The 57,671-nt window shown below is 51.6% G+C and carries 45 protein-coding genes (1 of these 45 running past the window's edge); 29 read left to right on the top strand and 16 right to left on the bottom strand.

Annotated features, from left to right (window positions below):
* Positions 1–991 carry the 3' portion of a TlpA family protein disulfide reductase gene (locus tag B036_RS0107590; RefSeq protein ID WP_020568098.1) on the top strand. Its footprint begins 125 nt before the window's first position, so the window shows 991 of its 1,116 coding nt (coding positions 126–1,116); its start codon lies beyond the left edge, outside the window; the stop codon is at positions 989–991.
* A 303-nt stretch (positions 992–1,294) separates the two neighbouring features.
* Positions 1,295–2,212 carry a 23S rRNA (adenine(1618)-N(6))-methyltransferase RlmF gene (gene rlmF, locus B036_RS0107585; RefSeq protein WP_020568097.1) on the top strand — a complete coding sequence of 306 codons (918 nt, stop codon included), beginning with the start codon at positions 1,295–1,297 and terminating at the stop codon, positions 2,210–2,212.
* Between the two features lie 106 nt (positions 2,213–2,318).
* On the opposite strand, the gene B036_RS0107580 is transcribed toward rlmF, so the two are convergent.
* Positions 2,319–3,731: a NupC/NupG family nucleoside CNT transporter gene (locus tag B036_RS0107580; protein WP_020568096.1), complete on the bottom strand. Its 1,413-nt coding sequence runs from the start codon at positions 3,729–3,731 to the stop codon at positions 2,319–2,321.
* 280 nt (positions 3,732–4,011) lie between these two features.
* Between B036_RS0107580 and B036_RS0107575 the strand changes: the two genes are divergently transcribed.
* The 4 genes from B036_RS0107575 to B036_RS31795 all read left to right on the top strand — a co-directional run bounded on the left by B036_RS0107575 (position 4,012) and on the right by B036_RS31795 (position 11,128).
* Entirely contained in the window at positions 4,012–4,632 is a 621-nt protein-coding gene (locus B036_RS0107575; protein WP_020568095.1) for a uridine kinase family protein, read from the top strand.
* Positions 4,633–5,088: 456 nt separating this feature from the next.
* Positions 5,089–8,283 (top strand): SusC/RagA family TonB-linked outer membrane protein, encoded by a 3,195-nt coding sequence (locus tag B036_RS0107570; RefSeq protein ID WP_020568094.1) that lies wholly within the window; start codon positions 5,089–5,091, stop codon positions 8,281–8,283.
* 136 nt (positions 8,284–8,419) lie between these two features.
* Positions 8,420–9,892, top strand: coding sequence for a SusD/RagB family nutrient-binding outer membrane lipoprotein (locus B036_RS0107565; protein ID WP_044102092.1), 1,473 nt, complete (start codon positions 8,420–8,422; stop codon positions 9,890–9,892).
* A gap of 114 nt (positions 9,893–10,006) precedes the next feature.
* Positions 10,007–11,128 carry a DUF3179 domain-containing (seleno)protein gene (locus tag B036_RS31795; RefSeq protein WP_020568092.1) on the top strand — a complete coding sequence of 374 codons (1,122 nt, stop codon included), beginning with the start codon at positions 10,007–10,009 and terminating at the stop codon, positions 11,126–11,128.
* Between the two features lie 259 nt (positions 11,129–11,387).
* On the opposite strand, the gene atpG is transcribed toward B036_RS31795, so the two are convergent.
* The 6 genes from atpG to atpB form a co-directional block, all read right to left on the bottom strand.
* Positions 11,388–12,281 carry an ATP synthase F1 subunit gamma gene (gene atpG, locus B036_RS0107555; RefSeq protein ID WP_020568091.1) on the bottom strand — a complete coding sequence of 298 codons (894 nt, stop codon included), beginning with the start codon at positions 12,279–12,281 and terminating at the stop codon, positions 11,388–11,390.
* Between the two features lie 116 nt (positions 12,282–12,397).
* Positions 12,398–13,981, bottom strand: coding sequence for a F0F1 ATP synthase subunit alpha (gene atpA / locus B036_RS0107550; RefSeq protein ID WP_020568090.1), 1,584 nt, complete (start codon positions 13,979–13,981; stop codon positions 12,398–12,400).
* Positions 13,982–14,040: 59 nt separating this feature from the next.
* Positions 14,041–14,583 carry an ATP synthase F1 subunit delta gene (gene atpH, locus B036_RS0107545; RefSeq protein ID WP_026231779.1) on the bottom strand — a complete coding sequence of 181 codons (543 nt, stop codon included), beginning with the start codon at positions 14,581–14,583 and terminating at the stop codon, positions 14,041–14,043.
* Positions 14,584–14,590: 7 nt separating this feature from the next.
* Positions 14,591–15,103 (bottom strand): F0F1 ATP synthase subunit B, encoded by a 513-nt coding sequence (atpF, locus tag B036_RS0107540; protein ID WP_157472074.1) that lies wholly within the window; start codon positions 15,101–15,103, stop codon positions 14,591–14,593.
* 122 nt (positions 15,104–15,225) lie between these two features.
* On the bottom strand, positions 15,226–15,420 hold the full coding sequence (gene atpE, locus B036_RS0107530) for an ATP synthase F0 subunit C (protein ID WP_020568087.1): 195 nt from the start codon (positions 15,418–15,420) through the stop codon (positions 15,226–15,228).
* A gap of 76 nt (positions 15,421–15,496) precedes the next feature.
* Positions 15,497–16,777 (bottom strand): F0F1 ATP synthase subunit A, encoded by a 1,281-nt coding sequence (gene atpB / locus B036_RS0107525; RefSeq protein ID WP_020568086.1) that lies wholly within the window; start codon positions 16,775–16,777, stop codon positions 15,497–15,499.
* 330 nt (positions 16,778–17,107) lie between these two features.
* Between atpB and B036_RS0107520 the strand changes: the two genes are divergently transcribed.
* The 3 genes from B036_RS0107520 to ruvB all read left to right on the top strand — a co-directional run bounded on the left by B036_RS0107520 (position 17,108) and on the right by ruvB (position 19,531).
* Positions 17,108–17,593, top strand: coding sequence for a hypothetical protein (locus B036_RS0107520; protein ID WP_020568085.1), 486 nt, complete (start codon positions 17,108–17,110; stop codon positions 17,591–17,593).
* Positions 17,594–17,757: 164 nt separating this feature from the next.
* Positions 17,758–18,378: a TMEM175 family protein gene (locus B036_RS0107515; protein ID WP_020568084.1), complete on the top strand. Its 621-nt coding sequence runs from the start codon at positions 17,758–17,760 to the stop codon at positions 18,376–18,378.
* Between the two features lie 124 nt (positions 18,379–18,502).
* The gene (gene ruvB / locus B036_RS0107510) at positions 18,503–19,531 is read left to right on the top strand and encodes a Holliday junction branch migration DNA helicase RuvB (protein WP_020568083.1); all 1,029 of its coding nucleotides are present in this window, start codon (positions 18,503–18,505) and stop codon (positions 19,529–19,531) included.
* Between the two features lie 284 nt (positions 19,532–19,815).
* Here ruvB and B036_RS0107505 read toward each other — a convergent pair whose 3' ends face one another.
* Both B036_RS0107505 and B036_RS31790 read right to left on the bottom strand, forming a co-directional pair.
* Positions 19,816–22,731: a TonB-dependent receptor gene (locus B036_RS0107505; RefSeq protein ID WP_020568082.1), complete on the bottom strand. Its 2,916-nt coding sequence runs from the start codon at positions 22,729–22,731 to the stop codon at positions 19,816–19,818.
* Between the two features lie 581 nt (positions 22,732–23,312).
* The gene (locus tag B036_RS31790) at positions 23,313–26,384 is read right to left on the bottom strand and encodes a T9SS type A sorting domain-containing protein (protein ID WP_020568081.1); all 3,072 of its coding nucleotides are present in this window, start codon (positions 26,382–26,384) and stop codon (positions 23,313–23,315) included.
* A gap of 355 nt (positions 26,385–26,739) precedes the next feature.
* Between B036_RS31790 and B036_RS0107490 the strand changes: the two genes are divergently transcribed.
* The 12 genes from B036_RS0107490 (at position 26,740) to B036_RS0107430 (ending at position 38,729) form a co-directional block, all read left to right on the top strand.
* Positions 26,740–27,177: a DUF2147 domain-containing protein gene (locus B036_RS0107490; RefSeq protein ID WP_020568079.1), complete on the top strand. Its 438-nt coding sequence runs from the start codon at positions 26,740–26,742 to the stop codon at positions 27,175–27,177.
* 84 nt (positions 27,178–27,261) lie between these two features.
* On the top strand, positions 27,262–27,498 hold the full coding sequence (locus B036_RS0107485; RefSeq protein ID WP_020568078.1) for a hypothetical protein: 237 nt from the start codon (positions 27,262–27,264) through the stop codon (positions 27,496–27,498).
* Between the two features lie 293 nt (positions 27,499–27,791).
* The gene (locus tag B036_RS0107480) at positions 27,792–28,286 is read left to right on the top strand and encodes a metallophosphoesterase family protein (protein WP_020568077.1); all 495 of its coding nucleotides are present in this window, start codon (positions 27,792–27,794) and stop codon (positions 28,284–28,286) included.
* A 167-nt stretch (positions 28,287–28,453) separates the two neighbouring features.
* Complete coding sequence (gatC, locus tag B036_RS0107475) at positions 28,454–28,744, top strand: Asp-tRNA(Asn)/Glu-tRNA(Gln) amidotransferase subunit GatC (RefSeq protein WP_020568076.1); 291 nt, start codon at positions 28,454–28,456, stop codon at positions 28,742–28,744.
* Positions 28,745–28,837: 93 nt separating this feature from the next.
* Complete coding sequence (locus tag B036_RS0107470) at positions 28,838–29,578, top strand: ABC transporter ATP-binding protein (RefSeq protein WP_020568075.1); 741 nt, start codon at positions 28,838–28,840, stop codon at positions 29,576–29,578.
* Between the two features lie 311 nt (positions 29,579–29,889).
* Entirely contained in the window at positions 29,890–30,423 is a 534-nt protein-coding gene (locus B036_RS0107465) for a cob(I)yrinic acid a,c-diamide adenosyltransferase (protein ID WP_020568074.1), read from the top strand.
* Positions 30,424–30,480: 57 nt separating this feature from the next.
* Positions 30,481–31,365, top strand: a complete 885-nt coding sequence (locus B036_RS0107460; protein ID WP_020568073.1) for a 3-hydroxybutyryl-CoA dehydrogenase — start codon at positions 30,481–30,483, stop codon at positions 31,363–31,365.
* A 56-nt stretch (positions 31,366–31,421) separates the two neighbouring features.
* A complete protein-coding gene (locus B036_RS31785) occupies positions 31,422–32,279 on the top strand; it encodes a DUF3667 domain-containing protein (RefSeq protein ID WP_020568072.1) in 858 nt (285 codons plus the stop codon).
* A gap of 115 nt (positions 32,280–32,394) precedes the next feature.
* On the top strand, positions 32,395–35,559 hold the full coding sequence (locus B036_RS31780) for an ExeM/NucH family extracellular endonuclease (RefSeq protein ID WP_052333927.1): 3,165 nt from the start codon (positions 32,395–32,397) through the stop codon (positions 35,557–35,559).
* A 452-nt stretch (positions 35,560–36,011) separates the two neighbouring features.
* Complete coding sequence (locus B036_RS0107440) at positions 36,012–36,275, top strand: co-chaperone GroES (RefSeq protein WP_020568070.1); 264 nt, start codon at positions 36,012–36,014, stop codon at positions 36,273–36,275.
* A gap of 178 nt (positions 36,276–36,453) precedes the next feature.
* Positions 36,454–38,100 carry a chaperonin GroEL gene (gene groL, locus B036_RS0107435; RefSeq protein WP_020568069.1) on the top strand — a complete coding sequence of 549 codons (1,647 nt, stop codon included), beginning with the start codon at positions 36,454–36,456 and terminating at the stop codon, positions 38,098–38,100.
* 128 nt (positions 38,101–38,228) lie between these two features.
* Entirely contained in the window at positions 38,229–38,729 is a 501-nt protein-coding gene (locus B036_RS0107430) for a GbsR/MarR family transcriptional regulator (RefSeq protein ID WP_020568068.1), read from the top strand.
* Positions 38,730–38,746: 17 nt separating this feature from the next.
* Here the strand turns inward: B036_RS0107430 and B036_RS0107425 are convergent, their stop codons facing one another.
* Complete coding sequence (locus B036_RS0107425) at positions 38,747–39,448, bottom strand: LytR/AlgR family response regulator transcription factor (protein WP_020568067.1); 702 nt, start codon at positions 39,446–39,448, stop codon at positions 38,747–38,749.
* A gap of 40 nt (positions 39,449–39,488) precedes the next feature.
* Positions 39,489–42,512 carry a sensor histidine kinase gene (locus B036_RS0107420; RefSeq protein ID WP_020568066.1) on the bottom strand — a complete coding sequence of 1,008 codons (3,024 nt, stop codon included), beginning with the start codon at positions 42,510–42,512 and terminating at the stop codon, positions 39,489–39,491.
* Positions 42,513–43,095: 583 nt separating this feature from the next.
* Here B036_RS0107420 and B036_RS0107415 point away from each other — a divergent pair.
* The 3 genes from B036_RS0107415 to B036_RS0107405 all read left to right on the top strand — a co-directional run bounded on the left by B036_RS0107415 (position 43,096) and on the right by B036_RS0107405 (position 46,687).
* Positions 43,096–43,794, top strand: coding sequence for a succinate dehydrogenase cytochrome b subunit (locus tag B036_RS0107415; protein WP_020568065.1), 699 nt, complete (start codon positions 43,096–43,098; stop codon positions 43,792–43,794).
* Positions 43,795–43,818: 24 nt separating this feature from the next.
* On the top strand, positions 43,819–45,813 hold the full coding sequence (locus B036_RS0107410; RefSeq protein WP_020568064.1) for a fumarate reductase/succinate dehydrogenase flavoprotein subunit: 1,995 nt from the start codon (positions 43,819–43,821) through the stop codon (positions 45,811–45,813).
* Between the two features lie 127 nt (positions 45,814–45,940).
* Positions 45,941–46,687, top strand: coding sequence for a succinate dehydrogenase/fumarate reductase iron-sulfur subunit (locus B036_RS0107405; protein WP_026231776.1), 747 nt, complete (start codon positions 45,941–45,943; stop codon positions 46,685–46,687).
* A gap of 229 nt (positions 46,688–46,916) precedes the next feature.
* Here the strand turns inward: B036_RS0107405 and tnpA are convergent, their stop codons facing one another.
* From tnpA to B036_RS32870, 3 genes are all read right to left on the bottom strand, one after another.
* Positions 46,917–47,381: an IS200/IS605 family transposase gene (tnpA, locus tag B036_RS0107400; RefSeq protein ID WP_026231775.1), complete on the bottom strand. Its 465-nt coding sequence runs from the start codon at positions 47,379–47,381 to the stop codon at positions 46,917–46,919.
* A 380-nt stretch (positions 47,382–47,761) separates the two neighbouring features.
* Positions 47,762–48,112, bottom strand: a complete 351-nt coding sequence (locus tag B036_RS0107395; protein ID WP_020568061.1) for a single-stranded DNA-binding protein — start codon at positions 48,110–48,112, stop codon at positions 47,762–47,764.
* Positions 48,109–48,495, bottom strand: coding sequence for a single-stranded DNA-binding protein (locus B036_RS32870; protein ID WP_071596762.1), 387 nt, complete (start codon positions 48,493–48,495; stop codon positions 48,109–48,111). The genes B036_RS0107395 and B036_RS32870 overlap by 4 nt, the downstream gene beginning before the upstream one ends.
* 492 nt (positions 48,496–48,987) lie before the next feature.
* On the opposite strand from B036_RS32870, the gene B036_RS0107385 reads away from it, so the two are divergent.
* The 4 genes from B036_RS0107385 to B036_RS31775 all read left to right on the top strand — a co-directional run bounded on the left by B036_RS0107385 (position 48,988) and on the right by B036_RS31775 (position 52,533).
* Positions 48,988–49,347 (top strand): hypothetical protein, encoded by a 360-nt coding sequence (locus tag B036_RS0107385; protein WP_020568059.1) that lies wholly within the window; start codon positions 48,988–48,990, stop codon positions 49,345–49,347.
* Positions 49,347–49,850 carry an NADPH-dependent FMN reductase gene (locus tag B036_RS0107380; RefSeq protein ID WP_020568058.1) on the top strand — a complete coding sequence of 168 codons (504 nt, stop codon included), beginning with the start codon at positions 49,347–49,349 and terminating at the stop codon, positions 49,848–49,850. The genes B036_RS0107385 and B036_RS0107380 overlap by 1 nt, the downstream gene beginning before the upstream one ends.
* Positions 49,851–50,162: 312 nt before the next feature.
* The gene (locus B036_RS0107375) at positions 50,163–51,635 is read left to right on the top strand and encodes an ArnT family glycosyltransferase (RefSeq protein WP_020568057.1); all 1,473 of its coding nucleotides are present in this window, start codon (positions 50,163–50,165) and stop codon (positions 51,633–51,635) included.
* Between the two features lie 331 nt (positions 51,636–51,966).
* Positions 51,967–52,533, top strand: a complete 567-nt coding sequence (locus tag B036_RS31775) for an HU family DNA-binding protein (RefSeq protein ID WP_020568056.1) — start codon at positions 51,967–51,969, stop codon at positions 52,531–52,533.
* A 274-nt stretch (positions 52,534–52,807) separates the two neighbouring features.
* On the opposite strand, the gene B036_RS0107365 is transcribed toward B036_RS31775, so the two are convergent.
* The gene (locus B036_RS0107365; RefSeq protein WP_020568055.1) at positions 52,808–54,571 is read right to left on the bottom strand and encodes a potassium channel family protein; all 1,764 of its coding nucleotides are present in this window, start codon (positions 54,569–54,571) and stop codon (positions 52,808–52,810) included.
* 115 nt (positions 54,572–54,686) lie between these two features.
* Between B036_RS0107365 and B036_RS0107360 the strand changes: the two genes are divergently transcribed.
* Positions 54,687–55,946 carry an alpha/beta hydrolase family protein gene (locus tag B036_RS0107360; RefSeq protein ID WP_020568054.1) on the top strand — a complete coding sequence of 420 codons (1,260 nt, stop codon included), beginning with the start codon at positions 54,687–54,689 and terminating at the stop codon, positions 55,944–55,946.
* Positions 55,947–56,264: 318 nt separating this feature from the next.
* Here the strand turns inward: B036_RS0107360 and B036_RS0107355 are convergent, their stop codons facing one another.
* Positions 56,265–57,362, bottom strand: coding sequence for a DUF2911 domain-containing protein (locus tag B036_RS0107355; RefSeq protein WP_020568053.1), 1,098 nt, complete (start codon positions 57,360–57,362; stop codon positions 56,265–56,267).
* Positions 57,363–57,671 lie beyond the last annotated feature (309 nt).

The raw sequence follows: 57,671 nt of genomic DNA, 5'->3' as shown, positions 1-57,671 counted from the left end.
AGTCTATCTTGACCGGGTGTCGGTTAATTCTGCCAATGAAGTCCTGGCCAATGCGCCCATCGACGGTAATGGCAACTTTGCCCTTGGTTTCGTCGATGGCCTGAAGCCCGGCATCTACCAATTACGCGTAGGTGCCCAGAAGGCGATCATTGCCATTGGTGAAGGCGATAACCTGGTGGATATCAAGGGAGATGTCTCCACTTTCGGAGAGTACCAATTCACCGTTACTGGCTCAGATGAGGCACAGGAAATGGTTGGAGCCATGAAAGGGCTCCGTCAAGGCACCGTTTCAGTCGGAGATATCCAGAAGATTGTCGAGGAGGTCAAAAACCCGGAAATAGGGGCCTTCATTGCCTTCAACACTTTGTCCCGTGCCGGCGAGCAGGGTTTACCCGTTCACAAGGCAGCCGTTGCTCGTTTGTCTGACGGTTCAACCATGAAGCCGACCTACTTAGCCTTCGTTCAGGCTATGGAAGGTCAGTTGGCGCAGCAGCGTAGTGCTGAACTGATTCAAGTAGGAATGCCTGCTCCAAACATCTCTCTTCCCAGCCCCAGCGGTAAGCAATACTCCCTCGACGAACTGAAAGGTCAGGTGGTTCTGCTTGATTTCTGGGCCAGCTGGTGTGGTCCTTGCCGACGGGAGAATCCGAACGTAGTTCAGGTGTACAAAAAGTACAAAGATGAAGGCTTTACCATCTTCAGCGTTTCACTTGACGGCCTTGATTCACGGCGTACAGCTAATTTGTCTGCCGAGCAGATTGCCCAGGCCAATGAGGGGCAGAAGCAGCGCTGGACGGATGCAATCGCTAAGGACAACCTCATCTGGCCATACCACGTAAGCGAGCTCAAGAAGTGGGAAAGCCAGGCTGGCCAGCTCTACGGTGTACGCGGGATTCCGAAAACCTTCCTCATTGACCGGGACGGCAAAATCGCTGCCGTCGGCCTCCGTGGTGCAAGCTCAATCGAAGCCGCACTGCAGAAAATAATTTAGACTAAGTCACCGCATTTTAGCTAAAGAGCGCCACGCGAAGCCTATTTGCGTGGCGTTCTTTTTTGGGTATGCTTGTTTTTATGATATCGTTTTAGTTTGTAAGGGATTGCCGGTGTTGTACTTCTACATATTTACGGCAGTTTATACGCACCTTGTATAAAGCCCTTGTCGTACTTCTACATATTTACAACAACCCTTAAAACAAAGCCCCTTCGCCAAACTTGAAGTTATAGAAAGCATCAGCCGGAAAACTCGCCCGCCCGATTAGCCCCGTCCCTAATTTGCTAATTCCATAATTCGCTCATGCATCCCAGAAATCGCTACGCAAAGCCGCACAATTTTCCTGCCCTTACGAAAGTGGTACCCGGTCTTGCGGATTACCTGGTCACAACGCCGGATGGCCGTACCAGCCTCAACTTCGCCGCTCCAATGGCGGTTCGGCTCCTCAACCAGGCTTTGTTACTGCAAGATTATGACCTGAAGTTCTGGGACATCCCCGAGGGCAACCTTTGCCCGGGGGTTCCGGGCCGGTTGGATTACATCCATGCCCTGGCCGAACTATTGGAAGGCGATCAGGCGCGGACGCAGGTGCATGGAAAAGAGACGAAGGAGCAAAGCGGGAAGGGACAAACGAAAATTACCGGTCTTGACATCGGCACCGGTGCCTCGCTCATATACCCCATCCTTGGAATAAAAGAATATGCGTGGAACTTCGTTGCTACCGACGTTTCAACACGATCAATGAAAGTAGCGGGGGCCATTGCGAGGTTCAACCCCGCGCTGGTAAAGAAAGTAGCTTTGCGCCGCCAACCGGATACTGCAAGAATTTTTCACAACGTAATAAGGCAGGGAGAATGGTTTGACTTTACGATGTGCAATCCGCCATTTTTTGAATCTGCTGAAGCCGCCGGGGCGGCCGCCCGGTTGAAGTGGGAGAAGTTGGGTAAAACAACCGGCCCCTCCCCTACCCTTAATTTCGGAGGCCAGTCCAATGAGTTGTGGACAGCCGGCGGGGAACCTGCCTTCCTCCGACAAATGATTCGGGAATCCGTTGATTATGCGAACCAGGTAGGTTGGTTTACCACCCTGGTGTCTAAGAAGGGGTACCTCAGGATTGCGGAGATCGAGTTCGGACGACTGGGGATTACGACCACTAAAACCATCCGCATCGGTCAGGGAGGGAAACTTCGGCGGATACTTTGCTGGCGGAAGTCAGACTGATAATTGCGTTCTGCTCTAACTGGAATGTACTTCCGTAGAAGTACGGGTTACCCCGTTAGGACGTCAAATGCTCAACGTCCTCCCCCTTTGCACCTGCGTCCCCGCCCTAATAAAACAGTCCGGCAATCGCCCCCGTCATCAAACAGGCAATGGTGCCACCCAATAAAGCAATCATGCCCAGGTCCGTCAGGTTCTTGCGCTGCCCCGGCGCGATGGCGCTGATGCCGCCAACCTGAATGCCGATACTCGCGAAGTTAGCAAAGCCACACAGTGCGTAGGCCGCAATGAGCGTTGCTTTGGGGCTCAGTCTGCCACCACTTTCCTGAACAACCCGAAAGGTATCATAGGCCACAAATTCATTGATCACCGTTTTGAGGCCCAGCAATTGCCCTACAACGGTAATGTCCTGGCCGGGCACACCGATGATCCAGGCAACGGGCGCGAAACACAAAGCAAGTAAATAGGTAAAACTAAAGCCTTCGAAACGGCCGCCAGTAGCAGCCGCGATCGTTTGATTCCAGGTATTACCCATAGCCTCGGCACTATCCCATACCTCGCTGTTGGCCCCCATGGCCAACCAGTTGACAATGTCGGTTACCCCCAAAAAGATTTCATTAAGCATGAAGATCAGCGCCGTAAACACGAGCAGCATTGCACCTACGTTGACGGCCAGCTTCAGCCCATCGGTCGTTCCACGGCTAATGGCATCAAGGAGGTTGTTGCTGTCATCAGCTGCCATTTCCAGGCGCTTGTCTTTTTGGGGTGTATGTGCCGTATGCGGATCCTCGGAGTCTGCCCCGGTAACGGCAGCAAGTTCCTCGCTGGTTTCCGGAAGCAGCATTTTAGCACAAACGATGGCTGCAGGAGCCGATATCATACTTGCCGTAAGCAGGTGCTTGGCAAAAAACTGTTGCATTTCAGGATCACTCCCTCCCAGGAAACCGACATAGGCCACAAATACGCTGCCGGCAATGGTGGCCATCCCGCCAACCATCACGCTAAGCAATTCGGAGCGCGTCATTTTTTCGAGGTAAGGCTTCACCACTAGCGGAGCTTCCGTTTGGCCAATGAAGACATTAGCAGCAACCGCTAAACTTTCCGGACCACTGAGCCCCATGGCTTTACTCAGTAACCAAGCAAGTCCGTAGACCACCTTTTGGAGTATGCCGAGATAGTAGAGGACCGCAGTTAAGGCGGAGAAGAAAACGACTGTCGGTAACACCTGGAAGGCAAATATATAGCCGAAACTATCCATATCGTTGACGATGCTGCCGAATAGGAACTCTGAACCCGCGGCAGTAAACTCAAGCGTTTTACGAAAACCGGTAGCGATATAATCGAAAATAATCGAAACGCCTTTCACTTTAAGAATAAGTATGGCTAGAATGAACTGCATCGTCAGGCCAATACCAACCAGGCGCCAATCGATGGCTTTACGGTTACGGCTAAAAGCATAGCATACACCAATCATTACGGCAAGGCCGAGTACACAGCGGAAGAGATCGTAGGCGAAGGTCATGTTGATGTTTGGGTACGGCGCAAGATAGGGTGAAGAGTTCGGGTTTCAGTATTCAGCTTTCAGGATTTAGTGTTCAGGGCTCAGGTTTCAGGTCTCAGGGGACAGCTTGCAGGTTTTAGCAGCTACTCCCCTCGTTTAGGGCGCGTTCTTTATTGTAGCGCACTGAATCCTGATGGCTGAATCCTGAATCCTGTCCGCTGAATCCTGATTACTGAATACTGACCACTGATTACTCTCCGCTGAATACTAATTACTGAACCCTGAAAACTATCTTCGCCCCATGAAACACCCTTTCCTTATCGGCATAACCGGCGGCTCCGGCTCTGGCAAAACCACTTTTATCCGTCAGCTCCGGGAAGGACTCGATGAAAGTCAGGTCAGTTACCTGAGTATGGACGATTATTACGTACCGCGCGAGGACCAGAAAGTCGATAAATTAGGCGTCCATAATTTTGACCGCCCGAAGTCGATTTACCGTGAGGAGTTTGTTCGCGACTTGAAGAAGCTCTATAAGGGCAAAACAGTAAGACGTAAGGAATACGTGTTCAACAATGAATTAGCGGAGCCCAAAATGCTGATCTTTCAGCCCGCGCCAGTCATCATTGTCGAAGGGCTCTTTGTGTTCCACTATAAGGAGTTGAGGCAAATGCTTGATTTACGGATTTTCCTGCACGCCAAGGATAACCTGAAGGTTGTTCGCAGGATAAAGCGTGATCGGGTAGAGCGCAATTACCCCCTGGAAGACGTACTGTACCGCTACGAACACCACGTTTTACCCGCGTATGAGAAGTACGTGGAACCTTATAAGGAGAAGGCCGACATCATCGTCAACAACAATACTGACTTTAGTATGGGGCTGCGGGTGGTGCGGGCCTTTGTTGAGAAGTTACTCCAGAAGTAATGCTGACTTGAACACAGAAAAGTCGAAGCCCTTCTGCGTTACGTAGGCTGCTGGTAATCGCGGTTGTACGTTTTCCAAACCTATTTCTGAACCAGGGTCCCCATTTAGGATAGCTGGGCGGGGCCGCAGGTGCAAGTTTGTTTACGAGAAGCAAAGCTTGTCAAGTACCATGTTTCACAGGCAATGATTTATTGCCTAAATTGCGACCGAAAAGCAGCGAACTGTTGGCAAAAGACGTTTCGTCTATATAACTGGCTATTTGCCTTTTCAGCCTATCTAAACGCCCACCTAAAAATTCTGTCTTCAATTCTCAAGATTATTCCAGCAAGAAATCTACCAGTTTCTTGCTACGCCATCATTCGGCAGTTGGATCAACATTTGTCGTTTGAGGTTTTTTTAATAGATACTCTACAAGTATCTAACGCACACTCATTTTTCTAACCAATATTCACTATAATGAAACAGTTTATTTTTCTATTTCTGCTCGTAGTAGGAGGAGTCGGCACTATGCTGGCTCAACGCTCCATTACGGGTACAATAACGGACGCCAGTGCCGAAGGGTTAATTGGCGCTTCCGTATTTGTAAAGGGTACCACCACGGGTACTGTGACCGATTTTGACGGTAACTTCTCGTTGTCCGTTCCTGCCAATGCTGAAATGCTCGTAGTTAGCTACACCGGATTCGCTACACAAGACGTACCGCTAACCGCAGCTTCTACTTACGCCATCACTCTTTCTGAGGGTGTTCAACTTTCCGATGTTGTTGTTACCGCGCTCGGTATCAGCCGGGAGGAAAAGTCCCTTGGTTACGCTGTAGCCCAGGTAGACGGTTCCGACCTGACCAAGACCGCTGAAAACAGCTTGGTCAGCTCGCTCTCTGGTCGTATCGCTGGTGCGCAGATCAACAACTCTAACTCCGGTTTGGGTGGTTCTGCCAACATCATCCTGCGTGGTGCTACTTCCGTGACTGGTACTAACCAGCCACTTTTTGTTGTTGATGGTATTCCAATCGCCAACAACACCCACAATGGTTCTGGAGCCAGTGTCGCCGCTTCCGGTCGTGACTACGGTACAACTGCACAGGATATTAACCCCGCCGACATCGCTACAGTATCCGTACTGAAAGGTGGTGCTGCTGCCGCACTTTACGGTTCGCGCGCCTCTAACGGTGTTATCCTGATCACCACCAAGTCTGGTTCTAACCGGAAAGGTCTTGGTGTTTCTATCAGTTCCGGCATGACGTTTAACAACGTGGCCGTACTGCCCGACTACCAGAATAAGTATGGTGGTGGCTACAGCCTTGATTTCGCTACTTTCGAATTTGACCCAGCAGTTCACCCTGCAGAATGGTCTTCTTTCGATGGTCAGCAGATGCCCGAGTACTACGCCGACGAAAGTTGGGGACCCGAGCTCCTCGGACAGAATGTTCGTCACTGGGACAGTTGGTTGCCCGGCGAAGAGTTTGGTAACCTCCGCCCCTGGAGCGCTAACCCCGACAACATCAAGGACTTCTACGACACAGGTGTAGCAATTGACAACAACATTGCCATCTCCGGCGGTAACGACGTTTCGTCGTTCCGGATGTCTTATACCAACAGCTCTACCAACGGTGTATTCCCCGAGTCTACGCTGAACCGTAATACCGTAAACATCAATGCCAGCCAGAAACTGGGTGACAAATTCACGGCTACCATTAATGGTAACTACGTGAACACCAAGGGTGATGGCCGCCCCGCCATCGGTTACGGTGGTTTCGGCGATGCCGTAAACGTACAGACCAATTTCAACGAATGGTACCAGCGCCAGTTGGATACTGACCGTCTCCGGAACTACGAAAACCCCGATGGCTCACCCCGTACATGGAACATTCGTGGCCCTGAAGATACCCGCGCACTTTTCTGGGAAAGCCCATTTTGGGTAGTTAACAACGATCGTGGTAACGACAACCGTGACCGTATTTTCGGTAACGTTAGCCTTAAGTATGACATCCTTCCTGGTCTCTCCATCGTTGGTAGTGCCCGTACGGACGTCTATAACTTCCAGGTAAACGACCGCCTGGCCTCCCGCTCTGCGGCGAACATCGCCTACGCTGAACGCCTGACTGTTTCCAACCGTGAGAACAACTTTGAGCTCCTCGCCAACTACAATACTACTCTTGGTAGCGACTTCACCCTCGACGCAACCGTTGGTGGTAACCTCCGCCAGGACGAGTACAGTAGCAGCAACTCCAAGACCAGTGGTGGTCTCAGCGTTCCCGGTTTGTACACGATCGAAGCTTCCGTTGACCGTCCTTCCCGCTCTGACTTCATGAGCGAAAAAGAAGTACAGTCTGTATTTGGCCGCGCAAGCTTCGGCTGGCGCTCCTTGCTCTACGTTGACGTAACCGGTCGTAATGACTGGTCTTCCGCCCTGGAAGAAGGCAACAACAGCTACTTCTACCCTTCCGTATCCACCAGTTTCGTGTTCAGCGAATTGCTTGGTGACGATGGTATTGTCAGCTTTGGTAAGTTACGTGGTGGTTTTGCTACCGTGGGTAATGACCCTGGTGCTTACCAGACGCGTGATGGTTTCGGTGCTACCGATCCTTACGGTTCTAACCCAACCTTCGCCGTGCCTAACACCCAGGCCAACCGTAACCTGGTTGCGGAGTCCATCACTACTTACGAAGTAGGTTTGGACATGCGTTTCCTCAACGACCGCATTGGTTTTGACCTTACTTACTACGACATCGAGTCCAAGGACCTGATCATCAACCTTGGCGTTTCCGGTACAACTGGTTTCTCCAACGTATCTACCAACGCCGGATTGGTCACCAACAAAGGTGTGGAACTGAAGCTTTACGGTACGCCCGTCCAAGGCCAGAACTTCACCTGGAACACCGCAATCAACTTTGCCTCTAACCGCAACGAAGTAGTTGAGTTGGCCGAAGGCCAGGACCTGCTTTCTTTGGGTAGCTACGGCACTCAGTTCGTCGCTCAGGTTGGCCAACCTTACGGTACACTCATCGGCCTCGGTTACGAGCGCACCGATGCTGGCGAAATCCTCATCGACGAAACCGGTTTCCCCGTACTCGCTTCTAACATCAACATGGGCAGCGTATTCCCCGATTTCACAGGTGGTTTCATCAACGACTTCACCTTCAAAGGCTTCCGCCTGGGTTCAGTGATCGATTTCCGTAAAGGAGGTACGCTCTATTCTGTTTCTAACCGTTGGGGCACTTACTCTGGTCAGTTCTCTAACACTGTTGGCCTGAACGCCAATGGAGTAGACATTCGCCAGCCAGTAGCTGACGGAGGTGGTATCATTGTTGAAGGTGTCCGTGCTGACGGAACACAAAACGATACTTACGTTGAAGCTCAGACGCACTTTGGTCGTCTGCGTAACTTCCGTGAAGCCTTCACTTACGACGCCAGCTTCATCAAGCTCCGCGAAGTAAGCCTTGGTTACGATATTCCCGCCAGTGTACTGGGCAATACTTTCATTGGTAGTGCTACCGTTAGTGTATTTGGACGTAACCTTGCTATTCTGAGCAAGAATACGCCGAACATCGATCCCGAAAGCGCTGTATCTAACAGCAACGTTCAAGGTTTCGAAAACGGTCAAAACCCGTCTGTTCGCAGTATCGGTGTTAACGTAAAACTTGGTTTCTAAACAGCAATGCCAACAGTGGTAGTGGAGTACAATTATTGCAGAGGTCTTAATCTTCAGCAATAATTGTACCCTGCCGCTACTATAATAACTACAACTATTCTCTGGCTACGCCAGAACAATTATAAAAATAATAACCATGAATCGCATTCTTTTTGCGTGTATGATCATGCTCGGATTCACCGCTTGTACGGATGATTTCGAAGCCATCAATACCAACCCAAACAGCCCAGTCGCTGTTCCTTCTTCTTACCTGGTAACCCAGGCGCAGCGCGCACTCGTTGACCTCGTCGTCGGTGAAGGCTTTGCGGGTGTAGGCACTTACGGCCAACACTACATCCAGCACCTGTCGCAGACGCAGTACACTGACGTAACCCGCTACGACGATATCCGTACTTCATTCTACGGCTTCTACAACGGCGGCCTAATCGATCTCGAGCGAGTAATCGAATTGAATACTGACGAAGCTACCCGCGACGCCATTTCCGCTTCCGGTCCTAATTCAAGCCAGATTGCTTTGGCTAAGATCCTGCAGAGCTGGGCGTTTATGTCAATGACTGACTTCTGGGGAGACATTCCTTACAGCGAAGCACTCAAAGGAGTAGCCAACCTCAACCCTAAGTATGACGAGCAAGAGCAAGTCTACCGGGGTATCGTTGCTACCCTCGTTGAAGCTGGTGACATGATCACCGCCGGCGCTGCCGGTGTTGAAGGTGACATCATCTTTGGCGGTGACATGCAGCTCGTGCGCAAGTTTGCCAACAGCCTGATTCTACGTGCCGGTATCCGTGTCTCCGACGCAGCGCCAGCCCTCGGCAACGAGTGGGCCAACCTCGGCATTAGCCGTGGGGTATTGGAAAGCAACGATGATAATGTTCAGCTAAGCTACATCGGTGGTGGTGAATTTGCCAACAACACTTTTTACACCGACTTCCTGACGCGTACAGATTATGCCATCAGCGAGCCGCTGGTAGACTTTATGACCGCGCAAGACGATCCTCGTATCCCGGTTTACGCCCAACCCACAGCTACCAGCGTAGCTGGTGGTACAGAAGCATACATCGGTATGGTTTACGGTGTGACTGAAAGTGTAGCAGGTGGTATTCCCGTTGCTGACATCTCTTACCCCGGTACTGCTTTCGTGGGTATCAACTCCCCAGCAGTAATGCTTACTTACAGTGAAGTACTATTCAACCGTGCCGAGGCAACTCAGCGTGGATGGGTCAGCGGTGACGCTGAAGCACTTTATGATGCTGCCATCGCGGCTAGCATGAACCAGCACGGTATAACGGACGCAACGGCTATCGATGCCTTTGTAAACCAGGCAGGTGTTGATTACAACGCTGCCAACTTCGAGCAGCTGATCGGCGAGCAGAAGTGGGTTGCTCTCTTTTTCCAGGGTATGGAAGCATGGTCTGAATGGCGCCGTCTTGGGTTCCCGACTTTGGCTCCCGCTCCAGACGCTATCCAGATCACAACTATTCCTACGCGTCGTGGTTACCCAGACAATGAGTTTAGCCTCAATAACCTAAACTACCTGGACGCTCTCATGCGTCAGTGGAATACGGACGAAGACAAGCTCGACCAGCGCGTTTGGTGGGACGTTGACTAGTAGTCTTTATCAGGTATACCTTCCGTAGGTATTGCTGATACTTACTACTCCAATTTCTTTGGGAGACGAGGCTGTAAGCTTCGTCTCCCATTTTTTTTGATATTTTATCCAGGCATGCATAAACTAATCACTCCTTCCCTCCTTTTCGCCTTCCTATTCCTGCTTGGTTGCCCGGATGACGACCAGATTGTGGTCACCCCAGGTATTATGCCAGAGGACCGTGCTTTTATCTTAAATGAAACGGTTGGAACAACGGATTACGTTATTTTTAGTAATGGCCGAAGAGGTATCCTTACGGCCTTTCAACGGCAGCAGGAAGGAAGCTCCCTGGATTTTACTCCTCTGGACAATGGGCGCACACAGGAAATACTAAGAGACGGTACGGGAACATCATATGACATATTCGGCTACGGGCGTGGCGGGGAGAATGATGGACTCCTACTAAAAGCCATTCCACAAGGAACTGCCTTTTGGCTGGTTTTTGGAGGCCTCTTTCCTGGTGCACCTCTGGACAACGCTCCCATTGTAATACCGGATACCCTGGAACTTCGGTACAATGCCACCTATGACATCCCCATCAATAGCCTGTTTACTGGTGCCGGTTTCGGCATCATTGCAACATTGGACAACCCCGAATTTATGGATTACAACAGGAGAACAGAAGACATTCCTGAAGGCATCGAAGAAGACGATATTATGATCGGGGTCAGCCTGAACGGAGACACCCGGCTTTACCCTGCACCAATTCTTGCAGCACATGAAATTGTTAATGACATCGTTGGTGGTATACCTGTTGCCATTACCTATTCTCCCCTATCGGGATCTGCGCGCGTATGGCGCCGCCCGGAAGCAGCGGGCAATCCTCTGGGGGTTACGGGTATGCTGGCCAACAGTGCGATGCTCATGTTTGACCAAACAGTGGAAGCTAATCGCTACCACCAGATCACCGGTCGCTGTGTTGCTGGGTTCTGTCGGGACCAGTACCTTGAGCCCGTAAATTACGTGGCCACCAGCTGGAGGCACTGGCGAAACCTCATTTCAGAAGTAAAGATCCTTTTACCTTCTCCCAGCATTGACGTAGATCGGGCCCGTAGAATGGATGCGCGGATAAAAACAACAGTACCTCACGGTTTCCCCGTAGACTTCTTCGACACAAGGCTGCCAGAAAAAGTGAGAACCTTCGGCGTGACGGATGGTAGAACCGGAGAAATGTTTACCCTGGAGCAGTTTCAATAGCCTTTGACCTTGCCAGTAATTGGCCCACCTCGTTTTCCAAAGCCTTTCGAGGAAATCAGGTAAGTACGGATAAGCAGTACTCGATCAACAGTCCCTGCACCTGCGATCGCGCCTGCATCAAAAGCAACAAGTTTCTCCTCTCTTCCACTCTTAAAAAGTCAAAGCCTCGTCTCCGGGGTGAGGAAACGAGGCTTCGAAGTAGTTCAGTTTTGGTTAAGGTTAAGCGCGCCAATGGTCCAACAGACCATTAGACCAACTCCTACCCTGCTTCCAGCGCTGCCGCACCAGAAACAATCTCAAGGATTTCTGTGGTAATGGCTTCCTGGCGTGCTTTGTTGTAGCTGATCTTCAGGTCTTTCAACAGTTCAGTAGCATTCTCCGTGGCCTTATCCATCGCCGTCATTCGGGCACCGTGCTCAGAGGCGTTAGTATCCAGCAGGAAGGATTGGAAACGGGTCTTTAGAATGGTTGGCACCAGTTCTTTCAACAGCACCTCCTTGCTTGGCTCGAAGATATAGTCCGCTTTAGTCTTATGCTCGTCTTTCTCTGTCTTATTGTCAACAACGGGCAAAAATTGCTCCGAGATCGCAAACTGCATGGCAGCATTACGAAAACGGGCGTAAGCCACATCTACCCGGTCGTAAGCACCACCGGCAAAGCGATTCATGAGTAACTCAGGAACGACCTTAGTTACCTCGAAAGAAAGGTCTGCCAGCAGTTCCTGGTACTTTGTTTCGATGGTCACGCCAGGTGTAGTTCCGTAATTACGACGGAAGAATTCAGCGCCTTTTTTACCGATACAGATTATATCAAGCTCCTTAAAGCCTTTCAGATCGCTCTCGATAGTTGCAACGGCTGCCTTAATCACATTGGTGTTAAAGGCACCGGCCAGACCACGGCTGGAGGTAATCACCACCATACAGGCTTTGTTTACCGGACGTACCTTATTGAACACCGTGGCAGCATCACCCTCCAGATTGGAGAGGATGTTCGTGAGCATATCGTTCAGTTTCAATGCGTAAGGACGCAATTCCGTGATGCGCTGTGAGGCACGCGACATCTTGGCAGCAGAAACCATCTTCATCGCAGAGGTGATCTGCTTGGTGTTTTGCACCCCTCCGATCCGTTCCCGTACTTCCTTAAGATTAGCCATGATTATTCAAGTTATCTGGTTGTCTAGTTATCTGTTGTCGAGTTATCTGGTTGTCTAGTTATCACGCCTTCAAGTTGTTTGGTCAGTGACTGCAACCTGACAACCTGACAACTCGACTATGCAAACTGTGGTACAAGCTGAGCAGCGACTTCATCGAGCTTAGCAAGGTCAGCCGGATCGTATTTCTTTGCACGGAAGTTCTCCAGTACTTCAGGAAGTTGACGCTCTACTTCGCTGAGGAAGAGGGTTTCGAACTCCTTGATCTTGTTTACGGGAACATCAGCCATACGGTTGTTGGTGCCGAGGTGGATGATGGCGATCTGCTTCTCCACGGCAACGGGGCTGTATTGTGGCTGCTTGAGCATTTCCACGTTACGCTTGCCTTTTTCGAGGATACTCTGGGTAGAAGCATCAAGGTCAGAACCGAATTTGGCGAATGCTTCCAATTCCCGGTAAGAAGCCTGGTCGAGCTTCAGTGTACCAGATACTTTCTTCATCGGCTTGATCTGGGCGTTACCACCTACACGGGAAACGGAGATACCTACGTCGATCGCGGGGCGGATACCGTTGTTGAACAGCTTGGAAGTAAGGAAGATCTGGCCATCGGTGATGGAGATCACGTTAGTTGGGATGTAAGCAGATACGTCACCGGCCTGGGTTTCGATGATCGGCAGGGCCGTCAGGGAACCGCCACCTTTTACGATACCAGCATTTTTAAGGCTCTCGGGAAGGTCGTTCATGCTCTGAGCGATCGCGTCATCATCGATGACTTTGGCGGCGCGCTCCAGCAGACGGCTGTGTAGGTAGAATACGTCACCGGGGTAAGCTTCACGTCCCGGAGGGCGACGAAGCAAGAGGGATACTTCACGATAAGCAACGGCCTGCTTGGAGAGATCATCGTAGATGATCAGTGCAGGACGGCCTGTATCTCGGAAGAATTCGCCAATGGCGGCACCGGCGAAGGGTGCGTAGAACTGCAGTGGAGCGGGGTCCGCAGCAGAAGAGGAGACGATGATGGAGTAAGCCATGGCACCGTTTTCCTCCAGGGTCTTAGCGATCTGGGCTACGGTGGAGGACTTCTGGCCACACGCTACGTAGATACAGTAAACGGGTTCACCGCGATCGTAGAATTCTTTTTGGTTGAGGATCGTATCGATAGCGATGGCAGACTTACCAGTCTGGCGGTCACCAATGATCAATTCCCGCTGGCCACGGCCGATAGGAATCATGGCATCGATGGCCTTGATACCCGTCTGGAGTGGTTCGGTTACCGGCTGGCGGAAGATTACACCGGGGGCTTTGCGCTCCAGGGGCATCTCGTACGTTGTTCCGGTTACCTCGCCTTTACCATCGATAGGCTGACCAAGTGCGTTTACTACACGGCCAACAAGACCTTCACCAACCTCAAGGCTGGCAATACGGCCTGTCCGGGAAACGCGGCTACCCTCCTGAATACCGATAGAGGTACCCATGAGTACAACACCGACGTTGTCTTCTTCGAGGTTAAGTACAATTGCTTCCGTACCGTTATCGAACGTTACGAGTTCACCGGCCTGTGCGTTCTCGAGGCCGTATACACGGGCGATACCGTCACCAACCTGGAGTACAGTACCGTACTCTTCCAGCTCCGTGGCGCTGGTAACGCCAGCTAGCTGCTGCTTGATGATTCCGCTGATTTCGTCGGGCTTGATTCCAGCCATGGTTGCTATACTTTAAAAATGCTTAGTTATAGTTGTTGTTGGGGCGTCCGGTCAGCGGACTAGTGGGCGAGCTCCTTCTTGACTTGGTTAAGTTTGTGCGCAACGCTGGCGTCGTACACTTTACCGTCAAACTCCAGGATAAAACCACCCATGATGGAGGGGTCTACCTTGGTGTGTAGCTCAATGGAAGCCTCAGTCATACCGGCAGCGATAAGCTGTGCTTTGATGGCGTCCAGGCTGGCTGCGTTGAGGGCAGTAGCACTGGTTACCTTCACGGTAGTGATCTTATTGAGGTGTTTGTATTGATCATCGAAAGCCCCCAGGATACCGATCAAATCGGATTCACGGCCTTTGGTAATCAGTACGTTCACGAAGGTTTTAGTCAGCTCTGTGGCGCCTGCTTTATCGAGCAGTTCCTTGAAGATGGCCTTCTTTTTAGTGGCGTTGACCACCGGGCTTTGCAGCACCAGCGCCAGGTCACGGTTGGCCCCCATAGCAATGAGATCGTCGACGTCACCTTTGATGGCGGCGAGCTCGTTGCGTTCCATGGCAAGATCCAACAATGATTTGGCGTAGCGCGTAGCTACTTGTTGATTGGTCATGCGAGGTTTAGTTGAGGTTCTTCACCAGTTCGTTGACGAGTGCCACCTGGTTAACGTCGCTCTTGAGTTCCTTCTGGAGGACTTTCTCGGCGATGTCGATGGCCATGGTGCCAACTTCTTTCTTCAGGTCCGCCATGGCGCTGTCGCGCATGTTGGCGATGTCCCGCTGTGCATTAGCAGATACCTTTTGGGCAGCTTCCTTAGCTTCAGTAACGGCTTCATCGCGGCGCTTCTTTGCGAAGGCTTCGGCTTCGCCGATGATGCGGGTGCTTTCTTCGCGGGCCTCGGCCAGCAATTTAGCGTTGTCGTCTTTCATCTGGGCCATCTGCGCTTGAACACGCTTGGCTTCGTCGATAGACTCCTGGATTTCAGTGTCACGCTTCTTCAGTGCGTTTTGAATGGGCTTGAAGGCGGCACGGCCAACGAAGAAGTAGACAAACGCAAAAACGAGCAGGGTCCAGAACAAGAGTCCCGGATCTGGCATAAGTACGTTGAAGTCGGCAAGAAGCATTGAGTACATAGTTCGTGAATTTTCTGTCGCTTGCTAAAAGCTAAAAATTGGCACCGAAACCGCCGCCAAGCGCGGTTCGGGTTCGGTGCCGTTGTTGGTTGTATTGCGGATCAACATCCACCAACCGTTGTTTAGAGACCGAGGAATCCAACAACGATGGCGAAAAGTGCAGCACCCTCAACGAGGGCGGCAGTAATGATCATGGCGGTCCGGATATCACCGGCGGCTTCTGGTTGACGAGCGATAGCCTCTGTAGACTTAGCACCAATCATACCAACACCAATACCGGCACCGAGTGCCGCAATACCTGCTCCAATAGCTCCCATAATTGAGAAATTTAAGCGATGAAAAAGAATGTGATTCGTAAAGCAGTTACCACATTTGGTAGCTGCAGATTTTTATTTAGTGGGCCGAGGCGTGCTCATCATGGTGATCATGTTCTTCCACCGCAGCACCAATGTAGCTGGCTGCCAGGATGGCGAAGATGAACGCTTGCAGGAAGGCTACCAGCAGTTCGATCAGGTTCATGAATGCGGTGAAGGCAGTGCCTACTACGGCACCGACACCTGCGCCGGCGAGGTTTTGACCGCTTTCGCCAAAGACGAAAATCAGACCAATAAGGCTCAGGATAATGATGTGTCCGGCTGAGATGTTGGCAAACAGACGAATCATCAGGGAGAAGGGCTTAATGATGATGCCCAGTACTTCGACGATGGTCAGAATCGGCTTAACAAAAACCGGCACCCCTGGCATCCACAGGATGTGCATCCAATAGTCTTTATTACCATTAAAGTTGGTCACCAGCATTACCAACAACGCAAGGCCGAGCGTAACGGCGATATTGCCGGTCACGTTAGCACTTCCGGGGAAGAGCGGGATAAGGCCAAAGAGGTTACAGAAGAGAATGAAGAAGAATAAGGACATGATGAAGGGCTGGAAGCGCTCGTAGTGCTTCTCACCGATCATTGGCTTGGTTACTTCATCACGAATAAAAACAAAAACCGGCTCCATCAGGCTCTGTAAACCACTAGGGGCTTTACCGGCACCGTTAATGTATTTCTTCTTGATGATCATTACCCAAACGATCCAAAGCAGCAACGCCGCCAGCATCATAGTGAAGACATTCTTTGTAATACTGAAATCGTAGAAGCTGGTGATGCCACCGCCGGCAAGACCGCCATCAAGCGTAGAAGGCTTATCAAGCTTGTATTCTTCACCGCCGTAGCTAAGCAAACCGAGGTCGCGGGTTTTACCGTCTACTTCGTGCGTTGTCATTTCGATAACATCATGAAGATCATGATCGTTAGCCGCTAACTCAATATGTCCTTCCGGGAAGGCAGGATCCGCAACGCGGTTTACCCGGCCGTGGTTAAGTACGTAACCGTCAACGGCAGTTTTGCCGTGGTGAAACATGTTACTAAGCCCAAACTTGAAGCCGTGCTCAGGTGCATAAAGAATAATCGGGAGGGGAATAGCGTAATGTCCGAAAAGGTGAAACTCGTTCGCATCGGAGATGTGGTTCATGATTTCGGTCACCGGCTCGTATGCCTCATGACTACCTTCCTCACCGTGGCTACCATCAGCTTCAACGCGCTTATCATCATCGTTATGATCCGCCTCCTGGGCGAAGACAAATCCGGTGCTTAAAACAAGCAAAAACAGCAGACGCAAGACCAATTTCATAAGTAGAAATTTTTGGGGCTTCCCCAATTGAGCCGCAAAGGTACACTGTTCCATCTTATTATGGAAGTTAACCTTAGGGTTTTTTACTCTTTTGAGCAGGTCATTTAATGCGCTGGATTCAGCACGCAGGATTTAGGATTCAGTATGTAGTGCTCAGCGGTCAGTGCTCAGCGGTCAGGAATCAAGAATCAGCCATTAGGAAATAGCGGTTCTTTCTTCCTTTGCTCCTTTATCCTTTCGCTTTCACCTGCGGCCGCGCCAAAATATGAAGCAAGTACTAACTACCTTTGCGCCGTTATCCCAAAACCTCCTCATCAAAGTTAATTTTCTATGTCTTCTCCCCTTGACCGCCTCCCCTCCGAAAGCCGCATCTGGATCTACGGCGCTGAGCGCGCGCTGACCGAAAATGAAACCACAACCATTAAGCAACGCCTTCAGGAGTTTGTTGCCGGTTGGGTGAGCCATCGTAAAGAGCTCAGCGCCGCCACCGATATCCTCCATAATCGCTTCCTGGTCATTGGCGTAGATGAGTCACAGGCAGAAGCCAGTGGCTGCTCCATCGACGGCTCCGTCCATTTCCTGCAGGAACTCGGTGCAGAAATGAGTATCGATTTTTTCAACCGGATGCGGTTCAGCTACCGGGATACCCAAAACAACATTCATACGGTCTCCCGCGACGAATTCAAAGTCCTTTATAAGAACGGCACCCTTGAGAACGATACCATCGTCTTCGATCCGCTCGTGAAAGAACTGGGCGAATTGCGCCAGATATTTGAACGGCCGCTGGAGGACAGCTGGCATTCCCGGATGGTATAAAGCCGGAGGCTTTTATAGACGAAAAGTCGCTGCGCTCCCTTTCTTCCTTGGTGGCCTGCGGCAGCCTGTTAATCTATTAATTTGCTAATGCGCATAGCGCTTGTATTGAGCAAGGAGCGAAGCGACCTGGCACCTGATAAGGGCTACGCCCTTATATTAGTGTCATGATGCAATCCCAAGCCCGTCTCGAAGCCATAAGTGACGGTATTTTCGCCTTCGCAGCTACCCTTGTTGTTGTAAGCCTGGACGTTCCGGACAGTTACGCTGAACTCCGCGCCAGTTTTGCGGATGTTGGTAGCTTCGCCGTAAGTTTTATTGCTTTAGTGATGCTGTGGGTCACCCACTACAACTTCTTTCGCCGGACCACCATAATCGACGGTTGGATTATTGCCTACAACTTCGGCATGCTGTTTGTAATGCTCTGTTACATTTTCCCGCTGAAGTTCCTGGCGAAACTGACGTTTGGTGGTGCAACGATCAACAACCACATGGAAATGATGGAACTCTTCCAGTTATATGGCCTGGGGTTCAGCCTCGTTTTCCTTTTCGTTGCCCTACTCTACCGACGCGCTGCTAAAAAAGAACTGGCCAGCGCCGCTTATCTCCACTATTGGAAGCGACATTTTTTAATATTTTTCGGGATCGGCATCTTATCTATTTTGCTGGCAACCTTTAGTATCGGCATGCGGTTCGGCGTTCCGGGCATGATCTACAGCCTCCTGGGACCACTTTGTTACTGGCACGGAAAATCCACCGGGGTGGACCCACCCTCGGTAGAAGCCTGAATTTTTTATTTACCCTGCTGTAATTCAACTACTTCCAGTCAAAAGGCCCAAACAAAAGTTGAAAACAATCTTCTCTGCTATTTAAAATGGTAAATTATAAATTGTAAGTAGTAAATTCGCCCCAATGAATGAGCACCTCGACCCCTCTGCGGAGAACCTTCAACCCGAAGACGGGGCCATGGAGCGGGCCTTACGGCCCGACTCCCTGGATGATTTCAGTGGGCAGCCTAAGATTGTAGAGAACCTGAAGGTCTTCATTCAGGCGGCAGTACAGCGAGGGGACAGTCTTGACCATGTATTACTGCATGGCCCTCCGGGCTTGGGTAAAACAACCCTCAGTCACATTATTGCCAATGAATTAGGTGCAGAACTCAAACTCACCTCCGGTCCAGTATTGGAAAAGGCCGGCGACCTGGCTGGCCTGCTGACTAACCTCAATGAAGGAGACGTCCTCTTCATCGACGAGATCCACCGGCTGAACAACGTTGTGGAGGAATACCTCTACTCCGCCATGGAGGATTACCGCATCGACATCATGATCGACAGCGGGCCCAACGCCCGCTCCGTACAGATCAGCCTGGAACCCTTCACCCTCGTGGGTGCGACCACCCGCATGGGGCTCCTGACCGCGCCGATGCGCGCGCGCTTCGGCATCAACTGTTTGCTGGATTATTACGACACCGCTACCCTGATCAAGATCATCAAGCGCAGCTGCCAGATCATGAACATCCCCGTAACGGAAGACGGGGCCAATGAGATTGCGCGGCGCAGCCGCGGCACCCCCCGGATTGCTAACGCCCTCCTGCGCCGTATCCGGGACTTCGCCCAGATAAAGGGCGACGGCATCATCGATAAAAAGATCGCCGATTACGGGCTTTCTGCCCTCAACGTCGATGAAGGCGGATTGGACGAGATGGACAACAAGATCCTGGACGCCATCATCAACAAATTCAAGGGTGGGCCCGTTGGGCTTACCACCATCGCTACTGCCGTCGGCGAAGACGCCGGCACCGTTGAGGAAGTGCATGAGCCCTTCCTCATCATGGAAGGCTACCTGCAGCGGACGCCGCGTGGCCGGCAGGCCACGGAGAAGGCTTACCACCACATTGGGGCTACGCCGCCAGGGACGGTGGGGACTTTGTTTGAGTTTTAGGGGGGAGGAATTTTATCTTTAAGCTATTCGTTAATAAGACATAGCTATCTAGCAACGATCTCTGCCGTTTCAACAATTGATGGCACCCGCGATCCCGCAAAAAAGCCCCTTCAATAAAGATCAACCACAAAAAAACGCCTCCCACAAAAGCGGAAGGCGTTGAAAATTGATTACAAAGTAATCTAGTGCAAAGTCTTTGGGAGTAGGTCGTTCATTGTCAATAGTTCTTAGTCCATAGCAGGTAGGCTTTACTTCTCACGATGGACTATAGACTCTACCTATTACTAAAGGCTGTAACTAACACCAAGGCTAATATCACGACCACGCGTGTACTGGCTGAAGATGTATTCCTGGCCTTTAAAGTCGGAGAAAGTCTTGAAGTCAGGGTTCAGCAGGTTCCGGGCGCGGAAGCTGAACTTGAAGTTGTTGATGGTCTTGGAAACGGAAATGTCCAGCTGACTGCGGCCCTGCTCGAAGATGTCGGGGGAACCAACGGCACCGATGGACTGCAAACGATCGCTGAAGTAGTTGTAGGCGATGATGGCATCCCAACCGGTTTCCGGGGTGCGGAAAGCCAGGTTAGCATTGGCTACGATGTCAGACTGACCGTTGAAAACACGGTCACCGCTGAATTCAGGATCAACTGCCTGCCCAAGTTCCACCTCACGCGCATCAATTTCCTGGCTGGATTGGATGTACGCCAGGTTGCTGCTAAAGGTGAAGTTCTGCAGCTTCTCGCTTAGGAAACCCAGTGACTTACGGAATTCGAGTTCGATACCATAGAGATCTGCACTCTCAGAGTTCGTCCAGGTAAACTGCTGCTCTCCGGAAAGGCGGAAGGTGGTTACGATTGGGTTGGTAAACTGCTTGTAGAAAGCAGAGAAAGCGATCACTTCACCGGCGTTGGGGAAGATCTCGTAACGCAAGTCGAAGTTATCGATGTTGGTAAGCTCCAGATCCGGGTTACCGAATACGGTCGGCTCACCGAGGAAGCCGAAGCTACCGAAGGGCGCTACTTCACGCATATTCGGGCGGGCAATCGTTTGAGAGAAGCCCAAGCGCAGGTTTGACTTTTCCGTTGCTTTAAAGATCAGGTTCAGCGCAGGCATGAAGTTCGTCTCGTCAATATTCGCGGTGTTATCATCGATTCGGTCCTGGTCCACTTCCCGCATATTCTCGGTAGCCATGGCAATTTCGTTAGGTACCACGGCGCTTTCTACCAGAATAGTCGTCTGCTCCGTACGAAGACCAGCCACCGCTTTCAGGCGAGGGGTTACTTCGTAAGTGAACATGCCGTAGGCAGCCGCTACGTCGAAGGTGCCAGTATAACTGTTGGCCAGGTTGGAGTTGTCAAAGACAAAGACACCGATTTCATTCCGTCCAGACTCTCCTCCAATGATGCCCAGATTGTCAGGGCCAAGCCAGGTACCGAAATCTCCGCCAGCCTGGCTGAAAGAAATTCCGGAACGGTTATCGTAAGCGAAGATATTTTCGTTGAAGTTACGCTCCTTCGTTTGGTACTGACCGCCAATCTTGAAATTATTAGCTCGGCTCTTGGACTGAAGGAAAGGGATCGTAATGTCCAGTTTCCCCTGGTAAGAATCATCGGCCAGTTCCCGGAAGAAACGGCTCGGACGAGAGAACTGGGAAGGGTCAATAATAAAGTTCTCCCCTTGCTGGATGTATTCTGCAAAGCGCAAGTCTGGTTCGTTCTGCTCGCTGTTTACGTAGTTCGCCGTCCAGTCAATTTTCACCCCACCGAGGCCGGTAAGTACGTGCTCACCCTGAGCAACGTAGTTAATGAGTTCACGTTCCAGGAACGTTGAAGCCTGGGAACGGTAAAAGTTATCGGCATCACCACTAGCGCCTTTGTTTTCATTTGAGCCCTGCAGGACACGGCCTTCGGTAAACCCTTGATGACTGTAGAGGCTATAAAGGGTAATTTCGTTGGAAGGGCTGGGCTTAAAGCTTAGGCCAAGCATACCGCCAACTTTACCCGCCTGGGTACTCTTATCATCACGGACATCGTAGATTTCCTGCAGTGGTCCACCGTCGCCGGGGTTAACAAAGTTTCCACGACGACCATTGTTATACTGGCTGAAATCCTGGCTTACGCTTGCGGTTGCAAACACGCCTACTGGCATGGAACCGATCTTAAATTGGTTACCAATATTGGCACTCAGGTTGTAGTCTAGGCCAGAGTTCTTACTGTTGAGGTCAAAACCATTTCCTAATTCGTTAGCGACCTGGTCAACGCCAGCCGCTAAGTCATCGTCCCGGCGGGCCCGACGGCCAGCATTGCTCTCCAATACGCCAAGTTCTCCATCAGCGTACTGGTTCAGGCTGGCCGGACGGTCCAGCGTACCATCGTTATAACCAAGGCCAATGCCGTCACCAGCATCGTAAGTTACGAAGTTGTCCTGCAGGTTAGCCTGACCGTTGTAGCCGCCGGAGGCAGAAATACCCCAGGTAAAACGCTCGGGGAGCGCCTTGATCTTGATGTCCACACTACCACCGGTGAAGTCACCGGGCAAGTCAGGGGTGAAAGTCTTGGAGGCGGAGATGTTGTCGAGGATGCTGGTAGGGATCAGGTCCAGCTGGGCACTGTTCCGGTAAGGATCGATGCTTGGGAGGCGGAGGCCATTGATGGTGGTAGCGGAGTAGCGGTCCCCCAGGCCACGGACGTAGACGTACTTGCCGTCAACAACGGTAGTTCCGGTGACCTTGGTCAATGCTGCTGCGGCAGTTCCTGAACCAAGGCTCTTGATCTCCTGAGAGGAAATCATATCCTTGGCGTTGATGTCGTTTTGGCGGAGTTTCATCACGGCTACTTCGCCGGAGTTAATTGCCTTAGCCGTAACCGTAACGTCAAGCTCCAGCTCCACGCCAGTATCTCCTGAGAAATTGACGTCCAGAATAGTTGTTTCATTTGCTTTCACGACCACGCCCTCAATGAGCTGATCTCCGTAGCCAACGTAAGAAGCCACCAGTATATAGGTCCCGGGGTCTGCTTTGAATTGGTACTTTCCTTCAATAAAGTCCGTTTGCGCACCAATCGTGGTGCCCTGAATGACGACATTGGCGCCGAGCATCGGGAAGCCATCTTCGTCATAAACTGTTCCAGAAATTGCTCCTGTTTGAGCAAATACCGTCGTTGCCAATACCAGCAACGCAGCAAGGATAAAAATGCGATTGAGCATAAATAGGGAATTGAAATTGTTTTTGCACTAGATGCTGCAAAGGTCGGCCCATACAATAAGCAGACTCCACAATATCAGATTACTTTAAGGTTAAGTTTTACGCCACCTCGAAAGGGTATCTACGCAAGGTTTTCCGGGCGCGAACGCCGGTGCAATGAAAAAACAACAAAGCATTGTAAAGCCTATGTTAACATCTAGGGTTAGCAATTGGTGTAAAAGTTACACTAAGCGCAGAAACAATGGCTTTATTATCAACTATCAGCACAAAGCATCCAATAATGCTTGTTGGTGTAATTGTAGTTTGTTGACTTAGTTACTATAAGGTTTAGGCTTGACAGACCACTAGGTTAAAATGTACTAATTAGTGCCACCAAAAATCATCGAGCTGATACTGGTAGGGCGGGGCTTGCCCCGCCCTACCAGTGCTTAGATTGGAGGCCGCGTTCGCTTCGCGAACGCGGAATGACCTGACGTTAACCAAGTAGGGGCAGGGCTTGCCCCCGCCCCTACTTATCCGGAACTTAAAGTACAATGTCCTATTGGGTAAAAGTGCCTTAGTGGTTGTTTAACCACTAAAGAAATTACTTACTAACCACCATTTTCTGTAGGAGGCGACCACCTTCCGCATCAAGAACGATGAAGTAAGTTCCGTTGGGCAGATTAGCTACGCTGACCGTTTCGAACTGCTCACCAGCCGTGTAGTTGCGGGTACGGCGCGCCAGTGGACGACCGAGCATATCGACGATGGTCAGCGTTACTTCCGCCGCACGTGGTAGGGTGAAGGCAACGCGCGTTGACTGGAAGGCAGGGTTTGGAACCGGAGCATCTAAGCGCATACCGTTGCTGACGACTTCACCGACGCCGGTAGTCCCGTTCTGTACAATATCTGTGGTCTCCAGTGCCGACCAGCCCGTGAGCCAGTTCTGTGCACGAGTTCCATTTCCGGGAGCAAAAGCACCATAGTAAACGACAGACTCAAAGCCGTCTACCGCAGCAGGAGCGTCCTGGCCGGCTGGGCCGAACTCATTCGGACGCGGATCGATCTCTCCTCCATCGGTACTCCGATCCATATCGATAAGAGCAGGGTTGATGATTTGGTTATTGGCCATTGTCATGGCCGCAGCGAATGCAGCGGAAGAAGCATCTACTTTCACTTCTCCCTGATCTACTGCCAGGAAAAGATCAGCAGCCTCCGAGCCGGCACCAAAACCGAAGAAGATGTTGTCCTTCATCTCCAGGTCTCCGGCCTCGAAGCGAGCGAAAGCGTCTACCTCAGTATCATCCCGATCTTCGACGGCGATGGCTGCGCCATTGAAGTCTGTAAAAATGGAGTTGCGGTAATAGCCACCAGCATTGTCGCGGAAGAGAATGGATAATGGCAGGGCACGGTTGGCGTCACCACCGGTAGCCGTCTGTCCGTTGCCGATACCTACGTAAGTAGCGTTGTAAATCGTTGGCTGGCTGAAGGGTGCCTGGCCGTCGGGGTTGGCGCCGTCGTGCTCACCGGAACGACCGGTACCCGAGTTAGGGCCCTGGAGGGCGTACCAGAACTGGCCACCGCCGCGCCAGCCGAAGTCGTAGTCGAAACCATCGTCTCCGCAGAAAGAAACTGCTGCATGGTCGACCCGTACGGTACCGCCGAAGAATTCGATGCCGTCATCTTCGTTGGCGAATACTTCGACGTAGTCGATTGTCGTACCAGAGCCTACACCACCGAGCGTAAGGCCGTTGATTTCGTTGTCGGTAGACAGCTGGGCACCGCCATGGCGGATAGATACGTATTTAAGAATACCGGAGTTATCGGTATCGTCGGGGGTCATCCCACCGCCGAAACGGGCACGGGCTTCGTCGGCGTCAATGCCTTCGATACCATCTTCGCCGCCGGGGCGGGCAATGGTCGCATTACCGAGGATGATCAGGCCACCCCATTCACCACGATCCTGGGCGGTGAAGTCGCCTGCATCTTCCAGATCGTCGTCAAAGGCAGTGAAGATGATGGGGGCATTGGCGGTACCAACAGCGTTGATGGTCGCATCGCGGGTGATGATCAGTGCGGAGGTGTTGTCTCCGGAGGTGATGTCAGCAGCTCCGCGGATTACTGTACCTGCCCCAATGTTGAGGGTAGCATCTGCTTCGAGGTACACCAGTCCGTCAAGGACGTAGCAGCCACCGTTCCAGTTGTAGGTTTCACCGCCGATTAAGTCAGCATCGGTGATCGTGGTACAGGTTTCTGTGTCAATTGGAGTAACGAGGTCACCAAGGTAGCCGTACTCGCTCAATGCCGTCCAGCCCTGAAGCCAGTTCTCGCTGTTGCCGAAGGCGCCGCGGTAGGATACACCGTCGAAGTAATCGTCATCAGAAGGCGTAGCACCGGCGAGGATACCGGAAGTAGCGTTGAGGCGTGGGTCCAGCCCACCGTCATCGGTACGGCTGATACCGGCGATACCGGTTGCACCAACTGTATTGTTGGTCGCCATCGCAGCTGCAAAAGTGGAGGAACTTGCGTCAACCTTCACTTCACCCTGGTCAATGGCCAGGAAGAGATCCCCGGCAGTAGTTCCTGCACCAAAGTCTTCGAATACGTTACCGTTGAAGGTCAGGTCGCCTTCGGCAAAACGGGTGTAGGCATCAACTTCTGTATCATCACGGTCTTCGACCGCAATGGCAGAGCCGTTGAAACCGGTAAAGACGGAGTTATTGTAGAAACCACCGGCGTTGTCACGCAGTAGGACAGACAATGGAATAGCACGGTTGGCATCACCACCGGAAGCAGTGGCACCGTTACCAATACCAACGTAAGTAGCATTGTAAATGGTAGGCTGGCTGAAGGGTGCCTGCCCGTCGGGGTTAGCGCCATCGTGCTCACCGGAACGGCCAGTACCGGTGTTCGGTGCCTGAATCGCAAACCAAAATTGGCCATTACCGCGCCAGCCGAAGTCGTAGTCAAAGCCATCGTCTCCGCAGAAGGCAACGGAGGCATGTTTGATGGATACGGTACCACCGAAGAATTCGATGCCATCGTCTTCGTTGGCAAAAACTTCAATGTAGTCCATCTCAGTACCGGAGCCTACACCACCGAGGGTAAGGCCGTTAATTTCGTTGTCGGTAGACAATTGGGCTCCACCGTGGCGAATGGAGACGTAGCGTAGCACACCGGAATTGTCTGTATCATCAGGTGCGTCAGCACCACCAAAGCGGGCACGGGCTTCGTCTGCATCGATGCCTTCGATACCGTCTTCTCCTCCGGGACGTGCAATAGTGGCATTACCGAGAAGGATTAAACCACCCCACTCACCACGATCCTGAGCGGTGAAGTCGCCGTTGTCCGTCAGGTCATCATCTTCTGCGGTAAAAATGATGGGGTTGCCGGAAGTGCCGCGGGCAAATATCTGCGCACCACGGGTAATGATCAGGGCGGAGGTATTGTCACCGGTGGTGATCATAGCGGCACCTTTGATCGCGGTACCTTCCTGGATGTTGAGCACACCGCCAGTTTCGAGGTAAACGAGGCCATCCAGAATGTATACGTTGTCGTTAGTCCAGTTATAAGTCATGTCGCCAACCAGGTCGGCGTCAGTGATCCGAATATCAGCTGCGGTGGCAAAAAAGCCCAAAAAGAGCGCAGCAAAAAGTAGGGTAAATTTAGTTTTCATCTGTTGGAGTTGATTTCTGCCGCAAAGGTCACCCGACACGGTTAACTGCATCCCAGTCTGATGTTAACTTACTGTTACTTGTACACTATCTCACATTAAGCTTTATGGTTTTTGGGCTGTTTGGGCGCTTGGCCAACTGTTTCCATGGCGCGGCCGCTGGTGCAAAAAATGGTTTAAAAGCGCAAAAACAGCTGACGACCGTATAAAATCGGGCCGCTACCCCACCCCTGCTCTTACTCGTTCCGATTCCTGCAACCTGCGACCGCGCCCCTCCTTTTGCTGAATTTAACAGTTTAACAAATAAGAAAACCTGCCAACCAATCGTTATCTTGCCAATCATACCAAAAAGAGCTGAATGGCTAAACGCTACACATTCCTACTTTTCATCGCAGTTTTCACTTTAGGTCTCAGCGCGCAAAGCACTGATGTCCCGACCGGGCGTTGGCAAACTTTAGATGATGAAACTGGCGAGACCAATTCCATTATAGAAATCTATGAGCAGGACGGCAAGTACTTCGGCCGGATCGTTGAAATCCTGACAGATAATAAGAATGCCCTTTGCACTAAGTGCTCTGGCGCAAAGAAGGACCAGCCAATCAAGGGCCTGGTCATCATCGAGAACCTGGAAAAGTCCGGAGATTACTGGAAAGGCGGCACCATTCTAGACCCGAAAAAGGGGGCAGATTACAAGCTCTCCGCCTGGTTTGAGAACAGTGATTCTGAAACACTATTCATTCGTGGTAAGCACTGGACGGGCATCTACCGCACGCAAACCTGGAAGCGAAAAAAATAATTTACCGGCCTTGGTAAGACAACACAACCAAGGCTTGAAGCATCATAAAGACAAACCCAATTTTTTTCATACTTAAATCGAATCATGGATCAAACTTCTACTCAAATTGACATGGTCGCCTATTTGTACGGCGAAAGCACCCCAGCCCAGACGCGGGCGACGGAAGCAGCCCTGGCTGCTGACCCGGTTCTGCGCGGAGAGCTGACGGAGCTCACTCAGGCCCAGGCGTCGGTCCCCAAAGTGCGGTTCAACGCACGGCGGAGACTACTGAATGTAGTTCGTAACTACGCCTTCGGACCAGATTTACAGCTCTCGCTGTAAAATAGACAGCCGCTGCGCGGCTTCGGTAGACGTTCGCTGCGCTCCATCGGTAGATGCGCTTCGCGCTGGCAGGAGATAGGCTACCGCACTGCTTTGCTCACTCCGCTCGTGGGGTACAACCAGCTGATTAACTTTGGCTGGTTGTACCCCACTTTACGTATTGCTCCTTCCTCTACATACCACACCTGTGTGCTGTCCTCTATGACAACCGACTACTGCGTAGCATTTTTTCTTTCCGGCAACAATGCAAGAGATCCCTACCAGTTCATCTCCAGTTACTTGACCACCCAACTATGAAAATCGGCCTCCTCTCCGATACCCACTCTTACCTCGACCCCAAAGTCTTCGATTATTTCAAGGACTGCGATGAGGTCTGGCACGCCGGTGATCTTGGGGACGTCTCCCTACTCGACGAGCTTGAAGCCTTTAAGCCCACCCGGGGCGTTTATGGAAACATCGATGATACTGACGTGCGTCGGCGCTGGCCACTCAATCTGGAATTCACCGTTGAGGGGCTTCACGTATTCATCACCCACATCGGTGGGTACCCAGGCCGATACACATCCCGGGTACGGCAATTACTGGACGATACGAAGCCCGGGCTCTACATCTGTGGCCACAGCCACATCCTTAAAGTAATGATGGATAAAAAACGAGGGATACTTCATATGAACCCTGGTGCCTGCGGGAAGCATGGGTTCCACCAGGTCCGGACCCTTCTTCGGTTCGACATACAGGCCGGGCGGGTAGAAAACCTTGAGGCAATTGAACTCGGAAGCCGCGGATAGCAGACGGAAAATCGCTTTGCTCTTTTCTTCGTAGTCTGGCTTCGCCCTTGGTAGAAGGTAGTAGGTAGGCTACTCACTACCTAATACCAAATGAGCGAAGCGACCATCTATCAAAGCGCGGAGCGCTGTCTATCAATCTATACCCTACTTTTGTCGAAAAGAATACCATGACAGTAGACGATAAGCTAATATCGCGTTTAGCAAAACTCTCCCGCCTTGACCCCAGCCCGGCGCAATCGATAAAACTGCAACAGGATTTAAAAAAAATCCTTGGGATGGTGGAAAAGTTGGATGAGTTGAAGCTGGATGCCGTAGAACCTCTGCGGTACGTTACCGGCGTGGAAAACGTTTTACGCCCAGATAAGGCAAGCGGTCATATTGACCGGGAGCAAGCGTTAAAAAACGCACCAGACGCGGATGAGGAAGGCGGATTCTTCCGGGTTCCGAGGGTTATTTAGCAGACTACTTCCTGTTATTTGTTCCATCTGTCACACCAACCATCGGGACAAAATCGTCCTCTTAACAAGAACTAACCGATTAAAAAACCAAGTATGCACCCCGTAATCAACATCAAGGACCTTACAAAGACCTACGTAATGGGCCAAACCAAGGTCCACGCCCTTCGCGGTATTGATCTGATCATCAATACCAACGAGTACGTTGCCCTGATGGGGCCCTCTGGTTCCGGCAAATCGACGTTGATGAACCTTTTGGGGTGCCTCGATACGCCAACCGATGGTAATTACGAATTAGACGGCAAAGACGTCAGTAAAATGGATGACACGGAGCTCGCTAAGATCCGTAATGAAAAGATCGGGTTTGTATTTCAGACGTTCAACCTTCTACCCCGCCAATCAACCCTGGAAAACGTCGCTCTACCACTGGTGTATGCCGGAGTGAGCCGCAAGGAAAGGGAAGCTCGGGCCCACGAAGTCCTGGCCTCGGTCGGCCTTGGTGACCGGACGGACCACAAACCGAACGAACTCTCTGGTGGCCAGCGCCAGCGCGTAGCCATCGCCCGGGCACTGGTCAACAATCCTGCCATTATCCTTGCGGATGAACCTACTGGTAACCTGGACACCAAGACGAGTATTGAAATCATGGAAATTTTCGAAAAAATTCAGGCTGCGGGTAATACCGTTATCGTAGTAACCCACGAGCCAGACATTGCCGAGCATGCCCACCGAATCGTTCGTCTGCGGGACGGTGTAGTAGAAGTTGACGAAAGAAATGAGATGATCAGACTCGCCAGTGATCCTGAGCACCGGTATAAGCAGGGGCTTAGCCTTTAAGGCGCTCCGCGCCTTAGGCGTTGTAGCGGTCGCTAGCGCTCCTTGTTGCAGGGTCGCTAGCGCTCTTTGTTGCAGGGTCGCTTCGCTCCCTGTTGCAAGGGTTGCATGTTTACAATCGTTACGACTATCCCTTTTCTGCAACGTGAGCATAGCGAACCTGCAACCCCTGCAACGTGAGCATAGCGAACCCTGCAACACCTGCAACGTGAGCATAGCGAACCTGCAACCCCTGCAACGTGAGCATAGCGAACCCTGCAACCCCTGCAACGTGAGCATAGCGAACCCTCCAACTCCACAGGCGTTACCTCCCCATGAAGATTTATACCAAAACCGGAGACAAAGGCCAAACCGGCCTGTATTCAGGTAAGAGACTCAGTAAAGCCCATCCCCGGGTAGAGGCCTATGGCACCGTTGATGAGCTGAATGCCTGCGTCGGGTTGCTCCGTGACCACGTTACGGACGAAGCGGTACGGGAACAGTTGCTGGCCCAACAACACCACCTCTTTGCGCTGGGAGCCGCCATGGCCGATGACCGCCCTGGCCAGGCATATCAATTGCCGCAAAATGCTGCGACGGACCTGGAGACCGCGATGGACACCATGAACGAGGAGCTACCGAAGATGACGCACTTTATTCTTCCGGGCGGTTCCCTTGCCGTTAGCCATACGCATATTTGCCGGACGGTCTGCCGGCGTGCGGAGCGCCGCACCGTAGAACTGGCTGGTGAAGTGGAGTTGGATGAAAGCATCATCGTTTTCCTCAATCGCCTGAGTGATTATTTCTTTGTTTTGGGGCGTCATTTAGCGCGAATTGAAGGGGTTGAGGAAGTCAAGTGGATCAGCTGATCATTGCTTCTTCGTACTTTCGCGCCAGATTTTCCTAACCGACCAAGCATTTAACCAATGAATATTTCAGTAATCGGCGCCGGCCAAATGGGTGCGGGCATTGCCCAGGTTTTCGCCACCGGAGGCCATCAGGTCAGCCTTGTAGACATAAACCAGACCGCTCTGGACCGGGGCATTGCCACCATTGGCAACAGTCTTGACCGGATCGTTAAGAAAGAACGCATCACGGAAGCAGAAAAAGCAGCCGCGTTAGCAAATATTACCGGCTTTACCGATATGGGGGCGGGGACGCAGGAGGCAGACCTGGTTATAGAAGCAGCGACGGAAAACGTTGACCTGAAGCTTAAGATCTTTGCTCAATTAGCTTCCCTTGCACCTGCGGCCGCGCCTCTTGCTACAAATACGTCAAGCATCAGCATCACCCGCATCGCCGCAGCAACGGATCGCCCGGACAAGGTGATCGGGATGCACTTCATGAATCCAGTTCCGGTAATGAAACTGGTGGAGGTGATTCGTGGCTACGCCACTAGCGACGAAACGACGGAACTGGTGATGAACCTCAGTCGGGAACTAGGCAAAGTGCCCGTAGAAGTGAACGATTACCCAGGCTTTGTGGCCAACCGGATTCTGATGCCGATGATCAACGAGGCCATCACTACCTTATTTGAAGGCGTGGCAGGTGTAGCAGAAATCGATACCGTAATGAAGCTCGGCATGGCCCACCCAATGGGGCCGTTGCAGCTGGCAGATTATATTGGCCTGGACACCTGCCTGGCCATTCTGGAAGTGATGAAAGACGGTTTTGGTCGTGCCCATTTTCAGCCCTGTCCGCTACTTGTTAATATGGTCATGGCCGGCAAACTGGGACGTAAATCGGGCGAAGGCTTTTACGATTACTCAGGAGGAGGCAAAGAATTGGTGGTTAGCGGTTCTTTTGTGTAGTCAAATTTAGCGTAACCAATTATCTTGCAGGTTGCAAGATAACAACCTACTACCCCATGACCTGTCTCAACTGCGCCACCGAATTCGAAGGAAAATTCTGCCCCAACTGTGCCCAGCGGGCGAGTACGCAGCGCTTCACTTTTAAGCACCTCCTGACCCGTGATTTCCTGGCGGATACGTTTAACTTCGACCGGGGCTTCCTGCATACCTGTAAGGCCATGTTCTACCGACCGGGTTACGCCATTGCCGATTACCTGAATGGTCAGCGTAAAGAGTATTTCAACTTTATCGGTTTCCTGTTGATTCTATTGGGGATTGAAGCCATTTTTTGGGAGATGGCCGTAAATTCTCCGGCTGAGTATATGGTAGAGGTTTTGAACGAGCAGCTCGCAAAAAACAATACATTCGGGGCAGTCAACCTTGGCATTGAGGAAGTAGAAACCGTACTGCGCAACCAGAAACTCCTGTTCATCCCGGCTATTCCGTTAGCGGCCATAATTCCCTACTTTGTATTCCGCAGGCTTAAGTTTAATTTCCTGGAGCACTGTATCATCATCAGTTTCCTACTAGCCATGAATACACTGCTGGGGATCGTCACCCTTGGTGTTTTAGGTCTCCTCCCTATTTCCTTTGCTACCTATAAAGCAATTTACCTGCCTTTCTCGTTCGTGGTGCTCTTTTTCGATTTCCTCGTGTTCTGGCAGATTGCCAAAACGGCTAACTACTCAACTGGTGGTCGGCTTTGGCGTACAATCATAGGTGGCTATATGGCCATATTCGTTATTGGGCTCACCCAACAGCTTTCGATGGGTATCCTAACCGGGCGCCGCATGAAGATGGAGGAAGAAAGAATCACTCCAACCGAACTACCCGTCACTCAGCCCGCCGAAGAAACTGCCGCCCCGGGGAATTAATGCAGGCTTAATCTCCCGCCGACTTGATAGTCTACGCCGATGAATTAACTTCGCGCTCCTTCTTCACGTTACGTACGGCGAGGGAATTATTCTCCGCCTCAACCAAACCAACCAAATGCGTCTATTTTCTACCTTATTGGCTTTGTGCCTTACCCTGATGCTTTCTGCACAGGATGTAATTTTGACTGCGATCGTTGACCCGGACAACGGGACACAAACTCCCCGAGTCATCGAATTATATGTTTCGGGAACTGTCGACCTATCAAACTACCGGCTCGAACGTGCGGCCAACAACAACGCCTTCCCAGATGCCTCACTCGCGCTGAGTGGGACGTATACCGATGCTTTTGTGTACGCCATCAACAATGAACCTAGCTTTGTAACTGCCTTTGGGAATACCGGAGATTTTGCCAATGTTGTTGTGGATGCCAACTTCGTAAGCGGAAATGGAGACGACCGTTTCCGATTGGTCAGGATCAGCGATGGCGTGGTAATCGATCAAACAGGCGGAGACGTACGCGCGAGCATCTACCAGGATAGTTATCTCTACCGGGTCGATAATACCGGACCGGACGGTGGCTGGATTGCCACCAACTGGATGAATGTTGGCAACAATAACACGCTCGACGGATTAACCCTTGCCCAGCTCGGCACTACCGTCCCTTTGGGCACCTACATGACCACCCCTCCCGGCCCATCCGTATCGGCTGCCGGCAACGGTGATTTGTCCGAACCTGGCACCAACGGCGGATTTACCATCAGTCTTTCCCAGACAGATGCCAACAACATTACCGTAAACTATACCCTGAGTGGCACCGCCGCAAATGGTTTCGACTACGCTGACGCCAACGGTGGCAGTGTCACCATTACTGCCGGTCAACTTTCTGCGCCTCTTAATCTGACAGTCCTCGATGACGCAGACTCTGAGCCAACGGAATCCATCGAAATAACGCTGACTGGAGTATCCTCCACGACCTTCGCCCTTGGTGGCGGCGCCACCATAAGTCTATTTGACGACGAGCCCGTCGGTACATTCTTTATCCATGCCGTACAGGGCAACGGCGCCACCAGCCCGGTAGTTGGCCAGGACGTAACCATTCAGGGTATCGTTGTTGGTGATTTTCAGGGTGGCACAGGAGTCGGCCTCGGCGGATTCTTCGTACAGGAAGAAGACGCGGATGCAGATGCAGATGCGGCCACTTCCGAAGGCATATGGGTATATGATGATACTGGTGCTACTGATGTTGCCGTAGGCGACCTGGTCACGGTTACTGGTGCCGTGGAAGAAAGCAGCGACCTTACTCAGATCAACGTTACGGGCGGTGGGGCTTCCGTCATGATTGTCAGTAGTGGCAATACCCTGCCTACGGCTGCCAGTCTCGATCTTCCCGTTGCTTCGGAGGCCGTTTACGAGGCATTTGAAGGTATGCTGACCACCCTTATCGACAATGCCGTTATTACCGAGACTTTCGGCGTTGCCCGTTTTGGAGAATTCGTAGTCAGTGAAAGTGAACGACAGATTCAGTTCTCTGAGTGTAATACTCCCGATCCCGGAACCGTCGGAGGCTATAATGATCTTCTTGCCCTCGGTCGTTTGACGGTTGATGACGGGCGTTCAGGAGACAATAACTTCCCGATCGTTCTACCGGATGGCAGCAACCTCACCGCTACGAACTCTCTCCGTTCCGGCACGGTATTTACTGGCCTGACCGGCGTACTTGATGAGCGTTTCACCGGTTACCGGTTGCAGTTTACAGCGTTTACGACTCAGGTAGACAACCCACGCCCAACTACGGCTCCTGCCGTTGGTGGATTCGTTAAAGTAGTTGGGATGAATGTCCTCAATTACTTCACCACATTGGGTAGCCGTGGAGCCAACAATGCGAACGAATTTGATCGCCAGGAGGCAAAAATTGTTGCCGCTATTTGTGAACTTGACGCTGATATTCTGGGCCTGGTAGAGATTGAAAACAACGGCTTCGGTGCAAACAGTGCGCTGCAAACGCTGGTGGATGCCATTCAGGCAGAATGTGGCATTGTTTACGATTTTGTTGTTAACCCCAACAGTGGCTCTGATGGAATTCAAGTTGCCCTAATCTACAAGCCTTCGGTAGTGGAGGAGTCTGGAACGGCCGCCAACCTGACCGTTGCGGCGGGTAATTTTAATAGTAATCGTATCCCGTTGACCCAGACGTTCCGGGTAGTAGAAGCGGGTAATATGAACCTGGGCCAGCAGATCACTGTCTGTGTCAACCACTGGAAGAGTAAAGGCAGCGACTGTGGTGGTGCTCCGGATGACGACACCGGTGGAGCAGGGAATTGTAATGGGACTCGCCTCGCTGCCGCTACAACGATTCTCGACTGGCTGACCAACGATGACCCTACGGGGACCGGCGTGACTGACCAACTCGTTATTGGAGACCTCAACGCCTACAGTGAAGAAAGCCCGATAACGACCTTTACGGATGCAGGTTGGTCCAACACCGTACGCGATAATGCCGGTGCCGGCAGTTTCCCCTGTGGCAGTGTGGCCTCCTACGTATTCCGTGGAGAATGGGGCAGCCTCGACCATGCGTTGGCCTCCCCTACCCTGGCCAGCAAGATTACCGGATCCATTCCCTGGGGCGTCAATGCCGAAGAGCCTACCGCACTTGACTACGATACACAATTCAACGACCCCGCCCTTTACGGAGACGATTTTTACCGATTCAGTGACCATAATCCCGTGGTGATCGGGATGGACCTTGGAATGCCTTTACCGGTAGAACTGGCTGAATTTAGCGGTCGGGCCCAGGGTAAGAACGTACTCCTGGATTGGAGGACCGCCACGGAGGAAGCAACGGACCGCTTTGAAGTTCAGCGCCGGGATTCGCGTGGTAATTTTGCCACCCTTGGCACGGTAGTTTCCGAGGGCAACAGCCTTGTGTCCCGTAGCTATGAATTTACCGACGATGCTCCCCTTGCCGGCATGAATATTTACCGCCTTCGGATCATTGACCTGGATGGCAGTACAGCATTTAGCGATCTGGTTAACATTGAATTTGACGGTGAGCAGGCCATGCAAATGCGTCAGGTTACTGCCCGTCATTTACAACTGACTGGTGCCGAGGAAAAGAGTGATTACCTGTTCTCCAATGCTGCTGGCATGGTCATTCGCCAGGGCGAGATCAATACCGCCGTTTTGGACATAGACGGCACGGAGCTTCCGGCTGGCTTGTACCTGCTCAGCGTTCGAGCACCTGCTGGAGCAATGACTACGTTTAAGGTTATTCTGCCTTAACATCAGTATATTCTAATGAAAGCCTGAACATCGACTTTGGTTGGTGTTCAGGCTTTTTTTGGGCGGGGACGCGGGTGCATAGGTAAGTTTGAGGCAATGCTGAGTGTTCTACGCCTGTTCAAAATCCTTCCCCGTACTTCTACGGAAGTACATCTGGCCTAAGACCACCCCGCAGCAACGGACGCTCAAGGGTCGCTGCACCGGACACTCAAAGGTCGCTGCGCGACGCTTCGAGGTCCGTTTGCTCTTTTTACCCTTCCCTTGCACCTGCGACCGCGCCCAAAATGACACGTCTGCCAAAAATGTGCTGACAGATTGACGGTTCCTCTCAATTGGCACGTCCTTAGCAGTACCCATCACGAGCGAGGTTACTTAAATGTACCTTCGCCCGGCTTTTGTACAGCAGAAGTCGATCAACACGCACCCAAATTAGTAACCAAAACATATTGCACATGAAGCCGATCAACGATCGCGTCGTGGTAAAGCCCGCTCCCGCTGAAGAAAAGACCAGCGGTGGTATCATCATCCCCGACACTGCCAAAGAGAAGCCACAACGCGGTGAAATCATCGCCGTTGGCCCGGGTAAAGACGGAAATTCAATGACCGTAGCAGTAGGAGATGTTGTCCTGTACGGCAAGTACGCCGGCCAGGAAGTAAACCTGGAAGGTCAGGATTACCTGATCATGCGGGAAGACGATATTCTTGTCGTCATCTAACTGAGTTCGTGGGTTGGTGAGTCACTGAGTTGCTACCGCCGTTTCCACTCACTTCGCTACGCTCCTTCGCCTTAGGTGAGCAAGCGTAGCGCCGCGAACGGTACTTGCGGCAGCAACTCATCAACTCAGTGACTCGCTAACTCAGTAATAATCCAATCACTATAAAATATATACAACTATGGCTAAGGAAATTAGCTTTGACAGAATCGCGCGGGAGAAACTCCACGCCGGTGTAGACGCACTCGCCAATGCGGTGAAGGTAACGCTCGGCCCAAAAGGGCGTAACGTCGTTATTCAAAAATCCTTCGGTGCTCCTCAGATCACCAAGGATGGAGTAACCGTTGCTAAAGAAATCGAACTCGAAGATCCGGTTGCCAACATGGGTGCCCAGATGGTAAAAGAGGTGGCATCCAAGACCGCAGATATTGCTGGCGACGGTACTACTACTGCCACGGTACTCGCACAGGCCATGATCAAAGCCGGACTCAAGAACGTTACCGCTGGCGCGAATCCTATGGACCTCAAGCGCGGCATCGATAAAGCCACTAAGGCAGTTATCGAGCACCTTAAAGGTCAGAGCGAAGTAGTTGGAAACGACTTCAGCAAAATCGAGCAGGTTGCTGCCATTTCTGCCAATAACGATAATGAGATTGGTGCCCTGATCGCTGACGCAATGAAGCGGGTTTCCAAAGACGGCGTAATTACCGTTGAAGAAGCCAAAGGCACCGATACCTACGTTGAAGAGGTGATGGGTATGCAGTTTGACCGCGGTTACCTCAGCCCCTACTTCGTTACCGATACCGAGAGTATGGTGACCGAGTATGAGAACCCGTACATCCTGATCCACGACAAGAAAATCAGCAACATGCAGGACATCCTGCCGGTGCTGGAGCAGGTAATTCAGGCTGGTCGTCCCCTACTGATCATTGCCGAAGACATCGAGTCTCAGGCACTCGGCGTATTGGTGGTCAACCGCCTGCGCGCGCAACTGAAAGTTGTTGCCGTAAAGGCTCCAGGTTTCGGCGATCGTCGTAAAGCCATGCTGGAGGACATTGCCATCCTGACCGGAGGTACTGTGATCAGCGAAGAAAAAGGTTACAAGCTGGACCAGACTACCATGGATATGCTCGGCACTGCCGAGAAGATCACTGTAGACAAAGACAATACTACCATCGTGGGTGGTGCAGGTGCTGACGAAACGATCAATGGCCGTATCGGTCAGATCAAGCAGCAGATCGACACCACCACAAGCGACTACGACCGCGAGAAACTGCAGGAACGCCTGGCCAAACTGGCTGGTGGTGTTGCCGTACTCTACGTCGGTGCAGCTACGGAGGTGGAAATGAAGGAAAAGAAGGACCGCGTTGATGACGCTCTCCATGCTACCCGTGCCGCCGTTGAGGAAGGCATCGTGGCCGGAGGTGGCGTAGCGCTGGTGCGCGCTATCGCTGCACTGGAAGGCATGAAGGGTGAAAACGAGGACCAGACCATCGGTATTCAGATCATTCGGAAGGCCCTGGAGTCCCCGCTTCGTACCATTGCAGACAACGCAGGTGTGGAAGGTAGCGTTATCCTGCAAGGTGTAATGACCGGTAAGGGAGATAGCTACGGCTACAACGCACGGACCAATGTGTTCGAGGACCTGAAAAAGGCTGGTGTTATCGATCCAACCAAAGTTACCCGCATTGCGCTGGAGAACGCTGCGTCGATCGCCGGTATGGTCCTGACCACCGAGTGTGTGATCAATGACAAGCCGGAGCCCGCCGGAGACATGGGTGGCCACAGCCATGGCGGCATGGGTGGCGGTATGGGCGGCATGATGTAAATCAGGCAGTTGCTACTAACAAATTCAGGAAACCCCGGTTGGCAAATGCTGACCGGGGTTTTTCGTTATCTGCGAAATTTCCATGACTTATCTAAACCCTTGCCCCGCTTTCAGTATTTACTGAAAGTATGGAACTAGAAGAAGGTAAAGAACGCTTCATTGAAGCCTGGGGAGCACTTGGTAGTAGCTGGGGCGTGACACGAACCATGGCGCAGATTCACGCCCTGTTGTTAGTCTCCAACACTCCCAAGAGTTCTGATGATGTGATGGAAGAACTTCAGATCAGCAGAGGTAATGTAAACACCAATATGAGGATGCTCGTAGACTGGGGATTAGCCTATAAAAAGCTCATTCCCGGAGAACGAAAAGAGTTCTTCATCGGCGAAAAGGATATGTCCAAAGTGATAAAGAGTATCGTCATTGCCCGTAAGAAACGGGAGTTGGAGCCAATGCTTCGCCTTTTAGACGAACTTACCGGGGTAGAAGGAAAGGACGCGGAGGCAGAAGACTTCCGTAACGTAGTTAAAGACCTTAAGCTCTACAGCCATAAGGCAGATTCGGCGTTGGATGCCCTGGTTAAAGTAGATAGCAATTGGTTCTTCTCGACTTTGCTCTCAATGATAAAATAAGCAGTGGGTTCCGGGGCTTATTTCAGCTGCATAAACGCCTTTACGAAAGGGTCCCTTAGCCGGCGGGAAATGGGTATTTTCGTTCCGTCATCCATTATCACCAGGTGATTGGCCACCATTATTTCGCTGATAAACTGCAAATGGATTAAATAAGACTGATGGGAGCGTGCAAAAACAGGAGAATCAATCAGCTTCTCGTAGTAAGCCAGGTTGCGTGACACCATCAGACTCCCTCCGTTTGTCGTATGAAAAGTAGCGTAATTACCGTCTCCAACGATGTACTGAATCTCCTCGTATTTGAGCACGTTGATGCGTTCCTTAGTCCGTAAAAACAGTCGATCTTTCAGGAGGTTGAGCCGGTAGTTTCCAGCTAATCCCCGGGCGACAGCCTGCTGTAGTAATTCCGGATCAACGGGTTTGAGCAAAAAATGAATAGCTTCCGTTTGAAAAGCTCTGACGGCATATTCGTCGAAAGCCGTTACGAAGACAATATTATTGCAGTAGTTACTGATGCCTTTTGCCAGATCAATACCATTCTCGTTTTTCAGCTTGATGTCAATGAACGCCAGGTCATAGGCCGTCCCGGAAGCTAACCGTAAAGCATCCCTGCCATTTGCCGCTTCGTCAATATCGGTGACCTGCGGACAGAACAACTCCAGAATTTTCTTCAGCACGCTCCGTGCGTCCGCCTCATCATCAACTATCAGGGCACTTGGCATAAATCTTTTTTTTCGGTAAAAAAGGTTGGTTTAAAAAGGCTTAGACATTGCTTTCTATCACCGCGTTTTCAAGGTAAATCCACAATTGTACTTTGGTCCCGGATAAAGTCCCGTCTACATTATAAACCGGTTTAACGCTCATACCCGAAACATTTTTGTTGCCGTCTTTCATCATTTCAAGGCGTCGTCGTGTAATGGCCATCCCCATAGACTCCTCTCCGAATTCCAGGTCTGTTTCGATACCAGTTCCGTTGTCTTCGATTTCTACCTTCAGCAGCCGGGTATTACCACTAAACGAAATTTGAATCACCCCTCCCGCATCAATTTCTTTTAGCCCGTGCAAAATAGCATTCTCTACAAAAGGCTGAATTAGCAACGGCGGCAGAATGATTTGTTCCAGGGGTAAATCATCGGCTCCAACAATTTGGTACTCGAACCCTTCCTTAAACCTAAGTTTTTCGAGTACGAGATAGGTCTCCAACATTTCGATTTCCTGCGCCAGTGAATGCTTTCCTTTGACGGAAGAATTCAAGGTCTGCCGGACCACCAGCGCAAAACGTGACAGGTAAATGGCAGCTTGCTTAGCCTCGTTATGTATTACGAAATTCTGTATGGAATTCAAGGCATTGAAGACGAAATGAGGGTTCATTTGGGCGTGCAGTGCCTCGTGCTCTAACCGGGAGATTTGCAATAAAAACTCGTTCTCCCGCTTACGATTTTTTTCCCGCCTCAAAAAGTACCAGGTTATTGCCCCCACGATCAGGAGGATGCCTAGAATGCGGGCCCACCAGGTAGCATACCAGGGAGTTGCAATACTAAATGATATTTCCGTAGGGACACTCCAAACTCCGGCTTCGTTTTGACTGGCAACTGCGAATGCAAACTGTCCGGAGCCGAGACGCGGAAAGGTTACGTTTCTTTCTCTCGTAAATCGCCAGGCATCGTTAGTTCCCAGGCGATACCGATAAAGCACTTTATCCTCTAACCTGTAATTGATGGTACCAAAGTAGATTTCTACATTATGATTGCCCGAGCTAATGCTCACCTCTTTTCGGTTATTTATAGTTGCTGCATCTACCACGAAGCGACTTATGATGGGAGGTGCAGAATAGGCAGCCGGCGGTATTTCCTGAAATTTCTGTATTCCCGAGTTTGTTGCCAGCCAAACCTGTTCTCCGTAAATCGCCACATCGAGCAACTCATTATTGATCAAACCGTCTTCTTCCCGGTAGGTCCGGACCTCCTCCCCATTGTCATTGTAAATGACTTTCGACAACCCCGCCAGGGTTGCTATCCAAACATTACCGTCCTCTGATATTTCAAAATCACGGATCATATCCGAGGCTAACCCGTCTTTCTCTTTAAGAACCGTCTTATTACCGTTCCTTAAAAAAACCATTCCTTCTCCCCGGGTAGCGAAAAGAATCCCGCCTTTATGCTCGACGATTTTTACTACTCTGGTTGAAAGTTCAGTCGCGCCTAAGTCCAACGGAGTTAGCGTTGCATCCGGACGGGAAGGATCATAGACCACAACACCGTTCAGCGTACCAAGCAAATACCGGTTGAGAGAATCGATTAAAAACGTCTCAACACCGTAAAAATAATCCGTCCCTTCGCTTACGAATTCAACCTCCCGGGTGTCCATATCCAGTATACCAAACTGGATGCTGTTCGTACACAACCCCTTACGTGGTCCCAATTTGTTGCAAGTGGTGATGAGGTCTACGGACTGAAGTCTAGGCACTCCTTTAGCTAAGTAGGGAGAGAAGTTTCGGGAGCTTTGGTTATTCGTTATCTCAGGCTCATGCGTTAAAACTGTTTGGGAAGTGAATAAAGTGCTAGATAAAGAATCGAACATTAAGAACTCATGCCTTGCCCCAAAAGGACGATTTGCATCCAGATAAACGTAGCGTTTCTTTTCGCCATCATACTGATACAAAGATCCATCAGCATAGCTCGCATAGAACATGTTATCTCCGGTAGGCGCTACCGCAAGTGGCGAAGTCTTGTTATCAAGAATGTACTTTTGTTGTACCGGAAAAGGGCAATAGTATACCCCTGCATCGGTAGTAGTTACCCACAAGCCCCGATGTGAATCTGGCTGGATAAAAGAAATAGACCTGCCACGCAAAAAAGTATCTACAGCAGCAACTTCATCATCTTCATTGAGGGTAAAGCGTAATAAGCCCAGGCCTTGCTCCATACCTACCCAAAAGGAAGAAGCATCGATTGGTAAAACATGATTAGCCCTTCTCCCAAGTTTGTAAATCATTTTGGCCCCCTGGCCAGCTTTAGTTACATATAATTTACTAGGTGAAAAAAATAATAGCTTTTCCTCACCATCCTCTTCCGTAATCAACGCTAAATTCTTTATTGGCCATATTGTACTTTTAGCAACGGGTAGACTAATTCGGCCAATCTCCCGACTACAATCTTCATTTCCAACATACAGGGTAAATTCCTTGCTGAAATCACTTTGCAGCCCCGTAATATTTGTCGGATAACTTCGCGAAATGGGGGCGACCTTCGAGGCCTCAGGACCAGAACATCCCGGAGTATAAAAGGAGAGGCCGTCTGGCTCACCGATCTCTAAGGACCGGACCTGTCCTTTTTTATTGATCGCGTGGAGTCCACTTTTCTGAAATCGAATGATCACATCACCTGTGTCACGAACGTCCACCAAATGAACAAATTCATTGTAATTCCGGGCTTCCTGTAAGACACTGTTGTAGGCATAGGCATGAAACCGACCTTCCTCAAAATAGTACAAGTCTCCAGAATAAGTACCTGCCCATATTCTCCCAAGATCATCGGAAAGAAGTGTAAAAACGACGACGTCATTCAGCCCGTCATTCGTATCAAAAACTTCAAAATTGTATCCATCAAAGCGGGCAACACCGTTATCGGTGCCAAACCACATGTACCCAATTTCATCTTCTAAAACGGTGTAGGTTTCTGAGCTGGGCAAACCATCATCGTTCGTATAATGCTTAAAATGCAACTGGGTAGACTGAGCACAAAGTACTCCGCCTACCCAGCAGGTGAAAAAACAGGATAGTAACATAACAGCTAAGAACGAAGAAGGCATCGACAATTTCATTGGAGCCAATTTCGCTCAAATTTTAATGAAGAAACAATTTTCCGGGAATCCCGGGTTAATAGAGGCTTAGGTACTTAAGCGAATTCTAAAAATTCAGGTAAACGTGTTATGGGTCAGGTTGAACTAAGGCCAACATTGATTTTGTAACTATCTGGAAGTGAATATCGGTGATAAGGCCCCATACCTACAACCTCCGTTTAATATCCGTACGTGGGCAGTTAATATCCGGTGCCAACACCTCCTGATCGGTCTTCTGGCTTACATAATCAGGAGGGCGACGGTGCGCAGGTGCAAGGAAGAGGTGAAGGGCAATCTCAGCACCCTTTGCTCAAAAAACATCCAATTGCATCCTGCGGCCCCGCCTCACCCCCCCCCCAGATTAAACCACTATTCCTTCCCGATAAAAGCAATAATAGCCACAGAAACACTACTCATTAATTCTTTAGACAAAATCTAAACAGACCATATGATGGATTCCCCGCAAAACCCTTTCGTTTCTCAGCGTTTTAACCATTAAGTTTGCCGCGTTACGTAAAATCTACCGTCTATGAATACTTGGTTTGTCCGTTTTATAACTTCGAGCATTGGTAAGAAGGTGGTGATGGCTCTTACTGGGCTGTTTCTGATCTCCTTTCTAATCATTCACTTGATAGGCAACCTCCAGTTGCTTAGCGGAGCAGGTGGCCAGGCCTTTAATGAGTATGCCTACTTCATGACGCACAACCCCTTGATTAAGGCAACAAGCTATGGGCTGTACGCTTCCATTCTTTTGCACGCTATTCAGGGCATACTTCTCTGGATAAAGAACCGTCAGGCTCGTGGGTCCCAAGGCTATGCCGTAAAGGCTAACCGAACCGCGGGTGCAAGCAAAGCCTCTTACCGCATGGGGGCGATCGGTTCGATCATCCTTATTTTCCTTGTTATTCATTTGATCCAGTTTTGGTACCAGACGCACTGGGGAAGCCAAATAGAGACGGTGGACTACGAAGGTTGGGATCAACCCATCAACGACCTTTACGCACTGGTGGCCTTTACCTACACCAACATCTGGATGGTCGTCTTCTACGTGGTCTGTATGATCTTCGTCGGCCTTCACCTCTGGCACGGCTTTGAGTCTGCTTTTCAGACGCTTGGTCTCAGCCATGAGAAATGGACACCGCTCGTCAAAATTGTTGGCCGGGTGCTCTCCGTTGCCCTCGCCGCAGGTTTTGCCATTATTCCGATCTGGATGTACCTCAATCAGTAAACCAACACTTCAAAAAGCATAATCATGCCCTTAAAATCCAACGTCCCCCCCGGAGAATTAGGCGAAAAGTGGACCAAATACCGGTCTTCGATGCCGCTGGTGGCGCCCAACAATAAGCGCCGTCTTGAAGTGATCGTTGTCGGTACCGGTCTTGCCGGTGGCGCTGCCGCCGCCACCCTCGGCGAACTCGGTTACAAAGTGAAGGTGTTCACCTTCCACGACAGCCCACGCCGTGCACACTCCATCGCAGCTCAAGGCGGTATTAATGCAGCCAAGAACTACCAAAACGACGGTGACTCCGTGTACCGCCTGTTTTATGACACCATCAAAGGCGGTGATTACCGCAGCCGCGAAGCCAACGTACATCGCCTTGCGGAGGTGAGTGTCAACATCATTGATCAGGCCGTAGCCCAGGGTGTTCCATTTGCCCGGGAGTATGGCGGCTTGCTCGCTAACCGTTCCTTCGGTGGCGTGCAGGTAAGCCGAACGTTCTACGCACGAGGTCAAACGGGGCAGCAGCTGCTGCTCGGTGCATACCAAAGCCTCAGCCGCCAGGTAAGCCTCGGCAACGTGACGATGTACAACCGCCACGAAATGGTGGACCTGGTAAAAGTTGACGGTAAGGCCCGTGGCATCATTGCAAGGAACCTCCTTACCGGAGAACTCGAACGCCACGCCGCACACGCGGTGGTGCTGGGTACCGGTGGCTATGGTAACGTATTCTACCTGAGTACCAATGCCATGAACTCCAACGTATCCGCTGCCTGGCGGACGGTAAAAAGGGGTGCCTTTATGGCCAACCCTTGTTTTACCCAAATTCACCCAACCTGTATCCCCGTTTCCGGAGAGTACCAGTCTAAGCTTACCCTCATGTCGGAGTCCCTCCGGAATGACGGCCGGGTTTGGGTACCTAAGAAAAAGGAAGATGCAATCGCTATCCGTGAAGGCAAAAAGAACGGCCGCGACCTCTCCGAAGAAGAACGCGATTACTACCTCGAACGCCGCTATCCAGCTTTTGGCAACCTCGTCCCCAGGGACGTAGCCAGCCGGGCTGCCAAAACAGCCTGCGACGAAGGCCTGGGTGTTAGCCCGACCGGACTAGCTGTTTACCTCGACTTCGCCGACGCCATTATGCGTTACGGTAAGAGCCGGGCCACTACCCTGCACGAACCTGATGCTTCCGATGCCCGTATCAAAGAACTCGGCACCGCCGTCATTGAAGAAAAATACGGTAACCTTTTCGAGATGTACGAAAAGATCACGGGAGAGAATCCTTACGTGATGCCAATGAAGATTTATCCGGCCGTACACTATACTATGGGTGGACTTTGGGTGGATTATAACCTGCAGACCAACATACCCGGACTCTTTGCTACCGGTGAAGCCAACTTCAGCGACCACGGAGCCAACCGCCTTGGTGCCTCAGCACTGATGCAGGGACTGGCCGATGGTTACTTCGTCTTGCCCTACACCATCGGTACCTTCCTTGCTGATGAGATTCGGACACCAATGATCGATCCGGACCAAAAGGAATTCATGGATGCCGAGAAAGCAGTAGCTGACCGGATAAGCCAGGTGCTTGACGTAAAAGGTAATCAATCCGCCGAAAGCTTCCACCGCCGTCTTGGCAAAATCATGTGGGAGTACTGCGGAATGTCCCGTAGCGAAGAAGGACTGGCCAAAGGGAGGGAAGACATTCGCCGTCTCCGCCAGGAATTCTACGAAGATGTTTTTGTACCGGGTACTGCAGACGAATACAATCCTGAGTTGGAAAAAGCACTTAGAGTCGCTGACTTCCTCGAACTCGGAGAACTGATGATGGTCGATGCCAAGGACCGGGACGAAAGCTGTGGTGGTCATTTCCGCGAGGAATTTAAAACCGAAGATGGTGAAGCATTACGTCGGGACGAAGAGTATACCTACGTTTCCGCCTGGGAATGGGATGACCACGACCCGATCTTGCACAAGGAGGACCTCGTCTTCGAAAACGTTGAACTGAAAACCCGTTCTTACAAATAATAGTCGCCGGTTCGGTTCCGGCCAATCCTTCACCAGCACGCACTTTTTTTGGCGCGGCCGCAGGTGCAAGGGAAGGTTGGACAAGAGCCGTGAATCAAAACCATAAATTACCATGGGAGCAGATAACATGAAACTCACCCTAAAAATCTGGCGGCAAAAAGGAAATAAGGCCAAAGGCCAGTTCCAGACTTACCAAGTCGATAATGTATCCACCCACATGTCCTTTTTGGAAATGCTGGATGTGCTGAATGAAAAACTCGTATCCGATAAGCAAGAGCCCGTTGCTTTTGAGCACGATTGCCGTGAAGGTATCTGTGGTACTTGTAGCCTCGTCATCAATGGTTACCCACACGGGCCGATGCAGGGTACCACGACTTGCCAGTTGCACATGCGTCATTTCAACGACGGTGACACCATCACCATCGAGCCATGGCGTTCAGCTGCCTTCCCCGTCGTTAAAGACCTCGTCGTTAACCGCGACGCCTTTGACCGCATTATTCAGTCTGGCGGATTCATCTCCGTAAATACTGGCCAGGCCCAGGATGGCAACGCCATCCCGATCGAGAAGGAAGTGGCCAACGAAGCGATGGACGCTGCCACCTGTATTGGCTGTGGCGCCTGCGTCGCCGCTTGTCCGAATGCCTCCGCTATGCTGTTTACCGCTGCTAAAGTGAGCCACTTGGCCCACATGCCGCAGGGTGAGGTTGAAGCCGCACAGCGTGCGCGGCGCATGGTCGAACAGCACGATGCTGAGGGCTTCGGCCGTTGCTCGAACATTACTGCGTGTGAGGCGGAATGCCCTAAGGAGATTTCGGTTGAGCACATTGCCCGGTTGAACCGGGAATACCTGAGCTCCTCTGTGGGAGGTAAATAGTGGGACTTCGTCCCCTTGATCTTAAGGAGTGAGTCACTCCGCGACCGTCTCTCTGTGTAGGTTAATCCTGGACTGAGGCGTTATTGCTCGTAGTTCAACGCCGGGACTTAGTTGCTTTTCTCGTGGTTTAACCCCGGACTGCGTTCGTCGCTTCACGACTCCCTTCGTCCGGGGTGGCTATTGTGGGACGGCTACGCCGTCGTGCTCCCGTTGTATGTACCGTCATCTGCTATTCCAGGTAGACCTCGTCCCAGGGGATATGATGTTCTCCTAATAACCTTACCAGTTCGTCATGATAGGATTCTTTTTCTAGTTCATTCATTTCACCGTGGTGTGTTTCCTGTTTTTTGACGTAAGCCACCAGATTGTCTCTTGCTTCAGCAGCATACGAACCCAAGAAGTATCCTTTTTGCCATCCCATCCAGTTCTTAAAGAGGCGTTCTTTTCTTATGAATCCAGATGAAGAGCTCTTTATCTCTTTGATTAGAGCTGAGATAGCAACTTTAGGAGGGATACTAAGCACTATATGAATGTGATCCGATACGCCATTAATGCGATAAACGTGGCATTCATAATTTTTACAGATACCGTAAATGAATTTGAACAGCTTTAGTCGGTTTTTACGAGTCATTACTTTCCTCCGATATTTTGTACCAAAGACAATCTGATAAGTAGTGGAATGGTAAGAATTCATTTTCAGTTAGTTGATATGCATAACAGATGACAGCGTAGCTGTCCCACAATAGTTCAGGACGAAGCGAGTTGCAAAGCAACAAGCGTAGTCTTGGGGTACAGCAACAAGCGTAGTCCTGGGGTACAGCAACAAGCGTAGTCCTGGGGTACAGCAACAAGCGTAGGCTTGGGGTACAGCAACAAGCGTAGTCTTGGGGTTCAGCAACAAGCGTAGTCTTGGGGTTCAGCAACAAGCGTAGTCCTGGGGTACAGCAACAAGCGTAGTCCTGGGGTACAGCAACAAGCGTAGTCCTGGGGTACAGCAACAAGCGTAGTCCTGAGGTACAGCAACAAGCGTAGTCCTGAGGTACAGCAACAAGCGTAGTTCCCCCAAAAGTCCTCCTACCCCATCTTATCCCTAAGCCCCAAATCCCCCCCGGCAACCACTTCTCCCCGCCCTAAATAGGTATATCCCCGTACATAGATTACGGGCATGCGCAGCGTGCCACCCTGTCGAGTTCGCCGTTGGCGGTAGCGGAGCTCGCCGTTGATCAGCAAGCGATCTCCAACGTTGAGGTGTTGATGCAGGTCAAGGGCTGCCGGTCCCCAGGCCGTGCAATGATGCGCTTCAATTTGGTTGGGGCCGGAAGTAGAAGCAGTACGTAGTTCAAACCTGGTCAGGTCTTGCCCTTCGCCGGTACAATGATAAGTTGGAGGTAAGGCCAGGCGGCCAATGAGGGTAATCTGATTCATGATGATGAAGATGTTTTTTTAGGCCGTAAATGATTAGCCGAAGAAGTATTAACGGGCCGGCGATGGGTCCGTTCCATGATGTAAAAAGTAGATACGTGGACCTCCGGCCGAAAATGCTGCGCCCCACCTTCGTGAAAACTACGGATATGCAGCCGGCCCTGAACGAAAAGCGTATCTCCCCGCCTGACGCGTTCATGAAAAGACGCCGCCAGTGTGCCCCAGGCATTAAGCATAAAGACGGAAGAGGCCGGTTCTCCGGCACGATTCTCACCATCTTGGTACAAGCGCAGGCGGGACAGCGGAGTGCCGTCAGAAAGAGTATGAAGGTCAACATCGTGACCAGCACGGCCAACCAATTGTATCTGATTCAAGGAAAAGGGCACAGCTAATAAATTTGGTACGGCTCAAAGATGAAAGCACGGTATTACAGTAGTCGTTTTTTATACGAATACTTACGTTTATATGCGTTTATATACGGATAAAACCTACTCCTACCCATCAGAAAAAAGCATAAATTACTGATTATCAACATGTATGGCAGATCTCAGAATTGACACGCTTACTTTTCTCTTAGCTACTTTTCTGTCATTCATTTTGACGGCAGGCAGGGCGTCACAAAACGCTCCATCAAGCAAAAACCTCTGGAGACAAATAGCAAAAAGCAGGCTGACCAGACAATCCGTCAGATCATTTACTTCGAAATAAAAGGAAGGATTGGATTAAAAAATCTAAGATTCGGCAAGAAATACATGGCTAATCCAATTTACCACCCTAATATTGCTGCGTAAATACCCACAATGCTAGTTGCGGGTGACTGGACGTAAACCACCCTTTCTAAAGGAAAGCCAGCCACCCTCATTTAATCTGCTACTCCCATGAGCAAACCACGCGTAATCAAAAACTACGAGAAGTTAGAAGACGAAGTCCTGGAACAGATCAAGCTGTTCTACCCGGAAGGTTTCGCCAAGTCCCTCATTCGTTTTACTGACGTAAACGGCCGGCTTACCAGTGCCCTCCCCTTCGAGACCGAAGAAAAGCACTACCTCATCCGGATGACCAAAACAGAAGCCCTCGAAATCATCGATGACGACGACGATTATGATGATGACGGTATTCTATTGGACGATGTCCGCGACGAGTACGCTGACAAATACGATGACGATGACGACATCGAAGAAGCTGACATTGACCCCGATGAGCTTTCTGACGAGGACCTGATTGATGACGAGGATTAGTGCTGCTTCTCGTTTCCGGGTCTCCCCACCCCGACAGCGCCAACACCCGTTTTCTTACCGCCATCGGCAAGCTGAGTGGCCAGGAGTATGTTACAGCTGACTACCTGGCTGATCTAACGATCTTCCAGCCTGACCGGGACAAAGCCCCCTGGCCAGAGACCGTACTCCGATGGCGGACTGATCTGACCAACGCAAAGGCCGTTGTCATCTGCACCCCAGCTTACCTCCACAACTTACCCGGGGTATTGAAAAATTCACTGGACTGGCTCGCCTCTTCCGGCGAGTTCGATGGCAAACCTACGTTGGTACTCACCTTCACGCCCGGACCGCCGCGCGGTGACCGCGCGCGCCAGTCCCTACTGTGGTCACTCGAAGCTTTGAACGCCCGTGTAGTCGCCGAGAGCGCCTTCTACCAGCAGCAAGTCACCTTCACCGAAGAGGGAGATATTGCCCCAGGCGAAGACCGGGAGGTGTTGCTGGCGGCTGTTGAGTTACTTCAGTAGGCAGGGCACAGGAATCAGGGGTCAGAGCTCAGGGTCAAGGGTACTACACTAAAATAGAATCCTGTATCCTGAACGCTGAATCCTGAATCCTGAATCCTTCGCCCTGAACCAAGTCGCACATTGTACCTTTACCGCCTATCAATCCATTGAGCTATCAAGCTGACTTTCTCGCCCTGGTACCCCGTTGTTTTTTTCTTCGGCCTTCTGTTACTCGGGGGATGGATTCTCGACGACTACGGCATCAGCTGGGACGAGTCCATTCAGCGGCGGCACGGCCGCGTTTCTATTGATTATGCAGCGGAAAAACTGGGGATGACCGACCACGTTGCCCTCGAACCTAAATGGGACCTGGAGGATTATCAGTGGTCCAACTACGGCATGATCTACCAGATCACCGCCTCCGGACTTGAGCTGGCCCTAGGCTATGAAGACGCCCCTTACCAATATTACAAACTTCGCCACTGGATGAATTTCGGACTATTCTGGCTGGCCTGCATCTACTTTTATCGAACCCTTCGGCTAAGGTTTCCCGATCAGGATTGGTATCCGCTGCTCGGCACATTGGCCCTTGTACTTAGCCCCCGCATTTTCGCCAACGGCTTTTACAACCCCAAAGACCACGTCCTGCTGGTCTTCTATCTCATCAGCATTTTCACGCTGCTGCGGTTCCTGAAAAACCGGACCTGGCGTAACCTCCTATTTCATGCCTTTGCCACCGGGCTGGCACTCAATACCCGGTTACCCGCACTGATCGTTCCACTCACTACCGTACTCCTCCTCGGCTGGGAATTCCTGCGCGAACGCAAAGGCAACGGTAAAAATATCGCCTGGATCGCGGCCTACCTCCCACTCTCCATCGCATTTATGGTCCCCTTTTTTCCCTACCTCTGGGAAGATACGTTCAGTCGCCTTATTAGTGCCTTTTCTGAAATGTCTGCCTTTGACTGGGACAGCTACGTATGGCTTTTCGGGGATCGCATCAGCGCACTCGACGTCCCGGCCTACTACATTCCGGCCTGGATCATCATTACCACCCCCATCCTGTACCTGATCTTTATGTTCTCCGGCATCTACGCCACGGGGAAAAATATAATTGGCAGCCTAAAGGAATTCCGCTTCTGGCGCAACGACCAGGAACTGTTGGATTTTGCGCAACTCGGCCTTTCCACCGGCCCCATTTTGGTAGTCATTCTCCTCGGCTCCACGCTCTACAACGGCTGGCGACATCTACATTTTGTTTATCCCGGCTTAATATTTCTGTTGATGGTCGGATTTGAGTGGGCGCAGCAAAAGTGGGCAACCCGAAAACCTGATAATCTGAAAACCCGACTTTGGGCGCGGCCGCAGGTGCCAGGACTGATTTTAGGAGCAGGGCTAACCCTTACTGCGCTAACGATGGTTATTTACCATCCGCATCAGTACGTTTACTTCAACATTGCCATCCAGGGCAAGCCCCTCATGACCCGGTTCGACATGGACTACTGGGGCGTCGGTTTCCGGGAAGCTTTTCTGGAGCTGGCTGATCAAATCCCGGAAGGGGAAGTTCGCTCGATCAAGTGCGAAGTATGGCCCTGCAACGATAATTTCTACGCCCTTCCACCGGAAGCCAAAGCCAAATTACGCCTGGAAGGTGCCTGGCACAAGGCCGATTACCTGGCCACTAATTTCATCTGGGCCAATACCCGCTACATGGTCCGTGACAGAGAAGAGCACTTCGCCCGTCCGGTCGTGGAGATTGCCCCCGGAGGACACCTGACGGTGGGGATTTACCGGCTGCAAGAGTAGTTGTACAGTGCACTACCTAAGTTTTCATATCTCCTTCTGTACGGTCGGGGCTCGCCCCCGTCCGTATTAAATCTCCCGAAACCCTTTAACGCGTTCGCTCAGCGAACGATTCGAGATTCACTCGCCGTAGCGGCAAGGGCAAGCCTCGCCACTAGTCAACCGTCCGACTCTGCACCGGAAAAATAGGCCGTCTTGGATTATTTCAAAAAAATATTCGCCCGACCATGACCAAATCGTAAATCTTCCGTCTCAATTTTTGAGCAGGCATCCTTGCCTGAAAATTTAACCGCTGGCAGTCTTGTCAGTTCAACCCCTCAAAAAACATAATAACATGCTCGACTCAATCATGGACGCCGTTAAAGGCCAGGTCGTTTCCGCCATTGCCGAAAAGACCGGCCTTCCCCTCGGCCAGGCCGAAAAGGCCCTCCCACTTGCTCAGGAATCCGTAACGGAAGGGATTACCGGTGCATTGAGCGGCGGTAACGTCGACGGCCTTCTTGGAATGCTGACCAGCGCAGTAAGCGGCGGTTCTGGTGGTGGCGGATTGCTCGAAAATGTTGTTTACAAAGGAATTGCTGGTAACTTCATCAGCAAGGTAACCTCCAGCCTTGGCCTCAGCGAAGGCGTGGCCAGTACTATCTCCAGCCTGGCACTCCCCATGATCATGAGCAAAATCGGCGGTGCCACCCAGGCAGCCGGTGATACCGACGGCATTGACGCCGGTTCCATGATGAGCGCCCTTGGCCTCGACGCAGGCAGCCTCCTCGGTGGCCTGGCCGGCGGCGGCGAAGCTGGCGACTTGCTTGGCAAAGCTGCCAGTATGCTAGGCGGTGCTAAAGATGCTGGTAGCAGCACTGGTGGCGGACTGCTTGGTAAGCTTGGCGGGATGTTCAAGTAAGGCTTAAACCCTGCTTTCACATAATGAGCGGCAGTCTTCGGAAACGGGGGCTGCCGCTTTTCGTTTGAATCAAATAGTTCTAATGATCCCGAAGGGATCGAATTTTAATTGCCCCGGGTGAGGCGATACCCCGTAACCCGGGGTAAGGAATGGAAGGTAAATATGATGGCGCACAGCGCCGTAGCTATTTTGAGACTACTAAGGCACCCCGGGTAAAAGCCCGCTTCGCGAGCTTTCAACCGGGGCAATTGAAATCTGTCTCCTCCGGAGCCTATTAGTGGGCTGACACCATTCCCCGTAAAGCCTCCCGCACCTCCCAATAATCCAACTCCCCAGCCCGGTCCACCAGCATATAGACCTGCCCCTTCCCCAGCTGGTAATCCGGCGGTGGAACAACTACCCTACCCCGTGTATCTTCGAAGGCCAGGGGGAGTGCCAGCGAATATACCGACCGGCAAAAGGTGAGCCAATCCGTATTCAACTCCATCTCCATCCGGATCAATTCCTGCGGGCCGTAACTGCTGTACAGGCTGTCCAGTATCTCCTCTGCTCCGGTGAGGATGCAACGGGCAAGGATATCGAGGTTCTGGGTTACGGGACGGATTACGTCCGTCGCACCAGCTGCCTCGAAGCGGGTTCGGTTTTCGGTCAGTACGCCTTCCACGATCAGGCGGCCGGTGTAGCCAAGTTCCCTGCGGAGGTAATTGATCGTTACAAACGTCCGGGCATCGGAGTCAGGGGCCCCGGGGTCGTCAGACAATAAGATTACCGCCTCCAGCTCTTTGAGTTCCATGGTGGATAAGCCTTCTTCCTGCCAACAGTCCTCGCAAAGGTGGCTTACCTCCACGGTTCCAAGTTGTCGTTGTAAGGCACGCAGATAAGCAGCGTTTACCCGGTTACGGCCGCCGATGATGCCCAGGCTCTTCGGTTCATCGAAGCTGCGAATGGTCCGGTCTTCCACCAGTGGCTGCAACAGCGCCACCAGCGTTTTTTCAGCCGCCGCTGCGGAGCCGTAAGGGTCTACGTCCACCAGGAAGATGATGACATTGTCTTCCAGCTGGTCTTCGCGGGCAGGATGGACGGCATATTGCCCGTCGTCCTTTCGATATCCCAGCAGGATAGCGTGGCTGTCGGTCAGGCCGAGGATTTGCCCGACGCTGCCCCTGAGAGGCAAATGTATAACCACCATTTCTGCCCCAGCGTGTACAATCAGCTCTTCCACTACTTTTTCGGCACCGATGGCCAAAACTGCCCGGGTGAGCATGTCGGGATAATTGGGGCCAAAAGTCAACACTTCCGTTACGCCCATTTTTTCGGCTACCGGCTCCATCTCCTGCCTTAGGCAGGCCATGATGATCGGCGTATCCGGCGCTTCTTTTCGTAGCCGGTTCACCAGGTCGAGGTTCACGAAATCAGCCTCCGGCTCGTCCGTATCGGGGATGATCACCAGCCGGGCAGCCCGTTGGATGTTCGCCTTGGCCAAAACCGTAGCTTCGTAGAAAGGGCCGCTTACGTGGTGCACGTCGAGATCACGCAACACATCGGGCAACAGCTCAATGTTAGGACTGACAATGACGATGTCCTCATCGTTCAAGGGAGAGATGCTCTCCCGGACTTCCCGGATAGCGCTTACCAAAAAATCCTCCCGCCAACCGAAAATCACGATGTGTCCCCGAGCCCTGATGGCCAACTTACCCTGTTGGCGTTGGGTCACCCGCCACTGCGAAGCTTCAAATATTAAGCCAGCCAATTGAGCGAGCACGAAAATTCCGCCAGCATACATCAGAATAGCCGTCGACCACCGTCCCGCAGTACTCGATGCTGAGATGTCGCCGTACCCGACGGTGGTGGCCGTAGTAATGGTCAACCAGGCAGCGTCTCCCAGGCCTATTCCTTCAAAGATGACCATCGCCAGCATGTGCAGACACATCAGGCTCAACAAGAACAGGGCAAGAAAAAGGATGCGGTATTTCAGGGTACTTCCCAGTGCGCGGCGGGCCTTTTTGGCCCGCTTCTGAATTTGATAGATAACTTGCATGTGGCAAAATACCAACTAATAAAACACACACACCGCTCATTTCCCCAAGAATATTCCGTTTCTTAGAGCCGGCCTGTTGTCAGGCTCTGATTTTGCTTAACCAACCCCCCGATCAATGCAAAAACGTTTCCTCCCCCTGCTCTTCTTGTTCCTTTGCCTGCATCCTGCGCTCCGCGCCCAATTCGTCTATGGTGACGTATTGCCCGATGCGCCCGCACTGTCTGAACGTGGTGAACATGCCGTAGGCGTCCGCAGCCTAACCATCACCAACCCCGACCAGCTCAACATTGCCGCCTTTAAGGAAGGCGAAATCCCTACTTACGACCGACCGCTGAAAATCGAGGTCTGGTACCCCGCAGAGGCCGATGCCGCTGCAACCCTCAGCTACAATGAAACCATGGGGCAATTCCCGGATACCACCCGGCCGCTTATTCCTTTCACCTTCCTCGGCCGCGCGACCCGTGATGCCAAACCAAAGGCAGGTAAGGCCCCCTACCCGCTGGTCGTCGTCTCCCACGGCTACACCGGCTCCCGGTTCCTGATGACCTACCTCACCGAGAACCTGGCCTCCAAAGGTTACGTAGTCGTCTCCATCGCACATACCGAATCGACCTTCGACAATGCGGGGCCGTTTACTTCTACGCTCTACTTCCGCCCGATAGACATTCGTTTCGCTATTGATGAGATGGGGCGCATGAGTAAGTCTGGCTCGGGGTCCTTCCTCTCCGGACTTACCGACGCCAATAATACCGCCATCATCGGCTATTCCATGGGTGGTTACGGTGTCCTCAACGTAGGTGGTGCCGGCTACAGCCCGGGCTTTGGCGGTTTCGTCTCTGGCCGGACCGGCGGCAGTACCGCCATCAACCGCCACCTGATCGGCAACGAAGCTTACCCCGGAGCTGATCCGCGCGTCAAAGCCGTCGTCGCCTTTGCTCCATGGGGCAAAAAAGCCCGCGTGTGGGATGACGAAGGCCTCAAAAACCTATCAGTCCCCACCTTCTTCATTGCCGGTAGCGAAGACGATATTTCCGGATACGAGGACGGTATAAAAGCCATCTTCGATGGCGCAACCAACACGGAGCGCTACCTGCTCACCTACGAAGGGGCACGGCACAACGTAGCTCCGAACCCTCCGCCTCCCGAAGCCCTCGCACCCGGCCTTCACATTGATGAGTACCTCCGGTATGGCGATTCTGTTTGGGATACCCGTCGTATGAATAACATCAACCAGCATTTCATTACCGCCTTCCTCGGCAGCAAGCTAAAAGACCAGGACAATGCGAAGTACCTCGAATTGCCCGAAGACGCCAATACCAATAAGTGGGAAGGCTTCAAGCCCAGAACCGCCGTTGGCCTTACTTTGATGCGGTAAGCCACTTGCATTATATGGCCGCCCAAGAGGAGCAGCGAAGCCAAAATGACAGGACCAGTGGGGCAACCGCAAGGGATCGCCCCTACTAGAATCATTCATTCATCCCGCGTTCGCTTTGCGAACGTGGCCTCCAAACCCGACGCTGGTCGGGCGGGGCTTGTCCCCAACCGACCAGCATGAAATCGAAACCCTCTGGAACCTTCCAGCGAGCCATTCTAAAACAAACGAAGCCCCGGATGAAGACATCCGGGGCTTCGCTGTTTTAGTCCATCCAGGCCGAAGCCCTACGAGCGCAGCAAGCTGCCTCGGACTATTTGACTATTTAACTTTAATAGGTAAACGCGCCATAGTATTCTCCCAACCAACTACCAGTTCGACCATGTCGCCTTTCCCGACGAAGGTCATGGAAAGTGCTTCAAGCGTCGCTGGCGTCTTTTCGGTCTTAGCCGTCATTTTTACTACGACATCCTTCTCATCAAAGTTGGCATTACCCCAGCTCTGTACGGCTTTGTGAATGATGAATTCCCAGCTGCCGTCATTGACCTTAGCGAACAGGCCGTAGCGGCCAGCCTTGACGTCTTTTCCGTTGATGGTAACGTCTTTGAAGAACGTTAACTCGGTAGTTTCGTTGGCACCAACGCGCCACATTTCGCCGTACTTGAGCATTTCGCCAAAGATCTTACGGCCTTTCATTTGCGGACGGCTGTAAACAACACGAACCTGAGGCTCGTTAGCGGCCAGGTCTTTTTCCTCTACGTAGTTCCGTAAGCGACTCATGTCCGGATACTGAATCAGGTCCATCGGGCTGGCATCGTCTCCGGCCAGGCTGGGTGGGTTCAGGTTGATGGGCAGTGCCGCACGGGTTTTGTCCCATTCGAAAATCATGTGCACCATGCCTTCGTCGATCTTCTGGAAACCGATAACGAATGATTCACGAGCTTTGGAAGTCACCATAGTAGGCACTGCGATTGCTACCAGATCTTTAGCAACGTCACGGTTCTCAGAACCGCCGATAAAGCGTTCTTCTGAGATTTTCACGATCCACTGGTCGGCATAAAGCTGCGCGAACATGGTGTAAGTTCCGGCGGGTATTTGAGTTGTTCCGATTTCAACTGCCTGATAAAAGGTAACTTCTGTGGCTTCGTTTGCCCCCATGCGCCAGTCCCGACCGAAGGGCTCCAGCTGACCGAAGATGTTGCGTTCTTTTTTCAGGGGACGGCTGTAGAGCACCTTGATCTTCTGGTTCCGTTCAGGATCATCTGCGGAAAGGTAGTTGGCAAAGGCAGCACTGCGTGGGTAGTGAGCAGCATCCATTGGGCTCTTGTCCAGGTCGCCAAATTTGACTTCCTGCGCCTGAACGAGGGTAAGGCCTCCCATCAGGAAAAGGCAGCAAAGCAGGGTGAATTTGATTCTCATGGTATGGTTTTGGTTATTGAGGTCGCGAAAATACTACATTTGTCGGTTATAAACCGCCTGGTTAGTATTCGGGCGGGGCCGCAGGTGCAGAAAGCGGATAAAAGGAGCAGGGTTTGCCGGCAGGCGACAAACATTAATCCTGGTTCGCTTCGCTCTCGTTGCAGGAGTTCGCTTCGCTCTCGTTGCAGGAGTTCGCTTCGCTCTCGTTGCAGGAGTTCGCTTCGCTCTCGTTGCAGGAGTTGCAGTTGTTGCAGTTGTTGCAGAAACGAGATAGCCCTGCAACCGGAGCAGAGCGACCCTGCAACCCCT

It is taken from the genome of Neolewinella persica DSM 23188 (genome assembly GCF_000373105.1).
Classification (GTDB): Bacteria; Bacteroidota; Bacteroidia; order Chitinophagales; family Saprospiraceae; genus Neolewinella; species Neolewinella persica.
Note: the sequence above shows the minus strand (reverse complement) of the source record. Positions and strands in the feature narration are given on the sequence as shown.

Bases quoted from the DNA above. Each gene is read 5' to 3' on its own strand.
- atpB (WP_020568086.1), bottom strand. From the start codon at position 16,777: ATGAAATTGGTCTTGCGTCTGCTGTTTTTGCTTGTTTTAAGCACCGGA.
- B036_RS0107485 (WP_020568078.1), top strand. From the start codon at position 27,262: ATGGATCAAACTTCTACTCAAATTGACATGGTCGCCTATTTGTACGGC.
- B036_RS0107360 (WP_020568054.1), top strand. From the start codon at position 54,687: ATGCAAAAACGTTTCCTCCCCCTGCTCTTCTTGTTCCTTTGCCTGCAT.
- B036_RS31785 (WP_020568072.1), top strand. From the start codon at position 31,422: ATGACCTGTCTCAACTGCGCCACCGAATTCGAAGGAAAATTCTGCCCC.
- B036_RS0107420 (WP_020568066.1), bottom strand. From the start codon at position 42,512: ATGTTACTATCCTGTTTTTTCACCTGCTGGGTAGGCGGAGTACTTTGT.
- B036_RS31780 (WP_052333927.1), top strand. From the start codon at position 32,395: ATGCGTCTATTTTCTACCTTATTGGCTTTGTGCCTTACCCTGATGCTT.
- groL (WP_020568069.1), top strand. From the start codon at position 36,454: ATGGCTAAGGAAATTAGCTTTGACAGAATCGCGCGGGAGAAACTCCAC.
- rlmF (WP_020568097.1), top strand. From the start codon at position 1,295: ATGCATCCCAGAAATCGCTACGCAAAGCCGCACAATTTTCCTGCCCTT.
- atpF (WP_157472074.1), bottom strand. From the start codon at position 15,103: ATGTACTCAATGCTTCTTGCCGACTTCAACGTACTTATGCCAGATCCG.
- B036_RS31795 (WP_020568092.1), top strand. From the start codon at position 10,007: ATGCATAAACTAATCACTCCTTCCCTCCTTTTCGCCTTCCTATTCCTG.
- B036_RS0107575 (WP_020568095.1), top strand. From the start codon at position 4,012: ATGAAACACCCTTTCCTTATCGGCATAACCGGCGGCTCCGGCTCTGGC.
- B036_RS0107570 (WP_020568094.1), top strand. From the start codon at position 5,089: ATGAAACAGTTTATTTTTCTATTTCTGCTCGTAGTAGGAGGAGTCGGC.
- B036_RS0107410 (WP_020568064.1), top strand. From the start codon at position 43,819: ATGCCCTTAAAATCCAACGTCCCCCCCGGAGAATTAGGCGAAAAGTGG.
- B036_RS0107480 (WP_020568077.1), top strand. From the start codon at position 27,792: ATGAAAATCGGCCTCCTCTCCGATACCCACTCTTACCTCGACCCCAAA.
- gatC (WP_020568076.1), top strand. From the start codon at position 28,454: ATGACAGTAGACGATAAGCTAATATCGCGTTTAGCAAAACTCTCCCGC.
- B036_RS0107430 (WP_020568068.1), top strand. From the start codon at position 38,229: ATGGAACTAGAAGAAGGTAAAGAACGCTTCATTGAAGCCTGGGGAGCA.
- B036_RS0107440 (WP_020568070.1), top strand. From the start codon at position 36,012: ATGAAGCCGATCAACGATCGCGTCGTGGTAAAGCCCGCTCCCGCTGAA.
- B036_RS0107520 (WP_020568085.1), top strand. From the start codon at position 17,108: ATGTCTTCTCCCCTTGACCGCCTCCCCTCCGAAAGCCGCATCTGGATC.
- B036_RS0107580 (WP_020568096.1), bottom strand. From the start codon at position 3,731: ATGACCTTCGCCTACGATCTCTTCCGCTGTGTACTCGGCCTTGCCGTA.
- B036_RS0107405 (WP_026231776.1), top strand. From the start codon at position 45,941: ATGAAACTCACCCTAAAAATCTGGCGGCAAAAAGGAAATAAGGCCAAA.
- B036_RS0107375 (WP_020568057.1), top strand. From the start codon at position 50,163: ATGACCGACCACGTTGCCCTCGAACCTAAATGGGACCTGGAGGATTAT.
- B036_RS0107470 (WP_020568075.1), top strand. From the start codon at position 28,838: ATGCACCCCGTAATCAACATCAAGGACCTTACAAAGACCTACGTAATG.
- B036_RS0107505 (WP_020568082.1), bottom strand. From the start codon at position 22,731: ATGCTCAATCGCATTTTTATCCTTGCTGCGTTGCTGGTATTGGCAACG.
- B036_RS0107365 (WP_020568055.1), bottom strand. From the start codon at position 54,571: ATGCAAGTTATCTATCAAATTCAGAAGCGGGCCAAAAAGGCCCGCCGC.
- ruvB (WP_020568083.1), top strand. From the start codon at position 18,503: ATGAATGAGCACCTCGACCCCTCTGCGGAGAACCTTCAACCCGAAGAC.
- B036_RS31775 (WP_020568056.1), top strand. From the start codon at position 51,967: ATGCTCGACTCAATCATGGACGCCGTTAAAGGCCAGGTCGTTTCCGCC.
- B036_RS0107490 (WP_020568079.1), top strand. From the start codon at position 26,740: ATGGCTAAACGCTACACATTCCTACTTTTCATCGCAGTTTTCACTTTA.
- B036_RS0107460 (WP_020568073.1), top strand. From the start codon at position 30,481: ATGAATATTTCAGTAATCGGCGCCGGCCAAATGGGTGCGGGCATTGCC.
- B036_RS31790 (WP_020568081.1), bottom strand. From the start codon at position 26,384: ATGAAAACTAAATTTACCCTACTTTTTGCTGCGCTCTTTTTGGGCTTT.
- tnpA (WP_026231775.1), bottom strand. From the start codon at position 47,381: ATGAATTCTTACCATTCCACTACTTATCAGATTGTCTTTGGTACAAAA.
- atpG (WP_020568091.1), bottom strand. From the start codon at position 12,281: ATGGCTAATCTTAAGGAAGTACGGGAACGGATCGGAGGGGTGCAAAAC.
- B036_RS0107565 (WP_044102092.1), top strand. From the start codon at position 8,420: ATGAATCGCATTCTTTTTGCGTGTATGATCATGCTCGGATTCACCGCT.
- atpH (WP_026231779.1), bottom strand. From the start codon at position 14,583: ATGACCAATCAACAAGTAGCTACGCGCTACGCCAAATCATTGTTGGAT.
- B036_RS0107355 (WP_020568053.1), bottom strand. From the start codon at position 57,362: ATGAGAATCAAATTCACCCTGCTTTGCTGCCTTTTCCTGATGGGAGGC.
- B036_RS0107515 (WP_020568084.1), top strand. From the start codon at position 17,758: ATGATGCAATCCCAAGCCCGTCTCGAAGCCATAAGTGACGGTATTTTC.
- B036_RS0107385 (WP_020568059.1), top strand. From the start codon at position 48,988: ATGAGCAAACCACGCGTAATCAAAAACTACGAGAAGTTAGAAGACGAA.
- atpA (WP_020568090.1), bottom strand. From the start codon at position 13,981: ATGGCTGGAATCAAGCCCGACGAAATCAGCGGAATCATCAAGCAGCAG.
- atpE (WP_020568087.1), bottom strand. From the start codon at position 15,420: ATGGGAGCTATTGGAGCAGGTATTGCGGCACTCGGTGCCGGTATTGGT.
- B036_RS0107465 (WP_020568074.1), top strand. From the start codon at position 29,890: ATGAAGATTTATACCAAAACCGGAGACAAAGGCCAAACCGGCCTGTAT.
- B036_RS0107415 (WP_020568065.1), top strand. From the start codon at position 43,096: ATGAATACTTGGTTTGTCCGTTTTATAACTTCGAGCATTGGTAAGAAG.
- B036_RS0107395 (WP_020568061.1), bottom strand. From the start codon at position 48,112: ATGAATCAGATTACCCTCATTGGCCGCCTGGCCTTACCTCCAACTTAT.
- B036_RS0107425 (WP_020568067.1), bottom strand. From the start codon at position 39,448: ATGCCAAGTGCCCTGATAGTTGATGATGAGGCGGACGCACGGAGCGTG.